At 68.6% G+C, this 50,633-nt stretch carries 48 protein-coding genes and 1 pseudogene; 30 read left to right on the top strand and 19 right to left on the bottom strand.

The window, feature by feature from the left end:
• Nucleotides 1–597: 597 nt before the first annotated feature.
• The gene (locus tag ACGF8B_RS39080) at nucleotides 598–1,317 is read left to right on the top strand and encodes a DEAD/DEAH box helicase family protein (RefSeq protein ID WP_392747343.1); all 720 of its coding nucleotides are present in this window, start codon (nucleotides 598–600) and stop codon (nucleotides 1,315–1,317) included.
• 4 nt (nucleotides 1,318–1,321) lie between these two features.
• Here ACGF8B_RS39080 and ACGF8B_RS39075 read toward each other — a convergent pair whose 3' ends face one another.
• Nucleotides 1,322–2,503 carry a hypothetical protein gene (locus ACGF8B_RS39075; RefSeq protein ID WP_392747341.1) on the bottom strand — a complete coding sequence of 394 codons (1,182 nt, stop codon included), beginning with the start codon at nucleotides 2,501–2,503 and terminating at the stop codon, nucleotides 1,322–1,324.
• A gap of 288 nt (nucleotides 2,504–2,791) precedes the next feature.
• Entirely contained in the window at nucleotides 2,792–3,640 is an 849-nt protein-coding gene (locus ACGF8B_RS39070) for a class I SAM-dependent methyltransferase (protein ID WP_392747340.1), read from the bottom strand.
• Between the two features lie 318 nt (nucleotides 3,641–3,958).
• Here ACGF8B_RS39070 and ACGF8B_RS39065 point away from each other — a divergent pair, with 318 nt between their 5' ends.
• A complete protein-coding gene (locus tag ACGF8B_RS39065) occupies nucleotides 3,959–4,507 on the top strand; it encodes a DUF1062 domain-containing protein (protein WP_392747339.1) in 549 nt (182 codons plus the stop codon).
• Nucleotides 4,508–4,673: 166 nt separating this feature from the next.
• Here ACGF8B_RS39065 and ACGF8B_RS39060 read toward each other — a convergent pair whose 3' ends face one another.
• The 3 genes from ACGF8B_RS39060 to ACGF8B_RS39050 form a co-directional block, all read right to left on the bottom strand.
• A complete protein-coding gene (locus ACGF8B_RS39060; RefSeq protein ID WP_392747338.1) occupies nucleotides 4,674–6,089 on the bottom strand; it encodes an alpha/beta fold hydrolase in 1,416 nt (471 codons plus the stop codon).
• A 348-nt stretch (nucleotides 6,090–6,437) separates the two neighbouring features.
• Entirely contained in the window at nucleotides 6,438–6,851 is a 414-nt protein-coding gene (locus ACGF8B_RS39055) for a hypothetical protein (RefSeq protein WP_124723568.1), read from the bottom strand.
• A 45-nt stretch (nucleotides 6,852–6,896) separates the two neighbouring features.
• Complete coding sequence (locus tag ACGF8B_RS39050) at nucleotides 6,897–7,532, bottom strand: hypothetical protein (protein WP_241196958.1); 636 nt, start codon at nucleotides 7,530–7,532, stop codon at nucleotides 6,897–6,899.
• Nucleotides 7,533–8,642: 1,110 nt separating this feature from the next.
• On the opposite strand from ACGF8B_RS39050, the gene ACGF8B_RS39045 reads away from it, so the two are divergent.
• From ACGF8B_RS39045 to ACGF8B_RS39020, 6 genes are all read left to right on the top strand, one after another.
• A complete protein-coding gene (locus ACGF8B_RS39045) occupies nucleotides 8,643–9,893 on the top strand; it encodes a ParA family protein (protein ID WP_392747336.1) in 1,251 nt (416 codons plus the stop codon).
• Entirely contained in the window at nucleotides 9,890–11,158 is a 1,269-nt protein-coding gene (locus tag ACGF8B_RS39040) for a ParB/RepB/Spo0J family partition protein (RefSeq protein WP_392747335.1), read from the top strand. Before ACGF8B_RS39045 ends, ACGF8B_RS39040 begins: the two co-directional genes overlap by 4 nt.
• A 729-nt stretch (nucleotides 11,159–11,887) precedes the next feature.
• On the top strand, nucleotides 11,888–13,000 hold the full coding sequence (locus ACGF8B_RS39035) for a bifunctional DNA primase/polymerase (protein ID WP_392747333.1): 1,113 nt from the start codon (nucleotides 11,888–11,890) through the stop codon (nucleotides 12,998–13,000).
• Complete coding sequence (locus ACGF8B_RS39030) at nucleotides 12,997–14,526, top strand: phage/plasmid primase, P4 family (protein WP_392747332.1); 1,530 nt, start codon at nucleotides 12,997–12,999, stop codon at nucleotides 14,524–14,526. The genes ACGF8B_RS39035 and ACGF8B_RS39030 overlap by 4 nt, the downstream gene beginning before the upstream one ends.
• Nucleotides 14,523–14,912, top strand: coding sequence for a DUF6009 family protein (locus tag ACGF8B_RS39025; RefSeq protein WP_124723573.1), 390 nt, complete (start codon nucleotides 14,523–14,525; stop codon nucleotides 14,910–14,912). Before ACGF8B_RS39030 ends, ACGF8B_RS39025 begins: the two co-directional genes overlap by 4 nt.
• A 146-nt stretch (nucleotides 14,913–15,058) precedes the next feature.
• Complete coding sequence (locus ACGF8B_RS39020; protein ID WP_392747331.1) at nucleotides 15,059–16,591, top strand: FAD-dependent monooxygenase; 1,533 nt, start codon at nucleotides 15,059–15,061, stop codon at nucleotides 16,589–16,591.
• A gap of 26 nt (nucleotides 16,592–16,617) precedes the next feature.
• On the opposite strand, the gene ACGF8B_RS39015 is transcribed toward ACGF8B_RS39020, so the two are convergent.
• On the bottom strand, nucleotides 16,618–17,289 hold the full coding sequence (locus ACGF8B_RS39015) for a ScbR family autoregulator-binding transcription factor (RefSeq protein ID WP_124723574.1): 672 nt from the start codon (nucleotides 17,287–17,289) through the stop codon (nucleotides 16,618–16,620).
• A gap of 128 nt (nucleotides 17,290–17,417) precedes the next feature.
• Between ACGF8B_RS39015 and ACGF8B_RS39010 the strand changes: the two genes are divergently transcribed.
• Nucleotides 17,418–18,269: an SDR family oxidoreductase gene (locus ACGF8B_RS39010; protein WP_392747329.1), complete on the top strand. Its 852-nt coding sequence runs from the start codon at nucleotides 17,418–17,420 to the stop codon at nucleotides 18,267–18,269.
• Nucleotides 18,270–18,354: 85 nt separating this feature from the next.
• Here ACGF8B_RS39010 and ACGF8B_RS39005 read toward each other — a convergent pair whose 3' ends face one another.
• Nucleotides 18,355–19,245: a ScbA/BarX family gamma-butyrolactone biosynthesis protein gene (locus ACGF8B_RS39005; protein WP_392747328.1), complete on the bottom strand. Its 891-nt coding sequence runs from the start codon at nucleotides 19,243–19,245 to the stop codon at nucleotides 18,355–18,357.
• 458 nt (nucleotides 19,246–19,703) lie between these two features.
• On the opposite strand from ACGF8B_RS39005, the gene ACGF8B_RS39000 reads away from it, so the two are divergent.
• Entirely contained in the window at nucleotides 19,704–20,339 is a 636-nt protein-coding gene (locus ACGF8B_RS39000; protein ID WP_392747326.1) for a ScbR family autoregulator-binding transcription factor, read from the top strand.
• A 541-nt stretch (nucleotides 20,340–20,880) separates the two neighbouring features.
• Here ACGF8B_RS39000 and ACGF8B_RS38995 read toward each other — a convergent pair.
• The 4 genes from ACGF8B_RS38995 to ACGF8B_RS38980 all read right to left on the bottom strand — a co-directional run bounded on the left by ACGF8B_RS38995 (nucleotide 20,881) and on the right by ACGF8B_RS38980 (nucleotide 25,605).
• Complete coding sequence (locus ACGF8B_RS38995; RefSeq protein ID WP_392747324.1) at nucleotides 20,881–21,444, bottom strand: CGNR zinc finger domain-containing protein; 564 nt, start codon at nucleotides 21,442–21,444, stop codon at nucleotides 20,881–20,883.
• 1 nt (nucleotide 21,445) lies between these two features.
• Nucleotides 21,446–23,227, bottom strand: a complete 1,782-nt coding sequence (locus tag ACGF8B_RS38990; protein WP_392747323.1) for an ABC-F family ATP-binding cassette domain-containing protein — start codon at nucleotides 23,225–23,227, stop codon at nucleotides 21,446–21,448.
• 84 nt (nucleotides 23,228–23,311) lie between these two features.
• Complete coding sequence (gene abc-f / locus ACGF8B_RS38985) at nucleotides 23,312–25,021, bottom strand: ribosomal protection-like ABC-F family protein (protein WP_392747321.1); 1,710 nt, start codon at nucleotides 25,019–25,021, stop codon at nucleotides 23,312–23,314.
• Nucleotides 25,022–25,392: 371 nt separating this feature from the next.
• Nucleotides 25,393–25,605, bottom strand: a complete 213-nt coding sequence (locus ACGF8B_RS38980) for a hypothetical protein (RefSeq protein WP_392747320.1) — start codon at nucleotides 25,603–25,605, stop codon at nucleotides 25,393–25,395.
• On the opposite strand from ACGF8B_RS38980, the gene ACGF8B_RS38975 reads away from it, so the two are divergent.
• Nucleotides 25,598–25,783 (top strand): hypothetical protein, encoded by a 186-nt coding sequence (locus ACGF8B_RS38975; RefSeq protein ID WP_392747319.1) that lies wholly within the window; start codon nucleotides 25,598–25,600, stop codon nucleotides 25,781–25,783. The genes ACGF8B_RS38980 and ACGF8B_RS38975 overlap by 8 nt on opposite strands.
• 18 nt (nucleotides 25,784–25,801) lie before the next feature.
• On the opposite strand, the gene ACGF8B_RS38970 is transcribed toward ACGF8B_RS38975, so the two are convergent.
• Nucleotides 25,802–26,863, bottom strand: coding sequence for an alpha/beta fold hydrolase (locus ACGF8B_RS38970; protein ID WP_392747318.1), 1,062 nt, complete (start codon nucleotides 26,861–26,863; stop codon nucleotides 25,802–25,804).
• 167 nt (nucleotides 26,864–27,030) lie between these two features.
• Here ACGF8B_RS38970 and pip point away from each other — a divergent pair, with 167 nt between their 5' ends.
• Entirely contained in the window at nucleotides 27,031–27,990 is a 960-nt protein-coding gene (gene pip / locus ACGF8B_RS38965) for a prolyl aminopeptidase (RefSeq protein ID WP_392747317.1), read from the top strand.
• 45 nt (nucleotides 27,991–28,035) lie between these two features.
• Here pip and ACGF8B_RS38960 read toward each other — a convergent pair whose 3' ends face one another.
• Nucleotides 28,036–28,893 (bottom strand): alpha/beta fold hydrolase, encoded by an 858-nt coding sequence (locus ACGF8B_RS38960; protein ID WP_392747315.1) that lies wholly within the window; start codon nucleotides 28,891–28,893, stop codon nucleotides 28,036–28,038.
• Nucleotides 28,894–28,971: 78 nt separating this feature from the next.
• Between ACGF8B_RS38960 and ACGF8B_RS38955 the strand changes: the two genes are divergently transcribed.
• From ACGF8B_RS38955 to ACGF8B_RS38935, 5 genes are all read left to right on the top strand, one after another.
• Nucleotides 28,972–29,625, top strand: a complete 654-nt coding sequence (locus tag ACGF8B_RS38955) for a sigma-70 family RNA polymerase sigma factor (protein ID WP_392747313.1) — start codon at nucleotides 28,972–28,974, stop codon at nucleotides 29,623–29,625.
• A 144-nt stretch (nucleotides 29,626–29,769) separates the two neighbouring features.
• Entirely contained in the window at nucleotides 29,770–30,642 is an 873-nt protein-coding gene (locus tag ACGF8B_RS38950; protein ID WP_392747311.1) for a 3-hydroxyacyl-CoA dehydrogenase family protein, read from the top strand.
• 111 nt (nucleotides 30,643–30,753) lie between these two features.
• Nucleotides 30,754–31,620, top strand: a complete 867-nt coding sequence (locus tag ACGF8B_RS38945; protein WP_392747309.1) for an NmrA family NAD(P)-binding protein — start codon at nucleotides 30,754–30,756, stop codon at nucleotides 31,618–31,620.
• A 168-nt stretch (nucleotides 31,621–31,788) separates the two neighbouring features.
• Nucleotides 31,789–32,787 (top strand): AraC family transcriptional regulator, encoded by a 999-nt coding sequence (locus tag ACGF8B_RS38940; protein WP_392747307.1) that lies wholly within the window; start codon nucleotides 31,789–31,791, stop codon nucleotides 32,785–32,787.
• Nucleotides 32,788–33,289: 502 nt separating this feature from the next.
• On the top strand, nucleotides 33,290–33,877 hold the full coding sequence (locus ACGF8B_RS38935; protein WP_392747306.1) for a TetR/AcrR family transcriptional regulator: 588 nt from the start codon (nucleotides 33,290–33,292) through the stop codon (nucleotides 33,875–33,877).
• A 12-nt stretch (nucleotides 33,878–33,889) separates the two neighbouring features.
• Here ACGF8B_RS38935 and ACGF8B_RS38930 read toward each other — a convergent pair whose 3' ends face one another.
• Nucleotides 33,890–34,102, bottom strand: a complete 213-nt coding sequence (locus ACGF8B_RS38930; protein ID WP_392747305.1) for a DUF5988 family protein — start codon at nucleotides 34,100–34,102, stop codon at nucleotides 33,890–33,892.
• 139 nt (nucleotides 34,103–34,241) lie between these two features.
• Between ACGF8B_RS38930 and ACGF8B_RS38925 the strand changes: the two genes are divergently transcribed.
• The 3 genes from ACGF8B_RS38925 to ACGF8B_RS38915 are packed head-to-tail and all read left to right on the top strand — an operon-like array spanning nucleotide 34,242 to nucleotide 36,941.
• On the top strand, nucleotides 34,242–34,574 hold the full coding sequence (locus ACGF8B_RS38925) for a hypothetical protein (RefSeq protein WP_392747304.1): 333 nt from the start codon (nucleotides 34,242–34,244) through the stop codon (nucleotides 34,572–34,574).
• Nucleotides 34,575–34,634: 60 nt separating this feature from the next.
• Nucleotides 34,635–36,371, top strand: coding sequence for a helix-turn-helix domain-containing protein (locus tag ACGF8B_RS38920; protein WP_392747303.1), 1,737 nt, complete (start codon nucleotides 34,635–34,637; stop codon nucleotides 36,369–36,371).
• Nucleotides 36,372–36,941, top strand: a complete 570-nt coding sequence (locus tag ACGF8B_RS38915) for a transcriptional regulator (RefSeq protein ID WP_342282885.1) — start codon at nucleotides 36,372–36,374, stop codon at nucleotides 36,939–36,941.
• A gap of 174 nt (nucleotides 36,942–37,115) precedes the next feature.
• Here ACGF8B_RS38915 and ACGF8B_RS38910 read toward each other — a convergent pair whose 3' ends face one another.
• The 4 genes from ACGF8B_RS38910 to ACGF8B_RS38895 form a co-directional block, all read right to left on the bottom strand.
• A complete protein-coding gene (locus ACGF8B_RS38910) occupies nucleotides 37,116–37,889 on the bottom strand; it encodes an SAM-dependent methyltransferase (RefSeq protein WP_392747302.1) in 774 nt (257 codons plus the stop codon).
• A 218-nt stretch (nucleotides 37,890–38,107) separates the two neighbouring features.
• Nucleotides 38,108–38,335, bottom strand: coding sequence for a YdeI/OmpD-associated family protein (locus tag ACGF8B_RS38905; protein WP_392747301.1), 228 nt, complete (start codon nucleotides 38,333–38,335; stop codon nucleotides 38,108–38,110).
• A gap of 152 nt (nucleotides 38,336–38,487) precedes the next feature.
• Complete coding sequence (locus tag ACGF8B_RS38900) at nucleotides 38,488–39,228, bottom strand: DUF4232 domain-containing protein (RefSeq protein ID WP_392747300.1); 741 nt, start codon at nucleotides 39,226–39,228, stop codon at nucleotides 38,488–38,490.
• Between the two features lie 384 nt (nucleotides 39,229–39,612).
• On the bottom strand, nucleotides 39,613–40,191 hold the full coding sequence (locus ACGF8B_RS38895; protein ID WP_392747299.1) for a chloramphenicol phosphotransferase CPT family protein: 579 nt from the start codon (nucleotides 40,189–40,191) through the stop codon (nucleotides 39,613–39,615).
• 269 nt (nucleotides 40,192–40,460) lie between these two features.
• Between ACGF8B_RS38895 and ACGF8B_RS38890 the strand changes: the two genes are divergently transcribed.
• The 9 genes and pseudogenes from ACGF8B_RS38890 (at nucleotide 40,461) to ACGF8B_RS38850 (ending at nucleotide 46,253) form a co-directional block, all read left to right on the top strand.
• Nucleotides 40,461–41,777, top strand: coding sequence for an amidohydrolase (locus tag ACGF8B_RS38890; RefSeq protein WP_392747298.1), 1,317 nt, complete (start codon nucleotides 40,461–40,463; stop codon nucleotides 41,775–41,777).
• A gap of 273 nt (nucleotides 41,778–42,050) precedes the next feature.
• Nucleotides 42,051–42,719, top strand: coding sequence for a methyltransferase domain-containing protein (locus ACGF8B_RS38885; protein WP_392747296.1), 669 nt, complete (start codon nucleotides 42,051–42,053; stop codon nucleotides 42,717–42,719).
• A 227-nt stretch (nucleotides 42,720–42,946) separates the two neighbouring features.
• Nucleotides 42,947–43,651 carry a GntR family transcriptional regulator gene (locus tag ACGF8B_RS38880; RefSeq protein ID WP_392747294.1) on the top strand — a complete coding sequence of 235 codons (705 nt, stop codon included), beginning with the start codon at nucleotides 42,947–42,949 and terminating at the stop codon, nucleotides 43,649–43,651.
• Between the two features lie 238 nt (nucleotides 43,652–43,889).
• A pseudogene (locus ACGF8B_RS38875) lies at nucleotides 43,890–44,108 on the top strand (transposase domain-containing protein); the annotation flags it as partial.
• Between the two features lie 22 nt (nucleotides 44,109–44,130).
• Nucleotides 44,131–44,505 (top strand): hypothetical protein, encoded by a 375-nt coding sequence (locus ACGF8B_RS38870; RefSeq protein WP_392747352.1) that lies wholly within the window; start codon nucleotides 44,131–44,133, stop codon nucleotides 44,503–44,505.
• Entirely contained in the window at nucleotides 44,502–44,627 is a 126-nt protein-coding gene (locus ACGF8B_RS38865) for a hypothetical protein (protein ID WP_392747292.1), read from the top strand. Before ACGF8B_RS38870 ends, ACGF8B_RS38865 begins: the two co-directional genes overlap by 4 nt.
• 54 nt (nucleotides 44,628–44,681) lie before the next feature.
• On the top strand, nucleotides 44,682–44,810 hold the full coding sequence (locus ACGF8B_RS38860) for a hypothetical protein (protein WP_392747291.1): 129 nt from the start codon (nucleotides 44,682–44,684) through the stop codon (nucleotides 44,808–44,810).
• Nucleotides 44,807–45,661 carry an IS21-like element helper ATPase IstB gene (istB, locus tag ACGF8B_RS38855; protein WP_392747289.1) on the top strand — a complete coding sequence of 285 codons (855 nt, stop codon included), beginning with the start codon at nucleotides 44,807–44,809 and terminating at the stop codon, nucleotides 45,659–45,661. The genes ACGF8B_RS38860 and istB overlap by 4 nt, the downstream gene beginning before the upstream one ends.
• A 100-nt stretch (nucleotides 45,662–45,761) precedes the next feature.
• Nucleotides 45,762–46,253 carry an NUDIX hydrolase gene (locus ACGF8B_RS38850; protein ID WP_392747351.1) on the top strand — a complete coding sequence of 164 codons (492 nt, stop codon included), beginning with the start codon at nucleotides 45,762–45,764 and terminating at the stop codon, nucleotides 46,251–46,253.
• 23 nt (nucleotides 46,254–46,276) lie between these two features.
• On the opposite strand, the gene ACGF8B_RS38845 is transcribed toward ACGF8B_RS38850, so the two are convergent.
• A protein-coding gene (locus ACGF8B_RS38845; RefSeq protein WP_392747288.1) for an IS5 family transposase occupies nucleotides 46,277–47,094 on the bottom strand; the annotation gives its coding sequence in 2 pieces (ribosomal slippage) (nucleotides 46,277–46,746 and nucleotides 46,746–47,094; 819 coding nt in all).
• Between the two features lie 216 nt (nucleotides 47,095–47,310).
• Here ACGF8B_RS38845 and ACGF8B_RS38840 point away from each other — a divergent pair.
• Nucleotides 47,311–50,633, top strand: a 3,323-nt coding sequence (locus ACGF8B_RS38840) for a hypothetical protein (RefSeq protein ID WP_392747286.1), incomplete at its 3' end; no start/stop codon positions are given.

Genomic DNA, 50,633 nt, shown 5'->3' with positions numbered 1-50,633 from the left:
GCCGCTACGCGGCGGAAGACGACAACGCACTCCGTGCGTTGTTCCCGGACTTCGTCCGGGGTTGCCGGTCCACTCCGTGGCCCGGGCAGTCAACTTCGTTGACTGCGGCCCGGATCGCTCCGCGATCCGGGCGGCGGGCCATGCTCCGCACGGCCCTTGGGCTGGCTGGGAGTTGGGGTGATCTTTGCTGGGGGTTGTGGTGACGGGTCGTGAGGGCCGTAGGTTTTCTGTCCGTTTCTCTGGTTCTCTTGAGTCTCTGTCAGAAGGGTTCAAGGGTTGGCAGGAGCGGGCCCTGTGCAGGTGCCGGACTGGTGGTTCGGAAACACTTCCACCTGATGTGCGTCACTCTTGATGCCCAGCTAGGTTAAGGAGTGTGAGCCGACGCCTGCCGCTGACCCTGGGGTCGATTGTCTATGTCCTGGTTGTCGCTGAAAAATGCATGCTTTGCACAGGGGTCCGGGTCCTTTTCACGCCCGAAAATACATTGAAGCGGTCGAGGAGAGGAAATTTTTGGTGACGCTGAAGGAGTTGTTCCCGCATCAGGTCGAGGCGGTCGACGCGGTTCTGAGGGCGCTTTAGACGCCTGCGAGCGGGCATATGCCAGCCGAGGGGCTGCGAACCCAGGTCACCGCCGCGACCGGTTCCGGGAAAACCCTGATCGCCGTCGCGGCCGCCGAGAAACTCGGCGCGCGGCATGTCCTGGTCCTGGTACCGACCCTGGATCTGCTGACCCAGACCGCGGCCGCGTGGCGGGAAGGAGGCCGTACAGGGGCGATGGTCGGGGTGTGCTCGCTCCGGGCCGACGACTCCGCTGAAGGACGAACTGAACACAGGCAGGATGGCCCAACCGCCGCGTCCCTGCACACTATTCGGGTGACCTTTCGATTGGTACCCGGCACCGGGCTCGTCCTCCCAGCGAACGCAGGCGTCCTGCGATTCGGCATGACCGCGCATGCGGCGCAGTGGACGGCGTCGACTCTGGCGGACATCCGCCCCGGCGGGTGGATGTGTGGAGCACACTGGACCTTCTTCTTCGTTCACTGCGACATCCTGGTCACGGCCTATGCCTGCACGGCTTGCACCGAGCAGACCATGGGGCACTTGATCATCGAGCGGACCGAGCGCGTCCTGGACCGGGCCGCCGACGTACCGGTCGCCTTCGGCGACTTCGACCTCTTCGGCTACCCCATCCATGAACTGACCGAGGTCCTCGGCCCGTCGGACCGCAAGCTCCTGCTGTCCGCAAACGTCAACCCTCAGAGCACGCACTACCTGTCCGCCGTACGCCTCGATGCCTGTGAAAGCGACCGCCGCTAGGTCGTCAGCCCGGGCTCTGAGTCCGGTGACGGCGCACGATGAGGAGCATGCCCGCGCCCGTGACCACCGCTGCGGCAGCCGCGCCGGTGATCGGCAGCGTCGAGGAGCCGGTTTCTGCCAGGGTGCCGCCGTTCGTCGTGGTCCCGTCGTCGCCGGCCGTCGACGACCCGCCGGCCGAGCCGCCCGAGACATTGGCCGAGCCGCCTGTCGAGCCAGTTGGCTCCCCACCCGTGACGTCCAGCGTGATGTCGGCCTTGTCGTTGGCCTTGTTGGGGTCGAATGGCCGTGCCTCGGTGCTCAGGCCCACCTGGCCCTTGGCGTTCGCCACCCGCTTGTCGATCTTCAGCTCGAAGGTGTAGGTCTCTTGGCTGCCCTCGTTCAGCGACCGCATGCCGCAGACGTACGACTTACCCTTCGCCTGGCAGAACTGGCCGCGCTTGACGACCGACGTTCCGGCAGGAGGCGTGATCATGACGCTGACGGACCGTTCCCCTTGTTTGGTCAGGATCCAGGCGGGCCCGGCGTTGATGAACTTCACCTTCATCTTCACCGTGTCACCGACGCTTCCCTTCAGCGCGGTACCCATCACCTGGTAGTCGGCCGTATTGACGGAGCTGACGGGCACGTTGACAACTGGTGCGGTCCCCTCGCTCCCGGCCTGTCCCTCGACCAGTTTCACCGCCGGCGCGGTTCCCGCCACTGGCTGGGTGCCGTTCTCGTCCGCTCCGGGATCGACGTCCCAGACATTCACTCGCAGCTCGTCGTTGAGCGCACGGTCCAGTGCCTCGACGCGGAGAGGCCACTCGGGCGTGTAGACGGTGCCCGGCTCCACCACTTGATCGAACTCGCACACCGCGATCCATCTCTCGGGCATCTCGTCGTAGGACCGGACTCGCTGTGTCCGGCAGTTGGAGGGAACCTCCGCGAAGTCGAGTCCTCGGGTGACGCCGTAGGAGACCCACACCTTCTCGGCCACCCTGGTGCCCTTGTTCGCCACGGTTGCCGACAGATCGAAGCTGCTCCCGGGTTTCACCCCGCTGACCGGCTCAATGCCTCCGATGACCAACTCGGGTGCGGTTTCACCGCCGAAGGCGGCAGGAGCCGCTGCCAGTACGATCAGCCCGGCAGCGCTGAAGGTGGCAGCAACGACACGGCAGGCGCGACGGTTGTGCCGGGGAATCGGCATTGAGAGTTCCTCTGCTGGGACGCGGGAAATCGGGCGGTGCCTTCCAGGAGAAACACTCCCGGTCACTAGACTCTTGTCGAACTCGAACGGTTGCGTGGCCGGTGCCTCCTCCGCCTTGCGGCCTCATCCACTGGATGCCGTGAACCCCGGCCCGATGTCGACACCGACCACCGGCGCGGGTCCGGAAGTGCGCTTCCTCCCTTGCCTGGAAGCGATCGCCGAGGCGGGGAGAAGTATGACGGCGACCTCCGCTTTGGAATCGATCGTCCAGGGAACCCGGTAGGCGCTCTACCGGCGGACCGCCGAGATCAGTCCGCCGGGCCACTCCTCGCGCTGCGGAGGGGTGCTGATCGGGCGTCCGTAGGCGGCAGCGCGTTCGCGCAGGGTGTGGCTGTCGGCCTCCCAGCCGTGCCCGGCCAGCCAGCCCACGGGGTCTTCGGGCATCTCCGAGACCCACATGGCCGCCGCGGATCCCGGCGTGGCGTCCGCGGCGAAGCGCTCGATCACGCCGCGCGATCCCAGTGTCAGCCCCATCCGGCTGCCTGCCGCCGACTGCGTGCTGATCCGGGCCAGCAGTAGCTCCACCGCGTCCTGGGGCAGATAGATCAGTAGTCCTTCGGCGATCCACACGGTCGGCAGTGCCGGGTCGTGCCCTGCGGCGGCCAACGCGCCTGGCCAGTCCTCGCGCAGATCCACCGCGACGGTTGTCCGCTCGCAGCGTGCGACGGCTCGCTCCTGGCGCAGCACCGACGCCTTGAACTCCAGTGGCGCGGCGGTGTCGACCTCGAACAGGCGGGTGCCCTTGAGCCAGTCCATCCGGAAGGCCCGGCTGTCCATGCCGGCGCCGAGCAGGACGACCTGACGGACCCCGGATGCGGAGGCCTGCAGCAACACGTCGTCGAGGAACTTCGTCCTGATGACGATGGAGAACGAGACGGCCATACGGCGGCGCCGCGCGGCCTCGTCATCGGGCGGCGGCGAAGAGGGCCACAGGCCGCCGGCGGTGGCGAAAGCCTGTGCCAGTGGGTCACGGAACAGCGCGCTCTCGCGCTCAGTTTCCAGCGCCCGCACTCTGGCCACCCCCACCGCCGTGGCCCATACTCCCGACGGCTTGACCCGCTCCTGCTCATCAGTCACCGCGCCAGGCTAAGCGCTGTTCCGCCATTCCGCGTTGAGCTGAGCACTGCCCCATCCCTGAGCTTGCCGTTTGATGCTTGCCGTTGGCTGTGTCCACGTCACCACGCAACTTTCGTGCTCCTCCACGCCTGGGCAGTTCGAAATCCAGTGGCACAGCGCCGTCGTGAGTCGTTACCGTGCCGCCGAGCCAAGTCGTCTAGGCAAGGACGTTCCGTTGTACACCGTGTGAGACCTCCCGAGTGCTGATCTGTCGCGCGTCGCGCATGTGCGCCGTGCTGCTTTTTGCTGCGGACTTCTCACTGAAATCGGTGTATTTCTGTGCTCGAAAACTGGGTGGTCATGCCCACCTGCCTGCCGGTCGTCCTCCGACGTTGCCATACGTGCGCGTCCGAGCGTTTCCGGGCAAATGGCAAGTTTCGCGTCAACGCGAACCACAAGCTCATCGACGTTTGGCTTCTCGTGCTCTGTACCTCTTGCGGGGAGACGGCGAAGCTCACGGTCCTGGAGCGGGTGAATGTGCGCTCCGTACAGCCTGAGCTGCTGGACCGGCTGCACGGCAACGATGTCGGTCTGGCAGCCGAGTTGCTCCGGGATCCGGTCGTACAGCGCCGAAATCGCATCGCTCTCGACTGGACCGACGCCTGGCGTCTCGACACCGGCGGATCGGATCATCTGGACCGTGAGGTGATCGACGTCTCGGTCCGCTTCGCGGCGCGGATCCCGGTCCGGCCGGTGCGGCTGATCGCTGAAGGCTGTGGTCTTTCGCGGGCCGAGGTCGAGAGGCTGATCACGAAGGGGAAGATCGTCTCGGCGGTCCGGCTGAGTGGCAAGCTCTCCGGCGACTTCGCCTTCATGCTCAAGCGCTGAGCCCTCCCCCGGCCCGGGGGCTTGTCCGGCGAGAGCCGCCGGACAAGCCCTGGAGGCCGCCGTGGTCAGGCTAGGGCGGCCTCTGCTCACCGACCTGTTCGTTCGTCGATGCACTCGCGCAGCAAATCTGCGTGCCCGCCATGTCGGTCTGCGTGAGCCTGGACCGTTAGTGCTCCTGGGTCCGAAGTGTGCCTTTCGGGCTGGTGAGGTAGGCGTCGATCACTCGCATCGCCTTCTCCATCCCTCCTCTGCGGTAGAGCCAGTGGCCCACGACGTCCATCGTGAACAGGGACGCCTTCGGGAAGGAGCTCGCCATGCGCTGCGCGCCCGGCAGGGGCGTTGCCAGGTCGTGGGTGGCGTTGGCCACGAGGACGGGTGGGAGTTCGCCCTTGATGCGGGCCGGCCGGGGCTTGGGCGGCATGGTCCAGCCCTGGCAGCCGAGGATGGTGTCGAGGGCCTGGGCGTTGTAGCGGGTGTGCGGGGCGGCCTTCGCGGCCCTCTTCAGGATGGCCCGGTACTGGGCGTAGTCGCGGATCCGGAAGTCGTAGTCCCGGCACAGCACGAGCCGGAAGGCCGGATCGGTGCCGGTGGGGAGCCAGCGGACCTCACCCTTGCCCGTGTACAGGGCGGCCAGCTGCTGTGCCGTGCTCTCCGGGCTCCCCTTGCCGAGTGCGAAGGTGAGGAGGTCGGACAGCTTGTCGGGGTCGACCTTGGTCCGTGTCGGTCCGTCCGGGCCCGGTTCTCGCAGTGTGCCCGCGTCAGCGCGGGCGAACAGGGTGTCGGTGACGGCTGTCAGGTCTTTGCCCTTGAGCGCGCAGGCTGCGTCCTTCTCGCACCAGGCCGCGAGCCGCTTCAGGGTGCTGTCGATGGTGACGCTGCCGTCGATGAGGTATCGCTCGGCGTTCGGCCGGTCCGGATCCATCGCGCTGTCGAGGGCCAGTGCGCGGAGATTGCCCGGGAACAGCCGTGCGTAACGCTCGCCGAGGAATGTGCCGTAGGAGTGGCCCAGGAAGCTGATCCGGCGTTCGCCGATGGCGGCACGGATCGCGTCCATGTCTCGGACGACGCTCTCACCGTCCATGTGGGCGGCAAGCGGCCCCGTCCGCTTCAGACAGTCGGCCGCCAGACGGCCGTTCAAGGTGCGCAGTCGTTCGAACTCGGACGCGTTGCGGGGACGGGCCGGTACCGGGTCGAGGATCGTCTCGTCGCAGTCGGCCGCACCGCTGCGGCCGATGCCTCGTGGGTCGAAGCCGATCATGTCGAAGCGCTGGAGCATAGCCGCGGAGTAGCCACTGATGGGGTCGTCGGCGTACAGGGCATCGTCGGCTCCGGCGGCCCCCGGCCCACCCGGATTCGACATGAGGACGCCAATCCGCCGGGAGGGGTCCGTGGCCCGGTAGCGGGCGACGAAGATGCCGGTCTTCGGGCCCTTCGGCTTCGACCAGTCCAGTGGCACCTCGACCACCCCGCACTGGGCCCTCGGGCTGGGGTCGGGGTAGGGCGGGTCGGCCTTGGGACAGACGCCCCAGCGGATCGACGGGACGGAGGCGGTTGTGCCGGACGGTTCCTGGGCGGCTGCCATTCCAGGAGCACCCAGGGCAGCGGCCACGGCGGACAGGGTCAGGAGTACGGAGATGCCCCGGCGTCTCGTGTGTGGGCTTGGTTCCACCCGCATGCTCGTGTTCATGCGCGTCACTGTTTCGGCCCTGTATGACGGCGTCTCCATGGGCGCATGGTGGGAACGTAACAAGGCGTTCGGAGCTTGCTTTCGAAGGCCGGTTGCACCAGTGCGGTCAAGGGTGGGGGGCTGTGGACGGCGGCGCCTCGCCGACTGTCGCGCGTACCGGTATAGTGGGGCGCACAACTTGTTGTTCAGGCACAGAGGCCCCGCCATCCCGATGGCGGGGCCTCTGTTTTGTCTTCTGTCGGATCAGGCGATGCGGAGGTCGGGGCGGCCTTCGGCCGGGGGTGCTGCTCGGTATTCCGGTAGGTGGATGGTGGGCAGCTTGCCGCTCTTCATCTCTTCGAGGGCGTACGCGAAGGCGGCTTCCATGTCCGTCACGCTCTCGTATTTGGCGGCGAGTGGGTGGAGTCGGTAGCGGTTGCCCCCGCGGCCTTCGGCACGGGAGCGCAGCACGAGGTTGAGCTCGAACAGCGGCTCCATCAGTGCGCTGACGGTGGGTGGCTTCACCTTGTACTCCACTGCCATCTCGCGCTGGCTCGGGAGTGCGCCGCCGTTCTCGCTCCGGAAGATCAGGTACTGAAGGAATTTCACCGGGGCGGCTCCGATGGGCAGCGCCCAGATCCGCTCAGCGACGAGCGGCGACATGACTGCAACGGCCATCGGTGCCTTCCTCCGTATCGAATCGGCTTGTCGTGGTAGCAAGCATCACCCTGTGCGCTTCCTTCTGACAGGCTCGGGCACTTCGCCATCCAGGTTAAGGTCCAGCGCTTCCTGGTGGTGAACCAGCTCCGGACCAATTCTGTGCGGAAACGCTGTCGGATCGTCATCGTGGTCGGCGGCGATCTGGGCGAGCACTTCATGCTGGGCCGTGCTGTTGCCCTGGAACCAGAGGGTGACATTGAGACGGATTCGCCCGTTTCCTGCTGGTTCGAGCCACTTGTATTCGCAGAGGGTTCGGACGGCACGGTTCACGGTGGGGCGGGTGATCATCTTGGCGCCGGGTTTCTTGGCCGCGAGCCCGTTCAGGCCGTCGGTGATCTCCTGCTGGGTGTACTCCGCGATCCCGGTGCCGGGCCGCTGCCCGCCCGCTACGTACAGGAACACGCACAGCTGGCTCTTCGTGATGCCGTTGGCGATGAAGAGCTGGGGCAGCAGCTGTGTGAACCAGTTGCTGGCGAGGCTGTAGCCGGCGCCTCCGGCGAAGCTGTGGACGGATCGAGGGTCGTTCTCGTACTCGAAGGTGACGCCCTTGAGCTTGCGTTTCCCTGCCCTCGGCTGGGTTGTCTCCGGGGCAGTCGTGCCGAGTTGCTCACCCAACAGGTTCAGGATGTCGTCGAACACGGCGTTGCTCTCCGGCGAGGATGCGGGAGAGGGCACTGCTCGGGGCCGACGCGGCTGGCGCGACGGCGTTTCAGATGTCACTGGACCCTCCTTGTTGCTCAGGCGGTCCGAGGCTATCCCAAAAGTTCGGCTGAGCCTTACTTTTGACGGCTCGACACGCTTCGAGTCTGAGGGGGCGACGCGCTCGCTTCAAAAGTTTGCCTGAGCCGAACTTTCAGTGCAAGAAGGTGGCGGAAGTTAGTCTGAGCCTAACTTCCGGTTTCGTTCTGCAGCACATTTTGATCGAATCGGTGTCGCGGGCCGGGGTGTTCGCCCTGCACCAGCACTCCCCTGACCTGCGGTTTCTTCGACGCGTGTGGTCCATTCAGAAAGTTAGGCTGAGCCTTACTTTTGCGGCCAAATGTGCTGGCCAGGTTAACATTTCGACCTGCCAAATGTGTCGGCCAGAGCATGATCAACATCGCATATATGCAGGTCAGAGGGTTTTGGGGGCTCGGCGCCTCTTATAAAAGAAGACTCGCACCCGACGTACGGGTCGGCGTGGAGCGGGGTGTGTGCCTGTGTCGGCGACGCATCGTCGGCGTCTGCACGGGCTTCAGCCATGGTTCCTGAGCGGACGTCACGAGCTGAGCCATCTACTCACCGGACTGAACCTCAGCCGACGAAAGTCAGCCCCGACGATGGGTTCACGGACTCTGCGGCAGGAGTGCCCACCCGAGCCACCCACTCGGATCGACCACTGCGCCGCTTTTGATCGCCCGCGGTTCCACGAACCCGGCGGACCGCGATGATCCGAGCGCTGAGTGCGGGCCGATGCGGTTGCCACGATGGACAAGATGCCCTGCGGCACATCCAGTTGCTGTCTTTGCGGGTCTGCTCGAAAGCTGAGCGGTTATGGGCGGCGACACCGGCAGGGGCGAAAGGTGCCGCATTATAGCTTATGTTGACCAAGATTGGGCCACTCCCCCACCCTCGTAAGGGGACCTGAGGCTTGGTGAGGCGTTGTTGGGGAGCTATCACGGCGTGATAGCTCCCCAACAACGAAAAAAGAAGACACAGCTAACGCGTCGCGTGCTCAATTGATCTATGGCGTTAGTAGAGTGACGAACTATGACGACACCCGACACCAGGGGCGACCGAGAGAAGGTCGTCTCGAAGCTGCCCTCCTGGCTTCGCCAGGAACTCAAGGTCCGCGCCGTTCAGCACGGCATCGACATGCAGGACGCTGTTGAAGCCGGCATCACTGCATGGCGCGGTCTGGGATCCAACCTCTCCCCCATCGACACGTCTGGGGCGGAGTCGTTCGCGACCTTCCTGCCCTCTCCCCTGTGGACCGGGTTCCGCTCGGACTGCAAGCGTCGGGGGGTCTCCCTGATCCAGGGCCTGGCCCAGTCCGTGCGGGTCTGGCTGGACAGCCATCCCGCACCTGCGGTGAGGCGCCCGGACATCGTCCGACGCGTCGTCATCTGCAATCAGAAGGGCGGCGTCGGTAAGACCGCCGTCACTGCCGGAACCGGCGAGGCACTTGCGGAGGACTCCACCGCCCTGGTGCCGGTCCGTGTCTCCAAGCACTTCGCCGCACTCCTCGAAGAGGACGAAGAAGCTGCCGGCGACCCGCTGGCTCTGGAAGATCTGCCCGGTCTCGGGCAGCGTGTTCTGCTCGTCGACTTCGACCCCCAAGGACACCTCACCAAGCAGCTGGGCCACGCTCCCCTGACGATGGACGGGGACTCTCTCACCAATCACATGGCTGGTGATGGCAAGGGCTCTCTGAGCGATCTCATCGTGCCGATCGAGGAAGACCGGTTCGGTGGGCGCCTGCATCTTCTGCCTGCCTGCACCGATGCGTTTCTCCTCGATGTACGACTGGCCTCCGTCCGTGCACGGGAGTCGGCCCTCGAACGAGCCCTCGCCGCGGTCGAGCCCGACTACGACGTCATCCTGATCGACTGCCCTCCGAGCCTCGGGCTGAGCATGGACGCCGCCACCTACTACGGGCGCCGCCGCCCGCAGGAAGTGCCGGGCAACTCCGGTGTTCTCATCGTGGTCCAGGCCGAGGACAGCAGCGCCGACGCCTACGAACTGCTCACGTCACAGATCGAGGACATGCGCAATGACCTAGCTCTCGACGTCGATTACCTCGGCCTGGTCGTCAACCACTACGACGCCCGGCGCGGCTACATCGCCACCTCCTCGCTCCAGTCCTGGATGGCCATAAAGGATCCGCGAGTCGTGGGCGTCATCGGAGACCTCAAGGAACAGAAGGAAGCTGTCCGTGCCAAGCGGCCGCTTCTTGCCTATGCACCCCGCTGCGAACAGTCCGTTGCGCTTCGCGCCCTCGCCCGGGAGATCAGCAAGTGAGTAAGGCCAAGAACCTCGGGGCCGGTTCCTCCTTCGCCCAGGCTCGCCCCATCAGCGCCCGGCGGGCCGCGATCGGTGCCGCTACGGGTGTGCCGACAGCCGGCGTTCCCGATCCGACCGAGCTCGCTCTGAACCTCATCAGCCAGAACCCCGACAACCCTCGCGAGGAGCTGCGGGATCTGGATGGGCTGGCGGAGAGCATTGCGGAGATCGGCCTTGTCAACGCTGTGACGGTGGCTTCGATCGAGGCCTATCTGGAGGAGCGTCCGCACCGTGCGGCGGACCTCGACGAGGGTGCCCGGTACATCGTCGTCGACGGCCATCGGCGTCTTGCCGCGGCACGTCTTGCCGGCGCTGCAAAGATTCGGGTCAGTGTCGACAACGCCCTTGTCTCCACGGACGAGGCGCTGCTTGAGGCGGCCTTCGTCGCCAACGTCCACCGTGACGACATGAACCCGCTGGAGCAGGCACAGGCGCTTCGTACGCTCGTCGACTTCTACGGTTCTCAGACCAAGGCCGCCAAGAGACTCGGTATCGCCCAGTCGACCATTTCGTCGAAGCTTTCCGTCCTCGACCTGGACCCTCAGCTGCAGGCGGACCTGGTGGAGGGGCGCCGCAAGATCGAGCACGTACGGAATCTGTCCAAGCTGCCGCCCGATGAGCAGCGCCAGCAGGCGGATGCACGGGCTGCCGCAGGTGTTCAGCGACGCTCGGCGGTACGCGAGCTATCACGGCGTGATAGCTCGGAGAGCGTGGCTGCGGATGAGTCGGGGGTCGGGGCCGGTACGTCAGATGGTCTTGCCGTTCCGGACAGCTCCGGAGGACAGGGGGCGTCAGTATCACGGCGTGATAATCCGGGGGAGGTTCCGGCAGGGCTATCACGCCGTGATAGCCCGGGGGAGAGCCAAGCCGATCTATCACGGCGTGATAGCCCGAGCGAGGAGCAGGCGGGCCTATCACGGCGTGATAATCCGGGAGCTCGGGAACCCGAGCTATCACGCCGTGATAGCTCCGATGCTCCGGAAGAGGTGTCGGCGACACACGATGAAGTACCCGGACAGCGTTCGGAGCACGCCGGACGCCAGGTCGCTCCGGCTCAGCTGGCCCCGGGGGAGTCGGGCATCGTCGCGCTCGGCAAGGTTACGAAGATGCCCTGGCACGACGGTCATCAGGTTGCCGACCTTGTTCTGCGGAAGATGGACGAGGAGCAGCGGAAGATCCTTGTCGACAGGATTCTTGCTGAGGGCTCCAACTCGGTTCGATGAGTGGCCCGGTGGGGAGGGGCCGGGGCGCTGGGGTACTGACTCCGGTACCTGGCCCGCCTCCCGCCACGCCCAGGGCCAGGGCCCGCTCACGGGGATGGCCTGCTGCGGGCCGGCTTGTAGTGGCGGGCCGGATGAGGAACTGTCCGGCGGAGCAGGTGTGTTGATTGCTGATGCGACAGAACTCCGCTGGCCAGGCCTGCAGTTTGATGACCTCCGGCAGGCTCGACTGGCTGGTATGTGCTGGTGGGAGCAGTTGTGAGGGAAAGTTGCTTGAACCTGGACAGGGGCGGGTTTGAGTGGCTCGGGTGGTGGGGGAGTGGCCTCAGCGACTGGATGTCAGCGACTGAATAAGTGCTGAGTCGCTTCGTTCCATGAGGGAAAGTCGCAGGTCAGAGGGGTCTGTTGGGGAAACAGCGACTGAAGCGACTCAAGTTTCAGGTATATGGAGACATTCGTGCGTGTGCGTGTGAGCGCGTGTGAGCGTCATATATAGCGACCTTGAGTCGCTTCAGTCGCTGTTCTGTGTCGGATACGCCTCTGACCTGCGGTTCTGTGGACCCGTCGGCGAGCGACTGAGCGACCGTCGGTCTCTGGGCCGTCAGACGTGCGTTTGCTGGGCACCTTGCAGATGCGTACACCTGTTCTGTCCCATGTGCCTCTCCTCTCCCTCAGATTTCGCTAATCTGATTTTGGGAGTTGAGTCGCTTCAGTCGCTGATGGGGGAAGTGAATGGCAGCTGAGCTGCAGGTTTCGCGCAGCGACCAACGGCAGTTCGTAAGATCTGCATCGGTCGCTTCGCAGCCTCTGACAACTGCCTCATGGTGTGCGCGCCAGGGGTGGCCGGTTCATCCTCTTGCTCCGGGCCGTAAAACGCCGGTGGGCAACTGTGAGGTGTGCCGCGTTCAAGGTCATGCCCGAGGGGGGTGCGACTGTATTCGTGAGGGGCGCTGGTGTCATGGTTTTCATGCGGCGACGCTCGATTTCGACCGGATCCAGCAGTGGTGGGGAGCCCGACCCGATCTCGGGGTGGGAGTCGCCACCGGCCCTGCCGGCCTCGTGGTCATCGATATCGATGCGCATGCGTGTGAACTCCCCGACCGTGACCGGCTGCTGCCGGGCGTCGGGATCTCCGCAGGCGTCGACCTGACCGGGCTGGCCAACGGCTTCCACACACTGGGCGTGCTGGCTGCCCTGCGTGGCGCTGCCAGCCCGGCGGAGGACGAGTCGACGCTGCGCGTCCGTACCCCGTCCGGGGGGCTCCACGTGTGGTACCGCAACGACAGCGGTCACCGGTGGCAGTGCTCCTCCGGGTCGGGCGGCGGCCGCGCGCTCGCCTGGCAGGTCGACGTCCGGGCGCACGGCGGGTACATCGTGGCGCCCGGGACCGTGACCGCTGCGGGGGTCTACCGGCCCGTGGGGCCCGTGCGCGTACCGGCCGCGCTTCCCGCCTGGCTCGCCAGGGAACTGGAGCGCACCGGGCATCTGCCGTCCGCTTCCGTGCCGGGGACCCGGCCGGTGCCGCCCCGTGCCCGGCAGGCGGTTCTCGCGGCCGGTGGCGGCCGCGGTGCGGGGGACCGGGTACTGACCGGAGTTCTCGCCGAGGTCGCCGCGTGTGCGGTGGTACCCGAAGGCGCCGCGTTCTCCGAGAAGTTGAACCGGGCCGCGTACACCGCAGGAGGTCTGGTCGCGGCGGGACATCTCACCGAGGACGAGGCGACGCGGGTGTTACAGGATGCGGCCGAGCGGGCCCGTCCGGGGCAGCAGCGGCGTTGTCTGGCGATCATCCGGGGTGGTCTCAGCGCAGGTCTGTCCCGCCCGCTGTCCCTCGGGGGGCGGGCGTGAGCGTGGACGAGGAGAGAGCCCTGTCTGCCTTCGACGTCCAGGCGGTGGCCGCGCAGATCCTTGCGCAGCCGGTTCCGGCGCCCCGGCAGAGCGATGAGTCGGCGCGGTATCAGACTGCCGCCGTGCAGGGGAACGGCGAGGCGACGGCGGACGGGTTGCTGCCCGACACGTTGACCGATCGTGGGAACGCCAAGCTGTTCGTCAAGCTCTACTGCAACGACTACCGGCACGTGCCCGGGATCGGCTGGTACCGGTGGGACGGCACCCGGTGGCAGATCGACGAGGACGACACGGTGATGTGGTCGGCGGGCGATCTGGCCGAGTCGATCGCCACCATGGATCCGCGGGGCGTCTACACACAGACCGCGTTGCAGCAGCACCGCCGCCGCACGCTGAGCACCAGCGGGATGAACGCGATGCTGACCCAGGCGAAGTCCGCCCCGGGGATGGTGCTCAACGCGGCGCGGCTGGACGCGGATCCGTACGCGTTGTGCACGCCCGCGGGCGTCGTCGATCTGCGTTCGGGGCGTATTCGTCCTGCCGAGCCCACGAAGGACTTCCACTCCCGGTCGACCTCGGCCGCGCCGGAGCCGATGCCGACGCCGCGTTGGAACCGGTTCCTGACCGACACCTTCGGCGAGGGGCCGGACGGTGCGGAGATGATCGACTTTCTCCAGCTGCTGCTCGGCTACTCGGTCACCGGGGATGTCGGCGCCCAGGTGATGCCGTTCCTGTTCGGCTCCGGAAAGAACGGCAAGTCCGTACTGCTGGATGTCTTGATGAAGTTGCTCGGGGACTACGCGGACGCGGCGCCTCCGGGGTTCTTGATGTCGCGTCCGTACGAGGGGCATCCCACCGATCTGGCGGAGCTGCACGGCAGGCGCGTGATCGTGTGCAGCGAGGTCAAGCCGGGGGACCGCTTCGACGAGGCCCGGGTCAAGCTGTTGACCGGTGGCGACCGGATCAAGGCGCGCCGGATGCGGCAGGACTTCTTCAGCTTCGAGCCGACGCACAAGATGTGGCTGCTCGGCAATCACCGGCCCGAGGTCGGTACGGGCGGCTTCGCTTTCTGGCGGCGTATGCGGCTGATCCCGTTCGAGCGGGTGGTCTCCGACAATCGCAAGATCGACAACCTGGCGGACATCCTCGTCACCCAGGAAGGTCCGGGCATCCTCAACTGGCTCATCGAGGGCGCCCGTCGCTACCTGGGGGGCGACAAGGACCTGACGGGCCCCGAGCGGGTCCGCATCGCGACCACGGCGTACGCCGAGACCGAGGACCACACCGGGCGCTTCGTCCACGAGACCTGTCGGCTTGAGGCCGATCTGCGCGCGGAGCAATCCCAGCTCTACGCGGCCTACAGGAGCTGGTGCCAGAATGAGGGGGCGCCGGCGATATCGTCCCGGGCTTTCGCGGCACGTGTTCGCGAGGTGGTGGGACTGGCGTCACCGAAGGAAATGATCCTTTCCAACCAGCGCAAGTACTACCCGGGCATCGGCCTGCTCGCGGACGAGGAGACAGTATGAGTGCCCTCATCGCAGAGGACGAGATCGTCGACGAGATGGATCTCGTCTGGCTTGAGGACATCAGTCGGCTCGACTATGTCCGTCAGAGCCTGGACCGGTTGCCGACCCGGCGGGGGAGACCCGCGTACCACCGTGACGGCCGGATGGTCGGGTATGCCCTGCTGGGTCCGAAGGCCAAGCCGTCCCGTTCCTCGGGTACGTTCCGGCGGCGGGTGTTCTGGCTGCTTCCGCACGACCGGGACACCGAGCCCGACGGGCTGTATGCGAGGGGGGCGCCGGCGGAGGCCGTGGATGTGCGGACGCTGGCGCCGGGCAGCAAGGGGCACAAGACCGAGCGCTCGGAGGGCGGTCCGATGTCGTCCACGATGCGGGAGCTTCAGCCGTAGTCTCAGCCTCGACTTCAGCTTCAGCTTTGGCTCTGGCTTCGGTTCCTGGACCGGTGTCGGGCGCAGTGTGCGAGGGGCACCGTCCGGTTTCCTCGGCGGATGGATCAAAAACAGGCCGTCCGGTATATTTTCCACGGGGAGGGACCATGGCCAGGGGAGGCGTCGCGGTGCAGGGGGAACAGCCGGTGCAGGCACAGGTCGTGGTGGTCGGTGGAGGCCCGGTGGGCATGCTCATCGCCGCCGAGCTTGCCGGGTACGGAGTCGACACCGTGCTCCTGGAGTCCAGAGCCGAGGTGTCCGAGCAGCCCAAGGCGACCACGCTGCACGCCCGGGCGGTGCAGACGCTGGCTCGGCGAGGCCACCTGCCGGGGCAGGGGTATCCGTACACCGGTGGCGCGGCGGAGAGCGCCTTCCACTTCGCGGGGCTGCCGGGACTGGTCATCACGGCTCCCGCGCGTGAGCCCGAGCCGATCCTCAAGTGCCCCCAGTCGGAGCTTGAGCGGCACTTCGAGGAACGGGCACTGGCGGCCGGGGCGCGGATCCTGCGCGAGCACCGGGTGACCGAGCTCGTCCAGGAGGAGGCCGTGGTGCGGGTCACGGCCGATGGGCCGCAGGGGAGTGTGGTCTGTCTCGCCGGGTACGTGGTGGGGGCTGACGGCGCCCGCAGCACGGTCCGGGGCCTGGCGGGCATGGCCTCCGACACCCACCCGGCGACGGTGTCCGCGCTCATGGGAACCGTCACGCTCGCGCAGCCGGACGATCTCACCAAGGGCTGGCACCAGACCCCGCGTGGCTGGATCGTGGCCAAGCGGGACGAGGAGGGCCGGACACACATCCGGACGCTGAACTGCACCGGCGCCCACGCGGACCGGCAACTGCCCCCTACTCTGGAGGAGTTGCGGCAGGAGGTGTCCTGGATCGCCGGCCGGGACATCGCGATGGACGAGCCGCGCTGGCTCAGCAGGTTCAGCGACTTCGCGCGGCTGGCCCAGAACTACCGCAAGGGGCGGGTCTTCCTGGTGGGCGACGCGGCGCATGTGCACTTCCCGATCGGCGGCCAGGGCCTCAGCGCCGGTGTGCTGGACGCCCTCAACCTGGGCTGGAAGCTGGCGCTGGCGGTGCACGCATCAGCGGGCGCGGGGTTGCTGGACACCTATGAGCTGGAGCGCCGCCCGGTGGCCCGGCAGGTCATCGACCAGACGCAGGCGCAGCTGGCGCTGATGCGGCCCGGTTCCGAACTTGACGCGCTGCGACGGGTGTTCACCGGAATCCTGTCGGCGGACCGTGCTCACGGGCATCTCGGGGGTCTGATCAGTGCCCAGGACACGGTGCTTCCGAACGACTGGAACGGCGGGGCCTGCGATGGGGCGACGGGCACGTTCCTGCGCAATGCGGTGCTCAGCACGGCGGACGGTGAGACCGATGTGATCGGGCTGCTGCGCGAGGGCAGGCCGCTGCTGCTGCTCTTCGGCGAGGCGGGAGCCGCCCGGTGGGAGCCGGCCGGGGAATGGGCGGGGACCCTGAATGTGGTGTGTGCCCGGCCCACCGCTGAGGTGCCGTACGACGCGCTGCTGGTGCGGCCCGACGGCTACATCGCCTGGGTGCCGGGCGGCCGTGATCTGAAGGAGGCGCTGTCGGCGTACTTCGCCGAGGGCGCCGTGGCTGCGGGGCACCGTTGACGGTGCCCCGCAGGAACGAGCGGTGCTCAGCCGGCCGCTTCGACCAGGTCTCGCATCTCGGCCGCCTTCAACGCCTCGTCGTAGACCGCGGCTCCCCGGCCCTCGGAAAGATCGAGCGAGGCGAGGATCGAGGGCACCACCGCACTGGGCAGCACGTGGCGCATCAGGGCGGAGACCCGCCCCACCAGGTCGCGGTACTCGCAGACGGCCTGCGACATGGACTGGATGCCGGCGAAGGAGCCCACGATGACGTCGGCCGTCTCGGACGGCGAGATGTGGGGCAGCAACTCGCCCTGGGCCTGCGCCTGTTGCAGCAGGTCGAGGCCGACCTCGACCCAGCGCAGAAACGGGCCGCTGCGGTCGAGGTTCTGAGCCAGCTGGTCCATGGTCAGCCGCACGCCGGCCCGGACCATGGGGTCGGTCTGCAGCCGGTGGGCCTGGAGCATCACGACATCCACGATCTCCTGCACCTTGGAGACGCGGGGAGGGACGATGATGCGCTGGTCCTGCTCGGCGAGGACGCCCTGGGCCAGGTCTTCCTTGGAGTGGAAGTGGAAGTACAGGGCGCCCTTGGTGACTCCTGCCTCGGTGAGGATCTGGGAGATCGTGGCCGCTTGGTACCCGTGTTCCTCGAAGATCTTGGCCGCTGCCGAAAGGATCGTCTGACGGGTACGGATGGCTCGTAGCTGCTCAGCCACTCTGCCTCCTCCCTCCTCAGGGTGGTGAACGTCGGGTGGCCGGTAAAGAAACCGTCCAGTTCGTATCTTACAGGCCGCTTCCTTGGCCGTACCGGCCGGAAGAATGTCGGGCAAGAGAGGCAAAACCAATGATTCTTGTCACCGGTGCCACGGGGACCATCGGGCGGGAAGTTGTCCGAAGGATCCCTGCTGACCTGCCAGTTCGCATCATGGCGAGGGATCCGGGGCGGGTCACGGGAGCGGGTGCGGCGGTCGAGATCGTCCACGGAGATTTCTCGGATCCGGGATCGCTGGTGGGCGTTCTGCGTGGTGTTCGCACCGTTTTTCTGGTGACCAACCCCGGCGGTGACGACGACGCGGGTTTCATCCGGGCCGCCCGGTCGGCGGGGGTGCGGCACGTGGTGAAGCTGTCCGCCGCCGCGGTGGACGACAGCCGGGCCGAGGACCTGATCACCCGGTGGCAACGCCGTAACGAAGAGCTGTTGCGCGGATCCGGCATGGAGTGGACCTTGTTGCGTCCCCGCGCGTTCATGTCCAACGCGCTCTCCTGGGCGGGCTCCATCCGCTCGGACGATGTCGTACGGGCCCTGTACGGGGCGTCGTCCAACGCCTGCGTGGATCCGCGCGATGTGGCGGAGGTGGCGGTACGTGCCCTCACCGAGGACGGCCATGCGGGCCGGACTCACACCCTGACCGGGCCGGAGGCGCTCGCCGCGGTCGAGCAGACGGCCCAGCTCGCGGAACTGCTGTGCCGTCCGCTCCGGTTCGAGGAGCTGAGCCCTGAGCGGGCGCGTGCCGGGCTGGGCGCGCGCTATCCGGCCGACATCGCCGATGCGCTGCTGGAGAGCGCGGAGCGCGGCCGTGAGGGCGCGAAGGCGGCGGTGGACGACACGGTCGCCACTCTGCTCGGCAGGCCGGCCGGGACCTTCCGCGGATGGGCGCGCGATCATCTGGGGGCCTTCGGGAACGGGGACCGGTGAGGGTGCACGGATGAGGACACGTGGACGGCGGCCGCCCCGGTGGGTAGCCGCCGTCGGGCATGGTCAAGCCGCTGTTCGGCACGGATCAGCCCCCGTGGGACCCTGCCGTCACCGTGGAGCTGAAGACCGGCGCACCGTCCTGATGGGCGGTCACCAGGACGCTCCGGTGGCCCTCGGGGGAGGCGCCGGGCAGCACGGCCGCCTCGATCGTGCACGGGGAGTCCAGCTCGACGTACCGCTTGAACTCATTGGCGATGACGAGCGGGAGGTAGGACGACCGGCCGAGGGCCGCCGCCGTGGCCTGGCGGGCGGCTTCTACCAGCACCATGCCCGGCACATGGTCGACCGCGTGCTCGAAGAGCACGGGGTGGCGGGTGTCCACCCGCAGCTGCCAGTGGTTCTGCTCGTCGGTGGGGGAGAGCACCACATCCATGGGGGACATGCGCCCGACGCTCTGCGGGGCTGCCGGGCTGCTCAGTGGCAGCTGCTTCGGGTCGCCGTCGGAAACGCGCGCTCCGCGCACCCGGCGGTAGACCGCGGGCGCCATGCAGGAGAAGGAGCCGCCACCGGTCGCGACGATGTTCCCGTCATGGTGGAAGACCGCCTCGAAACGCAGTCCCGACAGGTTCCGGCCCCGCCGGTTGATCTCCGTGCAGTGCACGTCGATGCTGAGGGAAGCCGGCTCGTACCCCATCAGCAGGTACTGCGGACATACGGAGAGGGCGAGGTCCCAGACGAGGAACTGGTGGCCGAAGGGCACCCCGAACTCCGCGTGTCCCAGGAGTATGCCGATCTGGCGGACCGTCTCGCAGCCTATGAGCGGATCGTGGTGGCCGTCCGCGACCGGGGTGAAGAAGCTGTGGCCGCGCGGCCAGTGGGCGGACACGACGAAGTGGGTGTCGTCGATTCGGTCCCAGCCGGTGAGCATGACCTCATCGACGGTGGTCCGGTGTACGAGTTCTTTGGGAACGGTCATAGTCAAAGTGGTGGGGTAGAAGCCGCCAGGCTTGATCGTGGACGCCTTGGCGCCCCTTGCCAATTCTCTGTCGAACGCTGCCCGTTCGACCTGAAACGTGCTCGCAGACATTGCTCCCCCTGGGCGGGTGCGAGAGGTGTGGTAAGGGCTGTTCCTTGGCCCGAAAATACAGACCAGCCGGTTTAATTTCTAGTGTTCTTGGCCCCTTCTAGCCCAAAAACAGCGGAGGGGTTCACTCCGATTCGCCTGTTTCTGAGGGAACGGGCCAGGCCGGCGCGTTCCGGAGTCGGGGTTTGCGCAGCCCTTGACTGTGTAGATCGGGATACGTCGTGGTGTTCCGGTGCACGGGTTGGGCCGCTTCGGGATTTCAGGGGGAAGGAGCGAGATCCTTCAAAAACCGCATGTACGGTTTGTTATAGTTGCCGCCTGTCCTTTGGCAAGCACGGCAACTTCTGGCAATGACGGAGCAGTTGATGGCCAAACAGGAACGTGCGGTGCGTACGCGTGACACCCTGATCCGGTCCGCGGCCGAGGTCTTCGACCGTGATGGCATCTCGACGGCGTCGCTCACCGCGATCAGCTCGCGAGCGGGGGTGAGCAATGGGGCGCTGCACTTTCACTTCGCCAGCAAGGCCGCCCTGGTGGACGTCGTCGAGGAGGTGGCGCTGACCAGGTTGCTGGCCGTCACGAGCGGCACGTTGCCACTCGGGGCGAGCCATGTGCAGCTTCTCGTCGACGTCACCCACGCGCTCGCCGACGCGCTGCGCGTCGATGTGGTGCTGCGCGTCGGCTTTGCGCTGAGCGGCGAGACGTCCCGCGTGCGCCGGGTCGATCTGCGGGAGCGCTGGCGCTGCTGGGTCGAGGAAACGCTGCAACGGGCCGAGGCCGAAGGCGAACTGTGCCGGGGGGCCGAGATCAGGGACGTGGGTACCGCCGTGGTGGCCGCGACCGTGGGATTCGAGGTGCTCGGGGTGCGGGACTCGACGTGGCTCGCGGCGTCGACGGTGGCGCGGTTCTGGCGGCTGCTGCTGCCGTCGCTGGTGCCGGCGGTACGCCTTGCCGGAATCGAGGCCGGGGGGACCCGGAGTCCCTAAGGGCTGTCCCGCAATTCCTGGCGGGCGTGCGACGACAGCTACGGCACCTCGCCGCGTTGTCGGAACGTCCACATACATCCAGTATGTGGACGTCCCACCGCCTTGCGATGCACCGCATCTGACGCCGCACGCTGTTCCACCAGGAATTGCGGGACAGCCCTTAGGCGTGGTTGACGGAGCCCCGGTCCTCGCGTGGTGCGAAAAGGGCCGGGGCTTCCTGGTGTTCGGCCGAGGCGGTCGGCTGTCGTGGCCGGGGCGGGCCGGGTGGGTTGCCGATCAAGGAAAGGGGCCGCCGGTTGTCCTGGGGAGCCCTATCGGGTCCTCGGTGTTCCTCGGTGATTCCTCGGCGATGTATTGCGCGAACGGCCGGCGGTGATCCTGCGCCGAGACGCGTGGAACACCGTCGACAATTCCGAAGTCTCCAACTGCGCCCGGCCTTTTACTCGATGGCCGGAGAGATGCCCTGCAGTGGATCGATACGGGCGGCGTGAAATTGCTACTGACCGGCCGTTGCCGGCGGGCGGTTGCTGTTGGTCGGCCGCTACTGTGCGGTCGCCGTGTGCGCGCTCTTCTTGCGGGCGCGGTAGGCGGCCGCCTTGATCTTGTTCCCGCAGGACTCCATGCCGCACCACTGCCGCCGCATCCCGCGGGAGCGGTCGATGTAGATGCGGGTGCACTCGGGGTTGCCGCACTCCTTGAGCAGGGGTACGTCCGGCCCGCTCAGGAGCTCGACCGCTTGGCGCGCCACGGTGGACAGGGCTTCGTCCGGCGTCGCTTCCGTCCAGCGCCCCGAGGCGGTGAGCTGCGGTGCGGCGGGCGGTTTGCGCGCCGCACCGTTCAGCACGTCCAGGGCGTCGTCGGCGTACTCCTCACCGAGGCGGCGGGCCGTGACCAGTCGGTAGACGGCCTCCCGTACGGCGATCGCGTGGTCGACGTCGGCCCGGCCGCCGGGGGAGACCGCGTCGACGATGCCCGATTCCAGGTACCACGCCCTCAGCCGCTCCGGCGTCACGAGCATTTCGAACCGCACCGAGCGCCGTGCCCGGAGTGTCGCGGCGAAGTCGAGCGCCGGATTTCCGCATACGAAGACATGTTCCAGGTTCACATCACCATTCTGGCAGGTGACGATCGGGCGGGCAAGGCTCGTCACCGTGCGCGCGGCCGGAGCGCAGCCGGATCTCGCGGCCCTGCCAGCGTCTGCGCAGCCAGCGGTCGTGGCTGGCCAGGACGATCGCGCCGGGCCCGGTACCCAGGGCGGCCTCCAGCTCGTCGCACAGCCGAGGGGACAAGTGGTTCGTCGGCTCGTCGAGCAGCAGCAGCTCCGGCGGACGCGCCACCAGGAGCGCCAGTGCGAGCCGGCGGCGCTGACCGACCGACAGCTGAGCGACCGGCTTGTCCAGGTCCGCCTCGTGCAGCAGCCCCAGCGAGCGCAGCGGGACCATTTCCGCCCGCTCGGCGCCGAGCGAGCGCTCATAGGTCTCCCGGCCGGTCCGGTCGGGGCGGGAGAACACGGTGTCCTGGGCCAGCAGGCCCACTGTCAGCCCAGGTCGTCGGCGCACGTCGCCCTCGGCCGCGAGGCGCCCGGCGAGCACGGACAACAGCGTCGACTTTCCCGCGCCGTTGCCGCCCGTGACGAGGAGCCGCTCGGTCGCCGGTACATCCAGTCGTGCGACGGCGAGCCTGCCCGGCACCCGTACATCGCGCAGGGAAACGAGGGGGGTGAGGGAGTCGGAGGGGCCAGGACAGTCGGGAGAGCTGGGGGAGCTGGGGGAGCCAGGAGAGGTGGGGGAGGCGGGGGAGCCAGGAGAGGTGGGGGAGGCGACCGCCGGGGTCTCGGTGGGCGCGGTGGCCGTCAGTGCGGTGCCGTGGAATCGCAGCGGCTGCGGCGGCTCACCGGTCTGCCTGTGCTCCAGCCCGTCCAGCCGGCGCGTGGCATTGCGCACCCGTCGCGAGATCTGGCTCTGCACCCGACCGGCACGATGGCCGTAGCCCATCTTCTCGTTGTCGCGCCGCTCCCGGTCCGGCGCCACGAGGTGTGCGGTGACCCCGGCCGAGTGGCGCAGCGCCGACAGTTCCTCCTGCTCCTCGGCGTACCGCCGCTCCCAGCGCTCCCGCTCGGCACGCTTCTCGTCCAGGTAGGCGCTGTAGTTGCCGCCGTAGCGGACCGGGCCGTCCATGGCCGGGTCGAGGTCGACCAGATCCGTGCAGACGGCGTCGAGGAAGGCCCGGTCGTGGCTGGCCACCACGACGACCCCGGGCAGGCCGCGCACCTGCTCCTCCAGGAAGGCGGCGGCGCCGTCGTCGAGATGGTTGGTCGGCTCGTCCAGCAGTAGCGCCGAAGGGCGCCGGACCAGCAGCGCGGCCAGCGCCAGCCGACCGCGCTGCCCGCCGGAGAGGGAGCCGAGCGTCCGGTCGTGCCGGAACGCGCCGAGGCCGAGCCCGTCGAGCACCATCGCGGCCCGCCGGTCGGCGTCCCAGGCCTCCCGGTCCTGGGCCTGTTCGAGTTGTCGGCCGTACGCGTCGAGCAGCTCGGTGGAGTCGGGGGAGTCCTGCGGTACGTGGGCGAGCCGTTCGGTGAGACGTTCGAGTTCGGCCAGATCGTCGCGGGCCTCTCGCAGCGCCTCGTCCAGCACGTCGGCGATCGTCGACGCGTCGTCGAACGGCAACTCCTGGTGCAGAAAACCCAGGTCGGCAGGGCGGATGACGCTCCCGGCATCGGGTTCGTCCACTCCGGCGAGCAGCCGCAGCAGCGTCGACTTGCCGACGCCGTTCTCCCCGATCAGCCCGATGCGGTGGCCGGGGGAGGCGGTGAGAGAGACGCCGTCGAGAACCCGCCTGGCTCCCAGGGTGCGGACGACGTCGTGGGCGAGCAGGGACGGTCGAGACATGGTGGTCCACCTGATGTGAGCAGTGCTGTGGCCCGCCGGGTGGTGTTCCACCTCGGGCGCGGGCCCGGTCGGCACATCAGCGGCTCACATCTCGGGCGTTCCCGTCGTCCGCGTCTCTGTTTCGCGTGTCCCCGTCTCCTGAGTCCCTGTTCCGCGCGTTCCTGTCTCCGGCGCTCCGGTCTCCGTCAGCCTGCCGTCGGCCAGCCGCAACCACCGGTCCACGCCGATCCGGGCGAGAAATCGCTCGTCGTGGCTGACCACCACGAACGCGCCCCGGTACGAGCCCAGCGCGCTCTCCAACTGGCCCGCGCTCACCAGGTCCAGGTTGTTCGTCGGCTCGTCCAGGAGCAGCAGCTGCGGAGCTGGTTCGGCGCACAGCACACAGGCCAGCGTGGCGCGCAGCCGCTCGCCGCCGGACAGCACCCCGACCGGGAGATGGGCCCGGGGGCCCCTGAAGAGGAAGCGGGCGAGCAGATTCATCCGCTCCGCCTCTGTCCGGTGCGGTGCGGACGCGGTGAAGTTCTCTGCGACCGTACGGTCGAGATCCAGCAGGTCCAGCCGCTGCGACAGGTAGGCGATCCGGCCGTCGGCCCGCTTGATCTCCCCGCCGTCCAGCTCCAGTTCGCCATTGAGCAGCCGCAGCAGCGTGGTTTTCCCGGAGCCGTTGGAACCGGTCAGCGCGATGCGCTCGGGGCCCCGGACGGACAGGTCGACACCTGCTTCGGTGAACAGGTCCCGGCCGCCGTGGCGTACCTGCATCCGCTCGCCGAGCACGAGTGTGCGCCCGGCCGGCACAACGGTGTCCGGCAGGTCCAGCGTGATGCGCTGCTCGTCGCGCAGGGCGCGCCCCGCCTCGTCCAGCCTGGCCTTGGCGTCGGAGACCCGGGACGAGTGCAACTGGCCGGACCGGCCCGCGGACTCCTGGGCGCCGCGCTTCATGTTGCCGGCGAAGATGCGTGGCAGGCCCGCGCTCTTGAGGTTGCGGGCGGCGTTGCTCGCGCGGCGCTCGGCGCGTTCGCGGGCCTGCTGCATCTCCCGCTTCTCCCGCTTCAGCTCTTGTTCGGCGTTGCGGATGTTCTTCTCGGCGACTTCCTGTTCGGCCCGCACCGCCTCTTCGTACTCGCTGAAGTTGCCGCCGTAGAAGCGCAGTTCGCCGCGTTCGAGTTCGGCGATGCGCTCCATCCGGTCGAGCAGCGCCCGGTCGTGGCTGACCAGCAGGAGGCAGCCGTTCCAGTCCTCCAGTACGTCGTAGAGCCGGTGGCGGGCGTCGAGATCGAGGTTGTTGGTCGGCTCGTCGAGCAGCAGTACGTCGGGCCGCTTCAGCAGCTGGGCCGCGAGACCGAGCGAGACGACCTGGCCGCCGCTGAGCGTGTTCAGGCTTCGGTCGAGGGCGAGACCGGTGAGGCCGAGCCGGTCCAGCTGGGCCCGGGTGCGTTCCTCGATGTCCCAGTCGTCACCGATGACCGTGAAGTGTTCCTCACTCACGTCCCCGGACTCCACGGCGTCCAGGGCCCGGATCACCGCGGCGACGCCCAGGACCTCGGCCACCGTGAGATCACCGGTGAGGGGAAGGCTCTGCGGGAGATGGCCGAGCGTGCCGCCCACGGACACGGAGCCGGCCCCGGGCCGCAGCTCTCCGGCGATCAGCTTGAGCAGGGTGCTCTTGCCGGAGCCGTTGGGCGCGACCAGGCCCGTCCGGCCGTTGCCCAAGGCGAAGGACAGGTCGTCGAAGACCGGGGTGTCGTCGGGCCAGGCGAAGGAGAGGTTCGAGCAGATGATGGCGGCGTCGGACATGGAGATACCTCGAATGAGATACGGGCAGGCGCAGAATGCTGCCCGGAACATGGAAGAAGGGGACGACGGAACGGCCACGACGGCGATGCTCCTGGGCATCGGCCGGTGGCCTGACAGATCGGGGTCTCACCCCGAGATGTCGTCGTCACCCACCATGTCTGGTCTCCTCAAATACGCGATCAACGCTCTCGCGAGCTTAACAGCAGCCCCCCGGCGCCTCCTCGCGGTTTTCCTGTCGAGCGGAGGGGAGCGTGCAGGGGGCGGGCCTGGGGCAGGCCGGGCCCGGGCCGGGCCCGGACAGATTCGTGGCGGGCCGGGGGCGAGTGCGGGCGCGTGACAGATGCTGGACAGGCTCGGGACAGGCGCGGGGGTTACAGGCCGAGGTCGGCAGCCAGGCAGGAGAAGGACATCCACGAACCCTCCGGGTCGTACGCATCCCTCGCGGACTCGTGCGGCGAGGCGGGCCGCACCTCGACCATGTCCTGGTAGGGCACGCGCTCGGGCAGCTTCCCGAACCGCTCGTGCCGGGCCGCTGCCGCGCTGTCCACCGCGATCTCGGTGTTCACCGTGTTCACCGTGTTCACCGTGTTCACCGTGTTCACCGTGTTCACCGTGTTCACGGTGCCAGCAGTCTTTGCGGTGCTGGCAGTGCTTGCGGTGCTGGTGTTCATGGCCGGACTCCGCTCGATCGGTTGCGGATCGCGCCGTAGCGCCGGGCTGATATCAGGGTCACACCAGGTTCGTCACCTGTCAAGCCGGTGACGATTCTGAGTGGTGCGGTCAGAAGCGGTCCACATCCATGACGGCCCGGGCGAAGTCGACGGGTGCTTCCTGCGGCAGGTTGTGGCCGATGCCCCTGAGGGTGCGGTGGTCGTAGGCGCCGGCGAATCTGTCGCGGTACGAGGCGTCCCCGTCCGGTGCGGTGAAGGGGTCGCGCTCGGCGTCGAGGGTGATGGCCGGAACCTCGATCACCGGCCGCGCGGCGAGCTGCTTCTCGAAGTGGTCGTAGCGGCGCTCCCCGTCGGCGAGGCTCAGCCGCCAGCGGTAGTTGTGGATCACGATGTCGGCGTAGTCGGGGTTCTCGAAGGATGCGGCCGTGCGCTCGAAGGTGGCGTCGTCGAAGTCCCAGGTCGGCGAGACGGTGTCCCATACGAGCCGGTTCAGGTCGCGCCGCTTCGTGGGGTCCGCCATGGCCTTTCGGCCCCGCTCCGTGGCGAAGTAGTACTGGTACCACCAGGCGTGTTCGGCCGCGGGCGGCAGCGGCTCCAGGTTCATCGCGAGGTTCGTGACGAGGTAGCCGCCCACCGACACCAGGGCCTTGCAGCGTTCCGGCCGGAGCGCCGCGACGATGCCGGCGGTCCTCGCCCCCCAGTCGAAGCCCGCGAGCACCGCCTTCTCGATCTTGAGGGCGTCCATCAGGGCGATGACGTCGAGCGCGACCGCCGACTGCTGGGCGTTGCGGAAGGTGCGTGCGGAGAGGAAGCGTGTCGTGCCGTGGCCCCGGAGGTGGGGAACGATCACGCGGTACCCCTCCGCCGCCAGCAGTGGGGCAACGTCGACGAAGCTGTGGATGTCGTAGGGCCAGCCGTGCAGGCAGATGACCACGGGGCCGTGGGCGGGGCCGGCCTCGGCGTAGCCGACGTTCAGCAGGCCCGCCCTGACCTGCTTCAGGGCGGCGAATGACGTGTGCGAACCGGGGCCGGCCGTGGGAGTGGCCGATGCCCCGGCCCCGTCCTGCGCGGCGGCGGACGCGGGTGGGGGGACTGCCAGGCCCGTCAGGGAGGCGGCGGCCGTGCCGGTGCCCAGTCCCATGACCTTGCTGAAGGTACGCCTGTTGATCATTCGTAGCCCTTCGTACGAGTCGAAGTGCGGACGCCGAACTGTCCCACGCGGTTCGTCACCAGTCAAACAGGTGACGCATTCGGTCCGTGCGTATGGTGTTCGGCTTATGTCTCGACGAACTCGACGAACTCCACGAACTTGACGAACTCCACTAAGGAGAAGCGGACATGACAGCCCCGTACTCGCCGATCGATCCCTATGAGCACGGAATGCTCGACACCGGCGACGGCAACCTCATCTACTGGGAGACCTGCGGAAACCCCGACGGAAAGCCCGCTCTCGTCGTCCACGGAGGTCCCGGTTCGGGCTGCTCGGAGGGCTCGCGCCGGTCCTTCGACCCGGAGCGCTACCGGATCATCCTGTTCGATCAGCGGGGCTGCGGCCGGAGCACGCCCCACGCCGCCGATCACACCACCGACATGACGCTCAACACCACCGAGAACCTGATTGCCGACATGGAGCGGCTGCGTGAACACCTCGGTGTCGACCGGTGGTTGTTGTTCGGCAGCTCCTGGGGTTCCACGCTCGGTCTCGCGTACGCCGAGCGGTACCCGGAGCGGGTGTCGGAGATCGTCCTTGCCGCTGTCACCAGCACTCGCCGCAGTGAGATCGACTGGCTCTACCGGGGCGCCGGCCGGTTCTTCCCGGAGGCGTGGGAGCGATTCCGGGACGGTGTCCCCGAGGCCGACCGCGACGGCGACCTCCTCGGGGCGTACGCGCGCCTCATGGACGACCCCGACCCGGAGGTACGGTCCAAGGCCGCGACCGACTGGTGTGCCTGGGAGGACGCGGTCCTCTCCGCGGAGCCGAACGGAAAGCCCAACCCGTACGGCGGCAGGCCGCCCCGGGCCATGCTGGCGCTGGTGCGGATCTGTTCGCACTACTTCTCTCACGGGGCCTGGCTGGAGGAGGGGCAGCTGATTCGCGACGCGGGCCGCCTGGCCGGCATCCCCGGCGTCCTGATCCACGGCCGCCTCGACATCAGCGGACCGCTCGGCACGGCCTGGAAACTCGCCCACGCCTGGCCCGGCTCGGAGCTCGTGGTCATCGAGGACTCCGGCCACAAGGGAAGCGCCGCCATGAGTGAGGCCCTGTACGCGGCGTTCGACCGGTTCGCGCAACGGTAGAACGGCCGCAACAGCCGGGTGCGCGAGCGCGTGCGTACCCGCACGTCACTCCAGGAACGCCACGACCGTTGCCACGAACCGGTCCGCGTCGTCGAGCCAGGGGTAGTGGCCCGCCCCTGGCTGTACGACGAGTGCGGCATCGGGGAACGAGCCGGCCGCCTCGGCCACCGATCCGGGCGGACTGTTCACGTCGAACTCCCCGGCGAGCAGCAGGACGGGAGCCCCGAGGCCGGCGAGTGCCGCGCGGGTGGCATCCGGCGCGAAGGCGCCCTCGGCCGCGAAACGGGCGACGGCCTCTTCGTTTTCCGGCCGGCTCGCCATCAGGTGCTGCTGCGCCGCGGCGTCCCACCGCCCGTAGAGGAAGGGGCCGATGGCCTCCCAGTCGCTGCCGGTTCCCCCGGTGATCGCCTCCAGCGCGGCGAACGCCGCCGGGAACCACGGTTCCGCCCCGCGAAGCCGTGCGAGTTCACGCCTGGCCTCCCCGCTGATCGTGATTCCGAGAGCCCGGGTGCCCGGCGCGATCAGGGCGAGCCTGCCGATGCGCTTCGGGTGGCGCGCCGCGTACCGCGTCGCGAGGTTCGCTCCGGCGGAGTGGGCGAGCAGGTCGATCCGGGAGAGACCGAGGTGGGTGCGCAGGGCCTCGATGTCCGCGACGAGACGGTCGCAGCGGTAGGAGGAGGCGTCGTCGGGAACGGCGGACCGCCCGGTGCCACGAAGGTCCAGGACGACGAGCCGGCGGTGCGCCGACAGGCCGCCGAGATCGCCGAGGTAGCGGGAATCGGCAGGTCCTCCGGGGACGCAGACGACCGGGGCGTCGTGGCAGTCGCTGTCGCCGTCACTGCCGCCGTTTCCGTGTACGCGGTAGGCGAGCCGGGTTCCGTCAGGTGCGCAGAAGGTGGGCATGGCAGGGAACCATGCCAGCCATAACCAGGTTGTACAACCCGGTTATGGTGCTGGTTCCACGAGGTGTATAACCGACTCATGGCAGGCGAAGAGAGCACACACCGGATCCCCGGGACGCTGACCGAGGAACAGGCCGGGCGGATGCTCGCCGACATGAACGAGGTCATCCGCGCGGGCGAGGAGACGCGGAAGCTGCGCGCCGAGATGATCAAGCTGTTCATCGGCTTCGGCTGGACGCAGGACAGGATCGCCCGGCTCGCGGCGATGAGCCAGCCCGCCGTGTCCAAGCAGATGGCGAAGCACCGGCCGGACGACGACCTGACGCCCCCGATGGAGCTCTCTCTCGACCAGTACGACACCCCATGGCTCGAAGGACGGCTGTGGGCCCTCGCCGAGGAGATCTCGGAGACCCTCTCCGACACCGCCCGCTGCACCCGCCACGTCAACGCCGTCGCGCGCGGGAAGAAACGCTTCACCCCCGAGAACGTCGACGAGCTGCGACGCCTCGTCGAGGAGGACCTGCGACTGCACCGGGCAACGCTGCCGGCCGGGTACCAGGACGCGTACGACAGGATCAGCCGCGGTCTCGACATCCCCTCGAAGCCCACCATCACCACGTCTGCCGTCACCACGTCTGCCGGCGCCATCCCTGCCGCCGCCACCGTGTCGGCCTCCGTGCGCCGCGCCCTCGCGCACCGGATCCAGCGCGACCGGCTCACGGGCGAGGCCTGACCCTGCGGGCGCGGCCGTCCACGTACACCGTTCATCCGTCGGGACGATCTCGGTTGCTGCTGCCGGGGGAGCGGCCGAGACTGTCGAGAAGCCCGGCGGCTGCGCACCGGGGACGCATGCTGTCTGCCCGAGAGCAGGAAGAACATGGCCTTCACCGCTCCCGCCGATGTCGAGAACCGTCCGGTCGCCGTCATCGGATCCGGCACCCTGGGGCGCAGGATCGCCCTGATGTTCGCCACCCGCGGTGGTGAGGTCCGCATCTACGACAAGTCGAAGGAAGCGGGCGAGGCGGCACGCGCCTACGTGGCGGAGAACGTGGCCGAGGTCGCCGCCGGGATCGAGGGCGGCTCCCCGGGGCGGGCCAGTGTCACGGACGACATGGCGGAGGCGCTCGCCGGAGCCTGGCTCGTGGTCGAGGCCGTCCCCGAGCGCCTCGATCTGAAGAAGAGCGTCTACGGCGAGCTGGACCGTCTCGCCGACCCCGACGCCATCCTGGCCAGCAACTCCTCCTCGTACCCGACCAGCCAGTTCATCGACGAGGTCAGGCACCCCGAGCGGGTGCTGAACATGCACTTCTACATGCCGCCCAAGCAGAACGCGATCGACATCATGTCCGACGGCCACACCGACCGGGCGATCATCGACCTGCTGGAGCGCGAACTGCCGCGCTACGGCGTGTACCCCTTCGAGGCGCACAAGGAGTCGACGGGCTTCATCTTCAACCGCATCTGGGCCGCCATCAAGCGCGAGTCCCTGGCGGTGGTCGCCGAGGGCGTCTCCACTCCGCAGGACGTCGACGAGATGTGGCAGATCAACATGGGCACGCCTGCGGGGCCGTTCCGCATGATGGACCATGTCGGCCTCGACGTCGTCCTGGACATCGAGAACCACTACGCCGTCGAGCGCCCCGACCTGCCCGCCGGACCGCGCGAACTGCTGAAGAAGTACGTGGACGCCGGGCATCTCGGGGTCAAGACCGGCCAGGGCTTCTACGCCGACTACGCCGACAACTCCTGACCGTTGCTGAAACGCGCTGACTGCCGCTGATTGCCGTGCGTAGACGCACGCGTATGTAGTTGAGCGTTGTGGCTATGGTTCGTCTCGCCGCGCCGGAGTTGACTGATCTGCATGACGAACGAACAGAACATTCAGCAGAGCAGCACCCAGCAGAACACCGAGCAGGCCGCCCCGAAGACGATCCTGGTGATCGGCGGCACCGGCAAGACCGGGAGCCGGGTGGCGGAGCGGCTCACCGCACAGGGGCTGCCGGTGCGTGTGGGATCCCGCAACGGCGAGCCGCCCTTCGTGTGGGAGGACGCCGACACCTGGGACGCGGCGCTCGACGGCGTCGGATCCGTATACGTCACCTACTACCCCGACCTCGGGTTCCCGGGGGCGGCCGAAACCGTCGGCGCCTTCTCCGAGCTCGCCGTGAAGAAGGGCGCGCGCCGGCTGGTGCTGCTCTCCGGACGCGGTGAGGACGGCGCCGTCAACAGCGAGAACAAGCTCAAGGAATCGGGCGCCGACTGGACCGTCGTACGGGCCAGCTGGTTCAACCAGAACTTCAGCGAGAGCTTCTTCCTGGAGCCCGTACTCGCCGGCGAGCTGACGCTGCCGACCGCCGATGCCGTGGAGCCGTTCGTGGATGTCGACGACATCGCCGATGTCGTCACCGCCGCCCTCACCGACGACAGGCACATCGGCAGGACGTACGAGCTGTCCGGGCCCCGGTCGCTGAGCTTCCGCGACGTGGCCGCCGAGCTGTCGCAGATCACCGGCCGGGAGATCACGTACACCCCGGTCACTCTCGACGACTACCGGGCGTTCCTGCGGGAGAACGGGCTGCCGGTCGAGTTCGCCGACCTGTTCTCCCTGATCCTCGACGGGCGCAACGCCGATGTCGTCAACGGCGTGGAGGAGGTACTCGGCCGCAAGCCGCGCGACTTCTCGGCGTTCGCGAAGGATGCCGCCGCCACCGGTGTCTGGAACGTCTGACGACGCCCGGCAGCAGCCTGGCACCATTTGAGAGCGCCGGTACGTATCGCCGGCATGGATCGTCGGTACGTATCGCCGGCATGGACCGCCAGCATGGATCGTCAGTACGGACCGTCAGTACGGATCCGGCCCGGTGCCGCCTCCGCAGGCCGAATGGGAGATCACCACATGGACGTGCTCACCGGACTCCTGGACGGGCCGAAGGCGCGCGGAGCCTTCCTGCTCAAGTCCGTCTTCGACCCGCCCTGGTCGCTCCGTGTCGAGGACCGCGCTCCGATCTCCCTGGCGACCATGGTCCAGGGCAGCGCCTGGGTGATGCCGGACGGCGGGGTGCCGGCCCTCATCGGGCCCGGTGACATCGCCGTGCTGCGGGGGCCCGACCCGTACACGATCGCCGACGCGCAGGACACCCCCGTCCAGATCACAGTCGGCCCCGACCAGCGCTGCAACACCACTGTCGGGGAGGACGTCACCGACACGATGGCGCTGGGGGTGCGGACCTGGGGCGACCCGCTCGGGCAGGGCTCGTCCGTGATGCTCAGCGGTACGTATCAGGCACCCGGCGAGATCGGTCGCCGACTGCTGGGGGCCCTGCCCACGCTCCTGGTGCGGCCCGCCGACCTCGGCGACACCCCGCTCGTCGGTCTGCTGGCCGAGGAGATCGGCCGCGACGAGCCGGGACAGGAGCTGGTCCTCGACCGCCTTCTCGACCTGCTCTTCGTCAGTGTGCTGCGCACCTGGCTCGCCGAGCCGGATGCCGGTGCGCCGGCCTGGTACCACGCCCGGTCCGATCCCAGGGTGGGGCCCGCGCTTCGGCTTCTGCACGGTGATCCGGCCCATGCGTGGACGGTGGATTCGCTGGCCCGCAAGGTCGGCGTCTCCCGGGCGGGCCTCGCCCGCCGCTTCACCGAGGTCGTGGGGGAGCCGCCGATGACGTACCTGGCCTCCTTGCGGCTGGCCATGGCCGCCGACCTGCTGCGCGAATCGGACGTCACGGTGGCCACGGCGGCGCACCAGGTGGGCTACAGCAGCGCGTTCGCGCTGAGCTCGGCCTTCAAGAGGGTGCGGGGGGTCAGCCCGCAGGAGTACCGCAGGAGTGGTGCTTCGCAGGTCGCCCTGCCCACGGCGACACCGTCCCGGACCGTGGTGCTGGGCAGCGGCGGCTGACGGCACGGGGTCCGCTCACGTCAGTCGACTTCAACAAGGTGATCGACGGCAGCGGCCTGTGCAAGGGGGTCCGGGAGGCGACCGACATCACGCGCTCCCTGCTGTGCACCGCCGTCCCGGGCTGCCTGGCGTACTGCTTGGCGTACTGCCTGAAACCGCACGGCCGCGGAGCGGCCGGTGTTCCGGACTGATCGTCCGGTGGTCGTGTTGTGCCGACCGACACCGGCCATCCGCGGCCTGGTTGCGCTGTGCTGGGCTCCCGCCCCGGTCACCGCCGGGTGCCGGGCTTGGGGAGCGGTCGGGGACGGGGAACCGAACGGGGCTTCAGCGGCTGGGGGCCACGGCCGCCGAGGTTGAACTCGGTGAAGGTGCCGGCGCCGTGTCGGGCGGTGAAACGAACTCGCAAGTTGACTCCTGTGTGTGACTGCGATGTACCCTCCATTTGGAGTGCTTTGAATGTAGTACTTCATTTGAAGTGGTGTCAACGTCTTTGGAGGATCTCATGCGTCAGAACCCGGCCCGCCGTGCCGCGTTGCTCGACGCGGCCATCGAAGTGCTGGCCGCCGAGGGCTCGCGCGGGCTGACCCTGCGGGCGGTGGACGCCAAGGCACAGGTGCCCGTCGGCACCTGCTCCAACTACTTCGCCAACCGCGCCGAACTGTTGCGGCAGATCATGGAACGCGCTGGCGAGCGACTGACGCCGGACCCGGCGGAGGTCGCCGCGGCTCTGGCCGCCCCGTCGTCCCCCGAACTGGTCGCGCAATTTCTGCGCGACGTCTACCGGCGTATGGACGCCGATCGCAGCAGCTACCTCGCCATGTTGGAGCTGCGCCTGGAGGGCGTACGTCGGCCCGAACTGGGCGCCGAGCTCAACAGGATCTTCCGCGTGGCGCTGGAGGAGAACATCCGCTTCCATCTGGACGCGGGGCTGCCCGGCGACCGGGTCGATGTCACCCTGCTGTACCTCGCCGTGTACGGCATGATCGTGGACGACCTCACCGTGCCCGACGTCCTCGCGGGCTCTGCCGGCGAACTGATCGACGAGCTGTGCCGACGCCTCCTGCCCCGCGACGCGACCGAGAATGCCTGAGCGGAGGTGGTCCTACCCGGGGACCTCCGTGCGCTCCCACCATTCGTAGACGGGCAACTGCCCCTCGGTCGTCTCGCGGTGGCGCGCCGTGGCCCTGAAGTGTTCGTACCCGCCACGGAACGGGATCTTGATGTCGGGCCCGGATCCGGGTGCGGTGAGAGGGACGATCCGGTCGGGGAGATCGTCGGGGCCGCCTTCGAGTACTGCTTTCGGTGCGTCGGTCATGGCGAGAGTTTCTCCGGGTGGTGGCCCGGCTTCTCCGTGACGCGCCGAAAGGTCCACCGTCGCTCGCCACGCCCCACTCCGACGGCGCGCATGGTAACTTCGTAACAAGTTGAATAGTATTCCTCCGGGAGGTGCGCGGGTGCTGCAGATCCAGATCGGTGCCGAGCGCGCGGCTGACCCGGACGACCGTCTGATGCGGACCACCCTCGGGTGGCGCCGCGGCATGAGCGAGGACGAGGCGTGGGAAGCCGGCCGCGGCATCTGGAAGTTCAACGCGGACCGGGCCCTGTCTCAGGACGAGGTGCAGATCATCAACACCGCGGGCACGGTCCTCGCGGTCGCGAGGATCATCGGCATCTCCAAACACGGTGACCGTTACGCTCTTGAGGGCGAGCTCTTGCGTGACGACCCCCGCGTCGGCCGCCCGACCGCTAGCCCGCATCTGTCCCGTAACCCCGTCACCTACATCTGACGGGCCTCATGACACTGACGGGCCCCATGACACTTCAGCCGCCGCGAAGGGAGTGCTCCAGTGAGTGACTTCGACGCCATTGACGCGCTGCTCGCGGACGTCGGCCCGCAGGCCGAACTCCCGCCGCCGGACGTCCGGCGCGAGCTTCGGGAGCAGGCCAGGCTTTCCAAGGCACAGGTGGCCCGAGCGCTCGGCGTGAGCCCCGGCACGGTCGGCGCGTGGGAGGGCGGCCGCGATCCGTCGGACGAGATCCGCGCCAAGTACGCGTATCTGCTGGACGGGCTGGCCGCCAAGTTCCCCACCGAGCCGGCACCGGAAGCGCCGCCCGCGGAGGACGAGGGCGAGGACGAGGGCGAAGGCGGGGACGAGAGCGGAGACGAGAACGAGGCCGGGGACGAAGCCGGCGACGAGGTGGAATCCCTCGTCGCTCCCGAGGCGTGCGTGCTGTGCGGAGCGCCGGCCACGCACCGGGTGGCAGGCTTCGCCCAGCACCTGGACCCGTCCGACTGCCGCCCCGCGACCGCCACCGGTACGCAGTCGGCTGGTGCGCAGTCGGCTGGTGCGCGGCCTGCCGGTGCGCGGCCCACCCAGACGAAGCCCACCGGCACGAAGCCCACCGGCACGAAGCCCACCGGTCCGGCCCCCGGAACCACTCCGCATCCCGTCCAGCGCCCCCGGAGCCCGGCCAAGCGCGCGTTCCAGGAGCAGTCCGGGGCCGCGGACCTGATCGGGCAGACCGTTCAGGCGGCGCTCGCCGAGCACCGGGGCGATGTCGAGGCGACCCTCGCGGCGCTGCTGAAGCGGGCGATTCCGGACGCGATGCGGCTGCTCGACGAGACCCGCAAGGGCGCGCGGTACGACATCGTCGCGCACCCGTGGATCCCGGACATCCTCCGAAAGCAGACCTCCAAGGGCGCGGACCGGATCTGGGAGGCACGCCCGAAGTGGACCCGTCGTGAACTGCCGCCCGGGCGCCATGAGGTGACCGCGCTCGACATCAACGGCGCCTACCTCTCCGCTCTGAAGACCCACCTCCCGCTCGGCCAGCTGGAACACAGCGCCGGATTCGCCCACGACCGCCGTCGCGCCGGCGTCCACCTCATCACCCCGCCCGCGTGGGAGCACGAAGCCGTGCTGCCCAACCCGATCGGCAACCGGGACGAGCCCGGCCCGCTGTGGGTCACCGAACCGACTCTGCGCCTCCTGCTGCGCCTCTCCGGCCCGAAGCACGCCCTGTGCGAGCCCCCGGAGATCCATGAGTCGTACACGTCCGGGGCGACGGAGAACCTGCTGGAGAAGTTCCGCGTCGCCCTCAAGGAGACCAGGGACACGGCGATCGCCGCCGGCGACGAAGTGACGCTGGAGTACGTGAAGGCGATGTACTCGAAGTTCGTCTCCACGATGGGGGAGTCGAACTACAACCGGGAGCTCTACCGCCCGGACTGGATGCACATCATCCGCAGCCAGGCGTTCTCCAACCTCTGGATGAAGGCCCTCAAGGCTCACGACGAGGGACTCACCGTCGTACGAGCGATGGGCACCGACGAGCTCCACGTCATCGGCGACTGGCACCGTGTCTTTCCCGAGGGCCGCGGTGTGACCGAGGTCAAGATGAAGGACATCTACACCGCGGGTGCTGATGCAGCTGACGGTGTCGATGATGTCACTGGCACTGGCACTGGCACTGGCACTGGCACTGGCACTGGCACTGGCACTGGCACTGGCCCGGACCCGGACCCGGACACCGGTACCGACACGGACGAGGACACCGGGAGCATGTCGGGGGAGGAGAAGTAGATGCCCGAGAGGACCATCGACTTCGGGAAGTTCGGCGCCCGGGGCATCAAGGGCAGCGACGCCGTCGCGCGTAAGCTCGACGAGCTGTCGGGCGGCATCGTCACTCCGGTGACCGTGAAGCGTGGTCTGATGGCGCGTCTGCACTACCTCACGAGGACGGAACACAGCCGCCGGGCGGCCAGGGACGCCGGACTGACGGTGACCGACCGCACGCTGAAGGCGTGGCTGGACGAGAGGCGCAGTCCGACGAAGGCCAACCTGGAACGCATCGAGGCCGCCTACCGCCAGGTGCGCCGCCAGAACGTCGCCCGCCACCTCCTCCGGCGCCTGAACGCCAACGGCGGTACACGGGTGGAGATCCACCCGCTCAACCAGTCGCAGGTGCCGCGACCGCTCCAGCGGATGGTGGAGTACCGCACGATGAACGTCCGCCGCTGGGACCGCATCGTCGAGGCCTGGGCGTCCGGCGACGACCAGGGTCTGGACGACGCCTGGGAGGACACCATCGTCGACCTGGGGTCGCAGTGGGGTCAGTACGAGTACGTCACCAACATCGGCTTCGCCGCGTAGCCGGCCCGGCCGATCTCTTTCGGCGCCCGTTGGAGGAGCGGCCCGACGCCCTGCGAGAGGTGCTCGCCCCGCTGCAAGAGCGCGATGCCCGCAGGGCGTGGCGGGAGCGACCGTGCACATCCCGGTGGCCCGGTCCGCTGGGTCCGTTCGGTTCGCTGGGTTCGTTCGGTCCGCTCAGGCCGTTCCGTCCACCGGGATCAGCGTGAGGTAAGCCATCCCGAGCACACCCCGGTAGCCCCTCAGCCAGCTCGCCCGGTGCCGGTCGACGCGCTCGCGCGTCTCCTGCGCCAGCGGATGGTCCGGGTGAGTGGCCAGCCACTCCTCCGCGTCCGACTGGTAGCCGGACTCGAAGTCCTCCCACTCGTCGTTGTCGGCTGTCTCGATCCAGAGGGGCCGGAACCCGGCGGCCACCGCCACATCGACGAGGCCTGCCAGATCGTGGTGCTCGTCGGCACGGGCGTCCGGCCACATCGCGGCCAGTTCGGCGGAGGTGGGGGAGCGCTGCCAGAAGGCCTCGGCGAGCAGGACCCGTCCGCCGGGCGTGACGATCCGGCGCAGCGCACGCAGCGCGTCGGCCGTGTGCCGGGGCGGCTCCTCGTCACTGAGGGCGTGACTGGCCCCGAGACACAGGACGAGGTCGGCGGGCCCGTGGGACGTATCCACGGCGGATCCCTCGACGAACTCCACACGGCCGGACAGGGCACGGGCCCCGGCGTTCGCGCGTCCCCGGGCGAGGTCCTTGCCGTTGAGGTCGATGCCGATCCCGGTCGCCCCCGGCACCGCGTCGAGCACGCGGAGCATCAACTCCCCCCAGCCACAGCCGATGTCCAGGACCCGAGCCGGGGCGGCCCGGCCGAGCCTCTCGACGATCCGCGCGGCTCGCGCCTCGGAGAGCGGACCGTGGAAGGTGAGCCGGGTCAGACGCGGCGGAAGATCGGTTTCGGTCATGCGGCGCAGAGTAGCGCCGTCGAACCCGCCCACGACACCGAGTTATCGCCCCACCGAGTCACCTGGTCCGCCGTCCTGGACCCGGTCGGACCCGGTCGGAGCCGGTACGGCCACAGACCGACGTTCTCCCGTTCGACCCGGACCTCGACCCATGCCGTATCGGCGACGCCCGGCGGTGGTGCGACCGTGAGCCCGAACAGGAGCAGCGTTCCCCGGTCTCATTCCACCGGACCGTCGTGCACGAGCCGGTGCAGGGCCTTGTCGAGCCGGGCCTTCCGGGTCTCCGGGGTGAGCGCCTGGAGCAACGGCAGGATCAGCTGGTAGCGCCCCGACCTGTCGAGCGCCTCGAATGCCTTTCTGGCGCCGGGTTCCGTGTCGAGCGCCGCCACCAGGTCATGCCCGGTCGCCCGGCGCGCGCTGACGCCCTGGGCCGTCCGGCCCGTCATCGCGTGCCGCCTCCGATACGTGCCCCGCGCTCCTGCTGACGGCGCAGCGCCCCGGACGGGGGAGTGTCCGGGGCGCTGCTGCATATGGTGCGCGGCTCCTGCGTGTGCGCGGCGCTGCCGCTACGAACGTGTACCGCGCGCGGGACGCCGTCTCAGAACTCGTCGGCGCCGTTGCGCAGCTCGTACGTCCAGTAGCCGGTCTTCGCGGCGGCGTCGTCGACCGCGATTCCGCCCTTGGGCGCGGCGACGGTCTTGCTGCCCTCGGCCGGGCCGTCGGCGGCGAAGAGGTTCACGTAGAAGGAGCTGACGGCGTGGTTCTTCTCGTCGACACCGCCGTTGTTGATCCGCACGGCCGCGTAGGCCGGGGTGCCGGCGTTCAGCACGATGAGGGTGCCGGGCTTGCTCTTGGCGACCGGCGGGACGTCCTTGGAGGTCTGGGGGAGGTCGCCGAACCCGAGCAGCGGGTACTGGAGCAGGGTGCAGGCGTGGCCCGAGATGTTGGTCGCGGTCAGTGTGATGTGCGTGGTGGGCAGGCCCGGCTGCTTGGCCGCGGAGACCTTCACGTCGTTGACGGTGCAGGCCGGGGCCTTGGCACTGGCCTTCTTCTTGGCGACGGCCTTCTTCTTGGTGGTGGCCTTCTCGACGACGGCCTTCTCGTTGGTGACGGCCTTCTTCTCTGCGACGGCCTGAACGAAGGTGCCGGAGGTGGTGGCCGAGCTCGTCGTGCGCACGACGCCGTTGTCGCTGCCGCTCGTGCCCTGCTCGGCGGAGACGGACGCGGCGGCCCCGTTGTCCTTCGAGCCGTCCTCGCCGCCGCAGGCGGTGAGCGTCAGGCTGAGGGCGGCCACGGTGGTCGCGGCGAGTACGGCAGGGCGGCGGATGGACGTGCGCATGTGGGGCTCCCCGTGTGATGAGGTTGGTGCGATGTGCGGTTGCTGCCGGGTGCGGCGGCTGGTCTGCTCACAGCTTCGGCCCCCTTCCTGCCGTCCTGCTGACGTCCGGCTGATGAACCACTGACGCACTCGCCGACGCCCTCAGCGGCCGCGTGCATGTCTCTTCCAGGGATGCGTGGGTACGGATCACCTCCTGCTCCGGCACCGCGTGTGCCGCGACGAGTTCGCCGACCCGCTCCGCGGCGGTGGCTGCACGCGGACTTCCGTCGGCGCGGTCGGCGGCCTCGATCCCCGCGCCGGCCGGCACATCGCGCAGCCGCTCCGGAGCGGGCGGCAGGCCACGTCCCGGACTTCACTCATGCGCCGAGCCGCATGCGCTGAACCTCATACGCCGAACGCGGAGTTCATCGGCCGCATGCGTTCGAACGCGGTGGGTGTGGTCCGTCGGCGGAGGAACTCCTTGATGTCCCGGGCACACTCGGCCGGGCTCGCACTGCTGGTGTCGCACTCGAAGTCGTGGACACCGTGGGAATGGACCTGGTCGAACTGGCGGGCGGCCAGTCCGGCCGGACGGTCACCGCGTGCCTGCTCCCGCCGCTCCAGCTCCGGCAGTGGACAGCGCACCGCGACGAGGACGACGTTCTGAGGGGGGAACAGGGCCAGGCAGTCCTGGAGACGCCAGGGCTCGCTCAGGACGTGGTCCACGACGACGGTGTTGCCCGCGGCGGCCATGCCCGCGACCGCGCGGTGGTACCCCATCCAAGTGCGCTTGAGCGTGATGTTCAGCTGGTCCGGGGGCATCTCGGGCGTCGACCGCATGGCATGGAACGCGTCCACGGGCATGTGGAAGCACGGCTCACCGAGGATCGCTGCGAGCTCCCTGGCGATGCTCGACTTGCCCGAACTGGATGTGCCGTTCAGAAAAATGATCAGCCCATCGGCCGCCTGCGGGTTCCGGTGCATTGCCCAACTCCTTTCGCCATTCGGCTCGTTCATTGGATCAGGTGCGTACGTCCGCTGCGTAGCCGGGTCCTCGTATACCAATAGGTGTGAAGCGGAAGATTCAGTAGAGCGCATTTCAGGCAAATGCTACGTCGATCTCCGGAGCTCTTGTCCGACCTCTCGTCTTGGTATACAAACTGGATTCCGGTCCGCACCGAATGGACAAGGAACGGACAAGGAACGGACAAGGGGCGCGGCCCCGATGTCTCAGACCGAGCCGAAGGAGTTCCATGACGCCCCCTCCCTCCCCGCCGTCCCGACGCGGTGTCCTCGCGGGTGCCGCTTCGCTGGCGGGTACCGGTGTCGCCATATCCGCGGGTGTCTCGTCGGCCGTGGCCGACTCCCGCGGGGAATCGCGCCGTGAGCCCCGCGACGCGGTGGTCTTCCGCGACGTACGGCCCATGGGCGCGGCGAAGCCGGTGGACCTCACGGTCGTCGACGGCCGTATCACCCGTGACCGGGCCCCCAGGGGCGCCAAGGTGATCGACGGCGGCGGACGCATCGCCCTGCCGGCCCTGGTCGACGCGCACATCCACCCCGACAAGACGACGTGGGGCGGCGACTGGGTGTCGCGCAAGCCGGCCGACAGTATCGCCGAACTCGCCCAGCAGGACGCCGAGTTGTTCCGCAGCCAGCGGCGACCGGTGGCCGAGCGGGCCTATGGGCTCATGGCGCACGCCGTGACCCGGGGCACGAGGGCGATGCGGGCGCACGCCGACATCGCCCCGGCCTACGGCCTGGCCTGTGTGGAAGGTCTGGGGCAGGCACGCGAACGGCTCAAGCACGCGCTCGACGTACAGATCGTGGCCTTCCCGCAGCATGGCGTCATCCGTACCCCCGGCACCGCGGAGCTGCTCCGGGAGGCCGCCCGCAGCGGGATCGTGGACATGGTCGGCGGGCTCGACCCGATCAGCTTCGACCACGCCCTGGACGAGCAGCTGGACCTGCTCTTCGGCCTTGCGGACCGGTACGGCGTCGGCGTCGACATCCACCTCCACGACCGGGGCGAGACCGGCCTGACAGTGCTGCGCGGCATCATCGACCGCACCCGGGCGCTGTCCCTGAAGGGCAGGGTGACCGTCAGTCACGTCTTCTGCCTGCCCGGCCTCTCCGACGCCGAACTGGCGAAGACCGCAGCGGACCTGAGCGATCTGGACATCGCCCTGACCACGGTGGCGCCGAGCGCGTCGCTGGTCCTGCCGATCGAGAAGCTGCGCGAACACGGCGTACGGGTCGGGCTCGGCTCCGACGGGGTGCGCGACTCCTGGAGCCCTTTCGGCAACGCGGACATGTTCCACCGGACCCACCTGCTCGGCTGGGTCACGGACGTGCGCCTCGACAAGGAACTGTCCGCCTGTTTCGAAGCCGGAGCGCACGGCGGTGCCGATGTCATGCGGCTGCCCCGCGCCGACCTCTCCCCGGGCTCGCCGGCCGACTTCGTGCTGCTGCGCGCCGAATGCCTGCCGCAGGTCGTGGTGGACATGCCGGCACGCGACATGGTGGTGCACGCCGGACGCGTGGTCGCCCGCGACGGCCGACTGGTCTGACGACTCCCGGCCCGGAGCCTCTCGCTGAACGACTCAACGCTGTTGAACGACTCAACGCTGTTGAACGATCCAATGGCTGTTGAACGACCCGATGCCGTTGGACGATTCAATGGCTGTTGAAGGGCCCGACGCCGTGGGACGACCCGATGCCGATGAACGATCCAACGGCCGTTGAAGGACTCAACGGCCGTTGGCGCCGGGACGGTGCCGGGCCTCCCGGTGCCAATGGCCGTAAGCCGATGTTCTTCGAGGCCGTCGTCCTATTGTGGGCCGATGCGTTCACACCAGATTGACCGTCCGGCAGACCTCGACACGGTCCGTGAGTCCTATGACCGGGTGGCTGACAACTACGCCGACATGGTGGTGACGACGGGAATGGGCGACATCCGCCGCCATCCATGGCTCAAGGCGTCGATCGATGCCTTCGCCGACACGGTGAGCGATCTCGGGCCCGTCCTCGACGTCGGCTGCGGGCCCGGCACGGTGACCGCCTACCTCGCAGAGCGTGGACTCGACGTGTCCGGGGTCGACCTCTCGCCCGGCATGATCGAAAACGCGCGCCGTCTTCATCCGCAATGCCGCTTCAGCGTCTCCTCCGCCACCGACCTCGACCTCGCGGAGGCCTCCCTCGGCGGCGTGCTCGGGTGGTGGTCCCTCTTCAACCTCCCCCGCGACATCCTTCCTCAGGTTCTCGCCATGTTCGCGCGTGCCCTGAAGCCGGGCGGCCACTTCATCACCGCGACGCACGTCGGCGACGAGGACTTCGTGCGCACCGACGCCTACGGAGGAGTGCCCGTTCGCTGGACCACGCACAAATGGCGGCCGGAACAGTTCATGGACCTGATCGAGCAGGCCGGACTGCGCCCGGTCGCCGAACTCCGGCTTCCCGCGGACGAGCAGACCGGGCCGGGCCTGGTCATCATGGCCGAGCGCCCCGCCTGAACACCGGACGGGCGCTGACCGGCTCCCCGTCGCCGCCTGCCTGCCTGTCTGCCCGACCGCCTGCCCGACCGTCCGTCTGCTTGCCCGTCTGCCCCCGCTGGTCCCTCCACCCCCGCCGATTCCGGTGGCGTCCCGTCGCCTCCGTACGCGCATAAGGTGACGGGACGGCCCCGGACGAGGTCCGGGCGGCCGGGACAGGCCGGGAAGGCACAAGGAGGACGGCACACGTGACGGCAGGCACCGGCCGGAAGGGCGACGGGGAACAGCCGTCCGCCCCGGCGACGCGCATCCCGCTGAGCGAGGTCGCGCGCCGGGCCGTCAGGGATCGCATCATCGACGGCAGCTACGCCCAGGGCAGCCGGGTGGTGGAGCGGGAGATCGCCCAGGACCTCCAGATGTCGCGGGTGCCGGTGCGCGAGGCGCTGCGGGCCCTGGTGGAGGAAGGGCTGCTCGACCTGCTGCCGCACAGCGGCGTACGGGTGCGCCGGCTGGAGCGCGCCGAGGTGGAGCACCTGTACGACGTGTGGGAGCCGCTGGCCATTCAGGCCTCACGCCTCGCCGCCCGCCGCGTGGCCCTGGCCGCACCGGACGAGCCCGGCGGGCTGGCCGAGCTGCGGGCGGTCCTGGAACGGGCGGAGGCGGCGGCCGCGGCGGGGGACCGGACGCGGGAGAACGGCGCCGGGACCGCCTTCCACGACGGGATCGTGGCGCTCGCCGACAATCCGCTGCTGGCCCAGCTCATGCAGCGGCTGAACGGCCAACTGCGCCTGCTCTTCGGCCTGAACACGGAACCCGCCCCGATGCGTGCCCAGCACGGCGAGATGTACGAACGCATCGCCGCGGGAGACGGCGACGCCGCCGCGGCGATCACTCTCCTCCACGTACGCAAGAGCCGGGAGCTCGCACTGCGCGCGGTGACGGACACCCCATAGCGGGGCTCGGGAACAGGCGTACCCCCACGACAGGGCACCACATGGCAGACCGGCCGAACGCCCGTGATGCAACGCCGCATATGGCAACACTCCTCGACAAAGCGAGACTGTTCCGCCCGCCATTACCGTTTTTGGTGGCCCCGCAACGGGGCTCCCGGCCTCGGGGCTCGGCATGACTTCCCTCCGTTAACCATGACAATGCCGTTGCTTTTGGGGCTGGTAGGGCGCTGGGCTCATTGTGTTGGTGTCGCGTCTGGAGCGGCTGGGGTTGGGGATCTTGACCCGGTCCTGTCCGCCTGAGTCGGTGGACCGGGTCGTTGCCGAGGCGGGGTGCGTGGAGAAGCGTCGTCGCCTGCTGTCCGCCAGGTTCACGGTGTACTTCGTCCTTGCGTCATGTCTGTTCCCGCGTGTTGACTCCCTTGAAGTCCTGCGGCTGTTGAAGGCAGGCGAACGAGGGCTGAGGCCGTGGTCGGGCGGGCATCACGGTCCGTCAGAGCTGCTACTCGGTGCCGGCGAAGTTCATCGGCGCCAAGGTCCGGGTGAAACTGCGGGCCAACGAACTGCTGGTCTTCGGCGGCCGCAAGATCGTCGCCCGGCACCCGAGGCTGACGCGCCGCTACACCGCCCACGACATCCTCGACCACTACCTGGAAATCCTGCTGGTGCGACCCGGCGCATTCGCCGGGGCTTCGGCCCTCGCGCAAGCCAGGGCCGAAGGCACCTTCACCAAGACCCACGAAGCGTTCTGGGCCGCGGCCAAGGCCAAGTGCGGTGACCGGGACGGCACCCGACCGCTGATCGAAGTGCTGCTACCGCACCGTGAGCTGCCCGCCGAACCGTCGTCGCCGGGATGACCACGGTCGTCAAGGTCGGCTCGGTCGATCCCGACCTGGTGGCCATCGAGGCCCGCAAGGCGATCGAGGACAGCGACCTCGACGAGGCCGACGGCCTCGGTGGCACCGAGGCCGATGCCTGAGACGACCAGGACGACGACGCGGAGGCCGGCGGCACGGCGGACGAGGGCGCGAAGGTGATCTCCCTGCACACCCGGCGCCTGCCGCCCGATCCGCGCACCCAGCTGCCGGACATGGCCAAGTACGACCGGCTGCTTGCGCCGCAGGCACCGCCGAGGAAACAGCAGAAAGGCACGAGCGCATGAGCCCCGCCAAGACGGCCGAGGCCCCTGCGGCCAAGCAGGTCCCACCCACCAGGATGCCGCTGCCCGGCAATCCCAAGGACGTGGCGATCGACGAAGCCTGCCGGGACCTGCGGCTTCCCGCGTTCCATAAACGGTTCATAGAGTTGGCCGCCGCCGCCCGGCGCGAGCAGTCGACCTACAAGCAGTTCCTCCTGGACCTGCTGCGGACCGAGGTTGCCGACCGCGACGTCCGCCGTCAGCAAAGGCTCGTCCGCGCGGCGGAATTCCCCCGGCCCAAGCGGCTGGAGAACTTCGACTTCGGCAAGAACCCCAGCGTCTCCCCGGAAGTCGTCGCCGATCTGAAGTCCAGGTCCTGGGTCCGTGAGGGCCGTCCGCTGGTGCTGATCGGTGACTCCGGAACTGGCAAGTCCCAGCTGCTGATCGAGGTCGGTACCGCTATCTCGGAGGCCGGACTGTCCGTCCGCCACATCACCACCCAGGCCCTGGTGAACGAGCTCGCCGAAGCCGAGGCGGCCAGGCGGCTGTTCTCGCTCATGGCCCGCTACACCAAGGTCGACCTGCTCTGCCTGGACGAGTTCGGCTACGCGAACCTGGACAAGAAGGGTGCCGAGCTGCTGTTCCAGATCCTCACCGAACGCGAGGAACGCAAGGCCACCGCGGTCGCCACGAACTCCCCGTTCGCCGAGTGGGACAAGACCTTCGGCGACCGCCGGCTCTGCGCGGCCATCGCCGACCGCGTTACGTTCCGCTGCACGCTGCACGCTGCACGCTGCACGCTGATCCAGACCGGCACCGGGTCCTACCTCTTCCAGTCCACCGAAGCCGACCGCCAGGCCACCGCACGGTCATGAAGCTCTCTGAATCCGACTCTGACCAGACTTGCGCGAAAGCTCTGCCCGGTGACCAACTTCGTTGGTCACCCAGGGACCGCGGTTCTAATCTGACGAGGTGATGAAACCAGAGGTAAGCCTGGTGCCGCGTCCGAGCGCGCGCGTGGTGTTGCTGGACGACGCCAGTCGGCTACTGCTGTTCTCTGCCCTGAACAAGGAGGACGGTTCCGTTCGGTGGTTCACTCCTGGAGGCGGGCTCAAGCCAGGTGAAAGCCATGAGCAGGCAGCCTTGCGGGAGTTGCAAGAAGAAACCGGGCTGACGAACCTCTCACTGGGTCCGGAGATTTGGCGAGGGCGCCCGTGGACAGCGGTCCGGGGCGGCGTCGCTCATGAGGTTCGCCAGCGCTACTACATGGCCCGGGTGCCTGCGTTCCAGGTCGATACCTCGGCTTTCGAGGAGATCGAGAAGGCCGCGATCACCGGGCACCGCTGGTGGACCGCAGCGGAACTGGCCGCGACCTCAGATGTGCTGCGGCCGGCTGGGCTGCCGCAACTGTTGGCGTCCTTGCTGACCGACGGCCCGCCGGACCGACCGATTTCCGTAGACGGCTGAGCGCACGTCATCAAGACGGTGTCCTATGTGGTGAGTCGGAGGAGTCGTTTGTAGCAGCAGAGGGCGGCGGCGAGGCCGAGGAAGGCCAGGTAGTTGCGGGGGTGGCGTTCGTAGCGGTGGTTGAGTCTGCGGTAGCCGGACAGCCACGACATGGTCCGTTCGATGACCCATCTGCGGCGTCCGAGCCGTTCGCTGGATTCGATTCCCTTGCGGGCGATGCGGACGCCGATGCGTTTTCCGCGCAGCCATTTCCGCAGGTCGGGGATGTCGTACGCCTTGTCGGCGTGGAGTCTGCGGGGTTTGTAGTGCCAGCCGCGGTGGGGGTCGTGTCTCGATTGGAGACCGGCCATCATGGGCTTCATGCCTTGGCTGTCGTGGGTGTTGGCGGCGGAGACGCCGACGACCAGGGGCAGTCCGTTCGCGTCCGACAGGACGTGCATCTTGGAACCCGGTTTGCCCCGGTCCACGGGGCTCGGGCCTGTGAGTTCGCCCCTGTTTTGGCCCGTACATGGGCGGAGTCGAGGACCACGCGGGTCAGGTCGAGCAGGCCGCACTCGTCGATGCGGTCGAGCACCGCCTCGTGCAACCGGCCCCAGACGTCGGCTCTGGACCAGATGGCGAACCGACGGTGGGCGGTGGACTTCGAGACCCCGAAACACGGTGGCAGGGCCCGCCAGGCACACCCGCTCACCAGCACGTAGAGGATCGCGGCGAACAGGGTCTCATCAGGTGTGTCCTGCGTCCCGCCGCCCTGCTGCCGCACCTTCGACGGCGGGATCAACGGCTTCGCGATCTCCCACAGCCCGTCCGGAACAATCCAACTCCACGTATCCCGCCCCATGAACAGCCCAACGAGCGATCACCACATAGGACACCGTCTAAGTGACAACCGCGTAATCTCAGAGATGCGCTGAACGGGGTCGCGCAATGTGCCTATCTTCGGTGTTCGGTGCCGAGCTGGACGGGTGCGGAGACGGGGTGAGCAATGCGGTTCGCGGCGGGGGATGCGCCGTCCTCGGGAGGAGCGGACGCGGCGGGGCGGTATGCGGTGTTGTCCTTGGGGATCGCCTTGGCGCGTACCGAGGACGGTGATTCGCCGAGGTTCGGTCTGGACCTTCTGGAGCAGGCGCCCGAGCATGCCCGAGAAGTTGCGGAGGTCCTGCGGGAATTCCGTTACGTGCCGTACTCGTCGGTGGTGTCGGACGGTGCGGCCGACTACGGGGACATGGTCGAGCAGGCCGTGGTTGCCGAGGACGTCGATGTGCTGGTGGTGCACATCGTCGGCCACGGCGAACTGGCCGAGGGCAGCAGCGAGAAGCTGTACGTCCTGGGCAGCGACGGCGAACGCCTGGACCGGCCGGTGGGGGCCTGGATCGACCAGATCGAGGACCATCCGCGGCGGCACCGCCCCCTGACGCTGTTCGTCCTCGATGTCTGTTACGCCGGCGAGGCCGCGGTGACGTCCTGGCACGCACGGATGGACGTCGCTGAGCGGAGGGCGTGGGTGCTGGCCGCCACCGGCCCCAAGGACCAGGCGTTCGGCTACCGACTGAGCCGGGCCCTGGTGAGCGTCCTCGGGAAGTACCGGGACCGCGAGGTCCGCATCGATCCGGTCGTGCGGTACATCCCGCCGAACACCATGTGGCAGGAGATCGCCCGCACGGTCAACGACCTGACGGTGCAGGACGGGGGGCTTCCGCAGACGGTCCTGACCAGCCTCGTTCCTGGTCACGCCGACCTTTCCCACTTGCCGTTCTTCCCCAATCCCTGTTTCGATGCGGCCCAGGGAGCGGTCGGCGGCACGGCCGCCGGGCTGCCCGGCGAGATCGCCCGGCTGGCGGACTGGGCCACGGACCCGCAGCACTTCGTGCTGCGCGCCGGCGGTGCCGAGCCGGTGGCCCGAGACTGGGGCGAGGGCTACTTCTCCGGTCGCACGGAGGAACTGCACGACCTGTCCGGCTGGCTCGACGACGAGGCGGCCGGACCAGGACTGCGTGTCGTCACCGGTAAGCCGGGCGCGGGCAAGTCGGCACTGCTGGGCGTCCTGGTCTGCGCCGCGCACCCGGGGCTGCGCCGGCACACCAAGCCTCTGTGGCGGGGGCTGGGCGATCGGGCTCCGGGGGAGAGCGACCGGATCGCGGTGGTCCACGCACGCCGTCTGGGAGTCGAGCAGATCGTCGCTTCGCTCGCCCGCCAGTTACGGCACATCGGTGGTTCAGGCAGCCGACTGTCCGAGCCTGACGGAGACCGCGAGGGGCCCGCCGCGAACCCGGTTGATCACCTGCTGGACCTGCTGCCCGGTGACGGACGCCCGGTCACCGTGATCGTCGACGCGCTCGACGAGGCGATCCGGCCCCAGGACGTCGCCACCGCCCTGCTGCTCCCGCTCGCACGGCGTGCCCGGACACCGGGAAGCAGGGTACGGCTGCTCGTCGGTACGCGTGACGACGAACGGTTCCACGGCCTCCTGGCCCTCGCACGCGGCGAGGACGCGTGTACGGACCTGAGCGCGGTCCCGCCGGAAGCGGTCCGCCAAGACGTGACCGAGTACGTCGACCGGATCCTGGCAGCTGACGGCCCATACGCCCTCGGAGCCAGGCGAACGGCCCGCAGGGCGCTGGCGCGGGCCATTGCCGCACGACTCACCGAGGCGGAGGGCGGAGTCGGGGGCGGCGGATCCTCCCTCCAATGGGGGGAGTTCTTGACCGCGGGCCTCTACGTGCACTACCTCCTGGCCGCGGAGCAGCCCCGCGACACCCCCCAGGCGGCCGCCGAACTGGGCAAGGCCGCCCCGCGCAGCCTGCCCGCGCTCATGGAACTGGACCTGCGCCGCCACACCGGCCATCCCCTCCTGCACGCTGTACTGACCTCACTGGCCTTTGCCCAGGGCCGGGGCATGCCCGAACGCGTCCTGGCCTACGCCGCCGCGGCTTTCACCACCGACCCCGCGCACGAGAGCTCCCTCCCTCTCCAGGAGATCTACACACTCCTGGACCACGAAGCCCGCTTCTACCTGCGCCGCGACGTGGACGAGGACGGCACAACCCTCTACCGGCTCTTCCACGAGGGCCTCGCCGAATGGCTCCGGCAGCCCTTGAACAGCCGGCCACTGCGCCCCCACGCCGCGGAGCGCCTCTATGAACAGCTCCTGAACAGCGTGCCCCGCGACAGTGCGGGCCGGAAGCTGTGGCACCTGGCCGCCCCCTACCTACTGCGGCACACCGCCCAGCACGCCGTCGACGCCGGACACCTGGACGACCTTCTCCAGGACGGTGAATTCCTTGTCCACGCGGACCCACACACCCTGGCGGACACTCTCAGCAACGCCGAATCGGAGCAGGCCAGGCTCAACGCCGCCGTGTACCGGGTGTCCTGGGGCGTACACCACGCACTGCCACCCGCCGCCCGCCGCCAACTCCTGGCCCTGGACGCGGCACGCTGCAGCAACCAGCGCCTGCGGGCCGATCTGCCCGGCGATACCGACTGGCATGTGCAATGGGCCACCGGAAGCCAGGTCTCGACAGCGCTGGTCCGTACCCTCATCGGCCACACAGGCTCTGTCTGGTCGGTGGTGGTGGCGGAGTTGGATGGACGCGCCCATGCCGTCACTGCCAGTGACGACGGGTCGGTGCGGGTGTGGGACTTGGCTACTGGAGAAGAGACCCGTCAGCTTGTCGGCCACACCGACTGGGTTCGTTCGGTGGTGGTGGCGGAGTTGGATGGACGCGCCCATGCCGTCACTGCCAGTGACGACGGGTCGGTGCGGGTGTGGGACTTGACCACCGGAGAACAGATCCGTCAACTCGTCGGCCACACCGACCGGGTCTTTTCGGTGGTGGTGGCGGAGTTGGACGGCCGTCCCCACGCGGTCACCACCGGCTACGACAAGTTGGTGCGGGTGTGGGACCTGGCCACCGGAGAACAGATCCGTCACCTCGCCGGCCACACCGCCGAGGTCTTTTCGGTGGTGGTGGCGGAGTTGGACGGCCGTCCCCACGCCCTCACCGCCAGCAGCGACAGGTCGGTGCGGGTGTGGGACCTGACCACCGGAGAACAGATCCATCACCTCGCCGGCCACACCGCCGAGGTCCGCTCGGTGGTGGCGGAGCTGGATGGCCGCCCCCACGCCCTCACCGCCAGCAGCGACAGGTCGGTGCGGGTGTGGGACCTGACCACCGGAGAACAGACCCGCCACCTCGCCGGCCACACTGGCCCGGTCCGTTCGGTGGCGGTGGCGGAGCTGGACGGCCGCCCCCACGCCCTCACCACCGACAACAACAGGTCGGTGCGGGTGTGGGACCTGACCACCGGAGAACAGACCCGTCAACTCGTCGGCCACACCGACTGGGTTCGTTCGGTGGTGGTGGCGGAGCTGGATGG

Origin of the sequence: Streptomyces sp. NPDC047917 (assembly GCF_043204345.1) — a bacterium.
Classification (GTDB): domain Bacteria; phylum Actinomycetota; class Actinomycetes; order Streptomycetales; family Streptomycetaceae; genus Streptomyces; species Streptomyces sanglieri.
This window is presented reverse-complemented; position numbering and strand designations above follow the sequence as displayed.

What these genes read in the sequence shown, in the direction of transcription:
- istB (WP_392747289.1), top strand. Translation starts at nt 44,807, where the DNA reads ATGAGCCCCGCCAAGACGGCCGAGGCCCCTGCGGCCAAGCAGGTCCCA.
- ACGF8B_RS39020 (WP_392747331.1), top strand. Translation starts at nt 15,059, where the DNA reads ATGGCCAGGGGAGGCGTCGCGGTGCAGGGGGAACAGCCGGTGCAGGCA.
- ACGF8B_RS38905 (WP_392747301.1), bottom strand. Translation starts at nt 38,335, where the DNA reads ATGACGGGCCGGACGGCCCAGGGCGTCAGCGCGCGCCGGGCGACCGGG.
- ACGF8B_RS39035 (WP_392747333.1), top strand. Translation starts at nt 11,888, where the DNA reads ATGGCAGCTGAGCTGCAGGTTTCGCGCAGCGACCAACGGCAGTTCGTA.
- ACGF8B_RS39010 (WP_392747329.1), top strand. Translation starts at nt 17,418, where the DNA reads ATGATTCTTGTCACCGGTGCCACGGGGACCATCGGGCGGGAAGTTGTC.
- ACGF8B_RS38950 (WP_392747311.1), top strand. Translation starts at nt 29,770, where the DNA reads ATGGCCTTCACCGCTCCCGCCGATGTCGAGAACCGTCCGGTCGCCGTC.
- ACGF8B_RS39075 (WP_392747341.1), bottom strand. Translation starts at nt 2,503, where the DNA reads ATGCCGATTCCCCGGCACAACCGTCGCGCCTGCCGTGTCGTTGCTGCC.
- ACGF8B_RS39045 (WP_392747336.1), top strand. Translation starts at nt 8,643, where the DNA reads ATGACGACACCCGACACCAGGGGCGACCGAGAGAAGGTCGTCTCGAAG.
- ACGF8B_RS39055 (WP_124723568.1), bottom strand. Translation starts at nt 6,851, where the DNA reads ATGGCCGTTGCAGTCATGTCGCCGCTCGTCGCTGAGCGGATCTGGGCG.
- ACGF8B_RS38865 (WP_392747292.1), top strand. Translation starts at nt 44,502, where the DNA reads ATGACCACGGTCGTCAAGGTCGGCTCGGTCGATCCCGACCTGGTGGCC.
- pip (WP_392747317.1), top strand. Translation starts at nt 27,031, where the DNA reads ATGACAGCCCCGTACTCGCCGATCGATCCCTATGAGCACGGAATGCTC.
- ACGF8B_RS38955 (WP_392747313.1), top strand. Translation starts at nt 28,972, where the DNA reads ATGGCAGGCGAAGAGAGCACACACCGGATCCCCGGGACGCTGACCGAG.
- ACGF8B_RS38945 (WP_392747309.1), top strand. Translation starts at nt 30,754, where the DNA reads ATGACGAACGAACAGAACATTCAGCAGAGCAGCACCCAGCAGAACACC.
- ACGF8B_RS38990 (WP_392747323.1), bottom strand. Translation starts at nt 23,227, where the DNA reads ATGTCTCGACCGTCCCTGCTCGCCCACGACGTCGTCCGCACCCTGGGA.
- ACGF8B_RS38910 (WP_392747302.1), bottom strand. Translation starts at nt 37,889, where the DNA reads ATGACCGAAACCGATCTTCCGCCGCGTCTGACCCGGCTCACCTTCCAC.
- ACGF8B_RS39005 (WP_392747328.1), bottom strand. Translation starts at nt 19,245, where the DNA reads ATGACCGTTCCCAAAGAACTCGTACACCGGACCACCGTCGATGAGGTC.
- abc-f (WP_392747321.1), bottom strand. Translation starts at nt 25,021, where the DNA reads ATGTCCGACGCCGCCATCATCTGCTCGAACCTCTCCTTCGCCTGGCCC.
- ACGF8B_RS38930 (WP_392747305.1), bottom strand. Translation starts at nt 34,102, where the DNA reads ATGACCGACGCACCGAAAGCAGTACTCGAAGGCGGCCCCGACGATCTC.
- ACGF8B_RS38895 (WP_392747299.1), bottom strand. Translation starts at nt 40,191, where the DNA reads ATGCACCGGAACCCGCAGGCGGCCGATGGGCTGATCATTTTTCTGAAC.
- ACGF8B_RS38970 (WP_392747318.1), bottom strand. Translation starts at nt 26,863, where the DNA reads ATGATCAACAGGCGTACCTTCAGCAAGGTCATGGGACTGGGCACCGGC.
- ACGF8B_RS38885 (WP_392747296.1), top strand. Translation starts at nt 42,051, where the DNA reads ATGCGTTCACACCAGATTGACCGTCCGGCAGACCTCGACACGGTCCGT.
- ACGF8B_RS38890 (WP_392747298.1), top strand. Translation starts at nt 40,461, where the DNA reads ATGACGCCCCCTCCCTCCCCGCCGTCCCGACGCGGTGTCCTCGCGGGT.
- ACGF8B_RS38900 (WP_392747300.1), bottom strand. Translation starts at nt 39,228, where the DNA reads ATGCGCACGTCCATCCGCCGCCCTGCCGTACTCGCCGCGACCACCGTG.
- ACGF8B_RS39080 (WP_392747343.1), top strand. Translation starts at nt 598, where the DNA reads ATGCCAGCCGAGGGGCTGCGAACCCAGGTCACCGCCGCGACCGGTTCC.
- ACGF8B_RS38940 (WP_392747307.1), top strand. Translation starts at nt 31,789, where the DNA reads ATGGACGTGCTCACCGGACTCCTGGACGGGCCGAAGGCGCGCGGAGCC.
- ACGF8B_RS39000 (WP_392747326.1), top strand. Translation starts at nt 19,704, where the DNA reads ATGACGGAGCAGTTGATGGCCAAACAGGAACGTGCGGTGCGTACGCGT.
- ACGF8B_RS39025 (WP_124723573.1), top strand. Translation starts at nt 14,523, where the DNA reads ATGAGTGCCCTCATCGCAGAGGACGAGATCGTCGACGAGATGGATCTC.
- ACGF8B_RS38850 (WP_392747351.1), top strand. Translation starts at nt 45,762, where the DNA reads ATGAAACCAGAGGTAAGCCTGGTGCCGCGTCCGAGCGCGCGCGTGGTG.
- ACGF8B_RS38935 (WP_392747306.1), top strand. Translation starts at nt 33,290, where the DNA reads ATGCGTCAGAACCCGGCCCGCCGTGCCGCGTTGCTCGACGCGGCCATC.
- ACGF8B_RS38960 (WP_392747315.1), bottom strand. Translation starts at nt 28,893, where the DNA reads ATGCCCACCTTCTGCGCACCTGACGGAACCCGGCTCGCCTACCGCGTA.
- ACGF8B_RS39060 (WP_392747338.1), bottom strand. Translation starts at nt 6,089, where the DNA reads ATGGCAGCCGCCCAGGAACCGTCCGGCACAACCGCCTCCGTCCCGTCG.
- ACGF8B_RS38915 (WP_342282885.1), top strand. Translation starts at nt 36,372, where the DNA reads ATGCCCGAGAGGACCATCGACTTCGGGAAGTTCGGCGCCCGGGGCATC.